This window comes from Thermosulfurimonas dismutans (genome assembly GCF_001652585.1).
GTDB lineage: Bacteria > Desulfobacterota > Thermodesulfobacteria > Thermodesulfobacteriales > Thermodesulfobacteriaceae > Thermosulfurimonas > Thermosulfurimonas dismutans.
On record NZ_LWLG01000017.1, the window covers coordinates 1 to 45,396 of the forward strand.

The 45,396-nt window shown below is 48.0% G+C and carries 46 protein-coding genes and 2 tRNA genes; 20 read left to right on the top strand and 28 right to left on the bottom strand.

Annotated elements, in window-relative coordinates:
• The 3 genes from csm3 to cas10 form a co-directional block, all read right to left on the bottom strand.
• On the bottom strand, window positions 1–664 hold a 664-nt coding region (gene csm3, locus TDIS_RS09155; RefSeq protein ID WP_068671560.1), incomplete at its 3' end, for a type III-A CRISPR-associated RAMP protein Csm3.
• Between the two features lie 17 nt (window positions 665–681).
• On the bottom strand, window positions 682–1,077 hold the full coding sequence (gene csm2, locus TDIS_RS09160) for a type III-A CRISPR-associated protein Csm2 (RefSeq protein WP_068671562.1): 396 nt from the start codon (window positions 1,075–1,077) through the stop codon (window positions 682–684).
• Complete coding sequence (gene cas10, locus TDIS_RS09165; RefSeq protein WP_068671564.1) at window positions 1,070–3,490, bottom strand: type III-A CRISPR-associated protein Cas10/Csm1; 2,421 nt, start codon at window positions 3,488–3,490, stop codon at window positions 1,070–1,072. Before cas10 ends, csm2 begins: the two co-directional genes overlap by 8 nt.
• A 296-nt stretch (window positions 3,491–3,786) precedes the next feature.
• On the opposite strand from cas10, the gene TDIS_RS11320 reads away from it, so the two are divergent.
• From TDIS_RS11320 to cas6, 3 genes are all read left to right on the top strand, one after another.
• Window positions 3,787–7,443 carry a tetratricopeptide repeat protein gene (locus TDIS_RS11320; RefSeq protein WP_068671568.1) on the top strand — a complete coding sequence of 1,219 codons (3,657 nt, stop codon included), beginning with the start codon at window positions 3,787–3,789 and terminating at the stop codon, window positions 7,441–7,443.
• A 120-nt stretch (window positions 7,444–7,563) separates the two neighbouring features.
• Window positions 7,564–7,974 (top strand): CRISPR-associated protein Csx20, encoded by a 411-nt coding sequence (gene csx20, locus TDIS_RS09175; protein ID WP_084271051.1) that lies wholly within the window; start codon window positions 7,564–7,566, stop codon window positions 7,972–7,974.
• Entirely contained in the window at window positions 7,971–8,882 is a 912-nt protein-coding gene (gene cas6, locus TDIS_RS09180; RefSeq protein WP_068671570.1) for a CRISPR system precrRNA processing endoribonuclease RAMP protein Cas6, read from the top strand. The genes csx20 and cas6 overlap by 4 nt, the downstream gene beginning before the upstream one ends.
• A 154-nt stretch (window positions 8,883–9,036) precedes the next feature.
• Here cas6 and TDIS_RS09185 read toward each other — a convergent pair.
• From TDIS_RS09185 to TDIS_RS09245, 13 genes are all read right to left on the bottom strand, one after another.
• Window positions 9,037–9,114 (bottom strand) — tRNA-Glu (locus tag TDIS_RS09185).
• A 146-nt stretch (window positions 9,115–9,260) separates the two neighbouring features.
• Entirely contained in the window at window positions 9,261–9,617 is a 357-nt protein-coding gene (locus TDIS_RS09190) for a hypothetical protein (RefSeq protein WP_068671572.1), read from the bottom strand.
• Window positions 9,618–10,010: 393 nt separating this feature from the next.
• Window positions 10,011–10,223, bottom strand: a complete 213-nt coding sequence (locus tag TDIS_RS09195) for a hypothetical protein (RefSeq protein ID WP_068671630.1) — start codon at window positions 10,221–10,223, stop codon at window positions 10,011–10,013.
• Window positions 10,224–10,359: 136 nt separating this feature from the next.
• On the bottom strand, window positions 10,360–10,572 hold the full coding sequence (locus TDIS_RS09200) for a type II toxin-antitoxin system HicA family toxin (RefSeq protein ID WP_068671574.1): 213 nt from the start codon (window positions 10,570–10,572) through the stop codon (window positions 10,360–10,362).
• Window positions 10,565–10,783: a type II toxin-antitoxin system HicB family antitoxin gene (locus TDIS_RS09205; protein WP_068671576.1), complete on the bottom strand. Its 219-nt coding sequence runs from the start codon at window positions 10,781–10,783 to the stop codon at window positions 10,565–10,567. Before TDIS_RS09205 ends, TDIS_RS09200 begins: the two co-directional genes overlap by 8 nt.
• Before the next feature lie 77 nt (window positions 10,784–10,860).
• Window positions 10,861–11,118, bottom strand: coding sequence for a ParE family toxin-like protein (locus TDIS_RS09210; RefSeq protein ID WP_068671578.1), 258 nt, complete (start codon window positions 11,116–11,118; stop codon window positions 10,861–10,863).
• Complete coding sequence (locus TDIS_RS09215; protein ID WP_068671580.1) at window positions 11,118–11,318, bottom strand: hypothetical protein; 201 nt, start codon at window positions 11,316–11,318, stop codon at window positions 11,118–11,120. Before TDIS_RS09215 ends, TDIS_RS09210 begins: the two co-directional genes overlap by 1 nt.
• Before the next feature lie 160 nt (window positions 11,319–11,478).
• Complete coding sequence (locus TDIS_RS09220) at window positions 11,479–12,972, bottom strand: AAA family ATPase (RefSeq protein ID WP_068671582.1); 1,494 nt, start codon at window positions 12,970–12,972, stop codon at window positions 11,479–11,481.
• A 143-nt stretch (window positions 12,973–13,115) separates the two neighbouring features.
• Window positions 13,116–13,448, bottom strand: a complete 333-nt coding sequence (locus tag TDIS_RS09225) for a hypothetical protein (RefSeq protein WP_068671584.1) — start codon at window positions 13,446–13,448, stop codon at window positions 13,116–13,118.
• A 64-nt stretch (window positions 13,449–13,512) separates the two neighbouring features.
• Complete coding sequence (locus tag TDIS_RS09230; RefSeq protein ID WP_068671586.1) at window positions 13,513–14,388, bottom strand: NYN domain-containing protein; 876 nt, start codon at window positions 14,386–14,388, stop codon at window positions 13,513–13,515.
• Between the two features lie 71 nt (window positions 14,389–14,459).
• On the bottom strand, window positions 14,460–15,197 hold the full coding sequence (locus TDIS_RS09235) for a hypothetical protein (protein ID WP_153303818.1): 738 nt from the start codon (window positions 15,195–15,197) through the stop codon (window positions 14,460–14,462).
• Between the two features lie 258 nt (window positions 15,198–15,455).
• Entirely contained in the window at window positions 15,456–16,103 is a 648-nt protein-coding gene (locus TDIS_RS09240; protein WP_068671590.1) for a hypothetical protein, read from the bottom strand.
• Between the two features lie 64 nt (window positions 16,104–16,167).
• Window positions 16,168–17,010, bottom strand: a complete 843-nt coding sequence (locus tag TDIS_RS09245) for a hypothetical protein (RefSeq protein ID WP_068671592.1) — start codon at window positions 17,008–17,010, stop codon at window positions 16,168–16,170.
• A 280-nt stretch (window positions 17,011–17,290) separates the two neighbouring features.
• Between TDIS_RS09245 and TDIS_RS09250 the strand changes: the two genes are divergently transcribed.
• A complete protein-coding gene (locus tag TDIS_RS09250) occupies window positions 17,291–18,358 on the top strand; it encodes a tyrosine-type recombinase/integrase (RefSeq protein ID WP_244147509.1) in 1,068 nt (355 codons plus the stop codon).
• Window positions 18,359–18,374: 16 nt separating this feature from the next.
• Complete coding sequence (locus TDIS_RS09255; RefSeq protein ID WP_068671594.1) at window positions 18,375–18,701, top strand: hypothetical protein; 327 nt, start codon at window positions 18,375–18,377, stop codon at window positions 18,699–18,701.
• 267 nt (window positions 18,702–18,968) lie between these two features.
• Here TDIS_RS09255 and TDIS_RS11190 read toward each other — a convergent pair whose 3' ends face one another.
• Both TDIS_RS11190 and TDIS_RS09260 read right to left on the bottom strand, forming a co-directional pair.
• Entirely contained in the window at window positions 18,969–19,268 is a 300-nt protein-coding gene (locus TDIS_RS11190) for a hypothetical protein (RefSeq protein ID WP_161939515.1), read from the bottom strand.
• A gap of 219 nt (window positions 19,269–19,487) precedes the next feature.
• Window positions 19,488–19,560, bottom strand: a tRNA-Lys gene (locus TDIS_RS09260).
• Window positions 19,561–19,671: 111 nt separating this feature from the next.
• On the opposite strand from TDIS_RS09260, the gene TDIS_RS09265 reads away from it, so the two are divergent.
• The 5 genes from TDIS_RS09265 (at window position 19,672) to TDIS_RS09285 (ending at window position 24,401) form a co-directional block, all read left to right on the top strand.
• Window positions 19,672–20,592 carry a transposase gene (locus TDIS_RS09265; RefSeq protein ID WP_068671596.1) on the top strand — a complete coding sequence of 307 codons (921 nt, stop codon included), beginning with the start codon at window positions 19,672–19,674 and terminating at the stop codon, window positions 20,590–20,592.
• Between the two features lie 95 nt (window positions 20,593–20,687).
• Entirely contained in the window at window positions 20,688–22,616 is a 1,929-nt protein-coding gene (locus TDIS_RS09270) for a TonB-dependent receptor plug domain-containing protein (protein WP_068671598.1), read from the top strand.
• A gap of 26 nt (window positions 22,617–22,642) precedes the next feature.
• The gene (locus TDIS_RS09275; RefSeq protein WP_068671600.1) at window positions 22,643–23,113 is read left to right on the top strand and encodes a DUF4198 domain-containing protein; all 471 of its coding nucleotides are present in this window, start codon (window positions 22,643–22,645) and stop codon (window positions 23,111–23,113) included.
• The gene (locus TDIS_RS09280) at window positions 23,110–23,910 is read left to right on the top strand and encodes a DUF4198 domain-containing protein (RefSeq protein ID WP_068671602.1); all 801 of its coding nucleotides are present in this window, start codon (window positions 23,110–23,112) and stop codon (window positions 23,908–23,910) included. The genes TDIS_RS09275 and TDIS_RS09280 overlap by 4 nt, the downstream gene beginning before the upstream one ends.
• Window positions 23,886–24,401, top strand: a complete 516-nt coding sequence (locus TDIS_RS09285; protein ID WP_068671604.1) for a carboxypeptidase-like regulatory domain-containing protein — start codon at window positions 23,886–23,888, stop codon at window positions 24,399–24,401. Before TDIS_RS09280 ends, TDIS_RS09285 begins: the two co-directional genes overlap by 25 nt.
• Here the strand turns inward: TDIS_RS09285 and TDIS_RS09290 are convergent.
• The 9 genes from TDIS_RS09290 to TDIS_RS09330 are packed head-to-tail and all read right to left on the bottom strand — an operon-like array spanning window position 24,334 to window position 37,267.
• Window positions 24,334–25,320 (bottom strand): magnesium chelatase ATPase subunit I, encoded by a 987-nt coding sequence (locus TDIS_RS09290; RefSeq protein ID WP_068671606.1) that lies wholly within the window; start codon window positions 25,318–25,320, stop codon window positions 24,334–24,336. The two genes, TDIS_RS09285 and TDIS_RS09290, sit on opposite strands and share 68 nt — an antisense overlap.
• Window positions 25,317–27,176 (bottom strand): VWA domain-containing protein, encoded by a 1,860-nt coding sequence (locus tag TDIS_RS09295; RefSeq protein WP_068671632.1) that lies wholly within the window; start codon window positions 27,174–27,176, stop codon window positions 25,317–25,319. The genes TDIS_RS09290 and TDIS_RS09295 overlap by 4 nt, the downstream gene beginning before the upstream one ends.
• Complete coding sequence (gene cobN / locus TDIS_RS09300) at window positions 27,173–31,030, bottom strand: cobaltochelatase subunit CobN (RefSeq protein WP_068671608.1); 3,858 nt, start codon at window positions 31,028–31,030, stop codon at window positions 27,173–27,175. Before cobN ends, TDIS_RS09295 begins: the two co-directional genes overlap by 4 nt.
• Window positions 31,002–31,817, bottom strand: coding sequence for an ABC transporter ATP-binding protein (locus TDIS_RS09305; protein ID WP_068671610.1), 816 nt, complete (start codon window positions 31,815–31,817; stop codon window positions 31,002–31,004). Before TDIS_RS09305 ends, cobN begins: the two co-directional genes overlap by 29 nt.
• Window positions 31,810–32,844 (bottom strand): FecCD family ABC transporter permease, encoded by a 1,035-nt coding sequence (locus TDIS_RS09310; protein WP_068671612.1) that lies wholly within the window; start codon window positions 32,842–32,844, stop codon window positions 31,810–31,812. The genes TDIS_RS09305 and TDIS_RS09310 overlap by 8 nt, the downstream gene beginning before the upstream one ends.
• Window positions 32,834–33,802 (bottom strand): ABC transporter substrate-binding protein, encoded by a 969-nt coding sequence (locus TDIS_RS09315; protein WP_068671614.1) that lies wholly within the window; start codon window positions 33,800–33,802, stop codon window positions 32,834–32,836. Before TDIS_RS09315 ends, TDIS_RS09310 begins: the two co-directional genes overlap by 11 nt.
• Window positions 33,799–34,605, bottom strand: coding sequence for an ATP-binding protein (locus tag TDIS_RS09320; protein ID WP_084271055.1), 807 nt, complete (start codon window positions 34,603–34,605; stop codon window positions 33,799–33,801). Before TDIS_RS09320 ends, TDIS_RS09315 begins: the two co-directional genes overlap by 4 nt.
• Window positions 34,583–35,056 (bottom strand): FmdE family protein, encoded by a 474-nt coding sequence (locus tag TDIS_RS09325; RefSeq protein WP_068671618.1) that lies wholly within the window; start codon window positions 35,054–35,056, stop codon window positions 34,583–34,585. Before TDIS_RS09325 ends, TDIS_RS09320 begins: the two co-directional genes overlap by 23 nt.
• 18 nt (window positions 35,057–35,074) lie before the next feature.
• A complete protein-coding gene (locus TDIS_RS09330) occupies window positions 35,075–37,267 on the bottom strand; it encodes a TonB-dependent receptor (protein ID WP_068671620.1) in 2,193 nt (730 codons plus the stop codon).
• Window positions 37,268–37,383: 116 nt separating this feature from the next.
• Between TDIS_RS09330 and TDIS_RS09335 the strand changes: the two genes are divergently transcribed.
• Together TDIS_RS09335 and TDIS_RS09340 are read left to right on the top strand one after the other, a co-directional pair.
• The gene (locus tag TDIS_RS09335) at window positions 37,384–38,013 is read left to right on the top strand and encodes a MotA/TolQ/ExbB proton channel family protein (protein WP_068671622.1); all 630 of its coding nucleotides are present in this window, start codon (window positions 37,384–37,386) and stop codon (window positions 38,011–38,013) included.
• Complete coding sequence (locus TDIS_RS09340) at window positions 38,000–38,407, top strand: ExbD/TolR family protein (RefSeq protein WP_068671623.1); 408 nt, start codon at window positions 38,000–38,002, stop codon at window positions 38,405–38,407. The genes TDIS_RS09335 and TDIS_RS09340 overlap by 14 nt, the downstream gene beginning before the upstream one ends.
• Window positions 38,408–38,594: 187 nt before the next feature.
• Here the strand turns inward: TDIS_RS09340 and TDIS_RS11090 are convergent, their stop codons facing one another.
• Window positions 38,595–38,747, bottom strand: coding sequence for a hypothetical protein (locus TDIS_RS11090; protein WP_153303820.1), 153 nt, complete (start codon window positions 38,745–38,747; stop codon window positions 38,595–38,597).
• Window positions 38,748–38,982: 235 nt separating this feature from the next.
• Here TDIS_RS11090 and TDIS_RS11095 point away from each other — a divergent pair, with 235 nt between their 5' ends.
• The 8 genes from TDIS_RS11095 to TDIS_RS09375 form a co-directional block, all read left to right on the top strand.
• Entirely contained in the window at window positions 38,983–39,264 is a 282-nt protein-coding gene (locus tag TDIS_RS11095) for an energy transducer TonB (protein ID WP_153303821.1), read from the top strand.
• Between the two features lie 472 nt (window positions 39,265–39,736).
• On the top strand, window positions 39,737–41,053 hold the full coding sequence (locus TDIS_RS09350) for a tetrathionate reductase family octaheme c-type cytochrome (RefSeq protein ID WP_208595697.1): 1,317 nt from the start codon (window positions 39,737–39,739) through the stop codon (window positions 41,051–41,053).
• Window positions 41,054–41,063: 10 nt separating this feature from the next.
• A complete protein-coding gene (locus TDIS_RS09355) occupies window positions 41,064–41,663 on the top strand; it encodes a cytochrome b/b6 domain-containing protein (protein ID WP_068671625.1) in 600 nt (199 codons plus the stop codon).
• Window positions 41,664–41,894: 231 nt separating this feature from the next.
• Window positions 41,895–42,260: a FeoA family protein gene (locus tag TDIS_RS09360; RefSeq protein ID WP_068671626.1), complete on the top strand. Its 366-nt coding sequence runs from the start codon at window positions 41,895–41,897 to the stop codon at window positions 42,258–42,260.
• Window positions 42,257–42,487 carry a FeoA family protein gene (locus TDIS_RS09365; protein ID WP_068671627.1) on the top strand — a complete coding sequence of 77 codons (231 nt, stop codon included), beginning with the start codon at window positions 42,257–42,259 and terminating at the stop codon, window positions 42,485–42,487. Before TDIS_RS09360 ends, TDIS_RS09365 begins: the two co-directional genes overlap by 4 nt.
• Window positions 42,484–44,634 (top strand): ferrous iron transport protein B, encoded by a 2,151-nt coding sequence (gene feoB, locus TDIS_RS09370; protein WP_068671628.1) that lies wholly within the window; start codon window positions 42,484–42,486, stop codon window positions 44,632–44,634. The genes TDIS_RS09365 and feoB overlap by 4 nt, the downstream gene beginning before the upstream one ends.
• A gap of 3 nt (window positions 44,635–44,637) precedes the next feature.
• Window positions 44,638–44,784 (top strand): hypothetical protein, encoded by a 147-nt coding sequence (locus TDIS_RS11100; protein WP_153303823.1) that lies wholly within the window; start codon window positions 44,638–44,640, stop codon window positions 44,782–44,784.
• Window positions 44,785–44,845: 61 nt separating this feature from the next.
• On the top strand, window positions 44,846–45,396 hold a 551-nt coding region (locus TDIS_RS09375), incomplete at its 3' end, for a hypothetical protein (RefSeq protein WP_153303824.1).

Sequence of the window (45,396 nt, forward strand, 5' to 3'; positions counted from 1 at the left end):
CCCCCAGATAGTCCATTTCTAAAAGTTCCAAGGCCTTTCTCAAATTTTGGAGATCATCCTTCATTTCTTCCTCATTTTCTACCGTATACACTAGTTCCATCTTAAATTCCGTTCCTCTGGGAACCCTTTCTAATTGGCGGGGATTGGCGGAAGCGGTAACCCGATCTAGGCTATTTTCCCATTTCCATTCCGCATAAAGCAGGCCGGTTTCTATGTTTTCAAGCTTTTCCCTTGACTCGTCGGTCATAAAAGCATCCCTTACGATAAGACGCGCCGGCCAGTTTCGGCCTCCTTTCTTATTTTTAGTAGCGCCAAATAAACGACATATAGGACAATATTTACTACCGGGAAAGTTTTTACTATCGTCTGGCTCCCAGTCGTCACATTCATGTCTTTTCGTTCCACTTCCTCCAGAACGATTAGGAAAAATAGAATATGTTTGTCCGTTAACTTCGCAAAATGTGTATATTTTTTCCAACAAACTTCTTAACTTACCCTTAAGCGAACTGCCCGGAATATAAGGTTCTCTAGTCAAAGGATCGCGAACCACCGGAGAATCTATAGCACCTATTTCCAAATGTTCCCTGGAAGCCCCTATATGAAGCCCTGTTTCGCAATGTATTATTCCTTCAATTGTTATTTTTCCGAGAACAGGCCTTTCCATTTTACATCCCCCTCATTTTAATCTTGCCCTCCGTAAAACCGGTGATAAGCTACGATAGACTCTATGAAATAGACTAATCTCTGAAAGCTTTCCTTGCTTTGGGCTCCGGCTCTAATAGCAGGATCAAGAACTTCCATTAATGGTTTTAATTTTTCTTCTCTTCCAGCAAGATAAGCCAACTTAGGCCTTAATAAAATAACCTGATCCTTGTCAAATTTAGTTTGAATTTTTCTTATAGCATCTAAGAACTTCCTAATCTGTGTTGTTTTGATGTTGCAGTCTTTTAAAAACTTACCAATTCCTTCCCCTATTTCTACTATTCTTTCAGCGGATAAAACATTTAAATTTTGAAGTTCTTTTTTATATTCGTTTAAATTATCTAATTTAACCTCTCTTTTTCTAGTTTTATTCATTATCTTCCCTCCTCATGCTCATTATTATCCATTGCATAGCTACATGCATTAGTTTCCAGTTCTTTTCAAAATCTAAAGAAAGCAGCCAGTTCTGAAGGGTTAAGTAATCCTTTTTAAGTTTTTCTCGGTCAAGACGGGATAAGAGATAGGCTATGCGAGGGAGGAAGATGGCTTTGTCTTTCTTATCATCCTCTCGAGTAAGCTCTTGAGCTATATTTAAAATCCGATAAAGAAATGCTTTAGAAAAAGGCTCTTTTAAAATTAAAGAAGCTTTTTGAGTATCAGGCTCCAGATACTTTTGCCAGAAATTAAGCATTTCTTTTAAGTTTATAAGGCTTTCGTTAGGTATAACCTCACCGAGAATGAAAAGAGCGTTTTTTTTGGGGCGCAGATCCTTGGCCTTATCTTCTCCGGCTCCGGCAAGACGGGCAAACTGATAAACAGGCATTTTAATAGGCCCGAGAGCAATACCGCCCGACAAGGTCAATTCAGGATTGCCCGTATAAGAAGAAAAGGCTTTAACAATATCTATTGCAGCTTCACATACATCAAGCCAGGCTCCCATGATAAAAAGATCGTCGCCTCCAGAGTAAATAATGGCTACTTTACGTCCATCTTGGTCTATATCTCTCTTAGCCCAGTTAAACCTTTCCGGTGGTTTATAACCCGGCAGATGATTTCTTCCGCAAAGCAGGGTATTCAAATAATACTTAAAGAATAGATTTAAACTTCTTGAAATAGCCGATATCCGGGAAAAAGTTTGATCTTCGGGTAATAAACCCTCCTTAAAAATTCGTCCCAGGTTATCCACATCCATCCGAAGAGCGGACAGCCTGGGAAGCCCAAAACCCTCTTCTTTTATTTTTTCAAATTCCCAAATTCCCTGATAATATCCGCAGGGTAGGAAAGCCTCCGCTCCGGGGGAAAAGTGGTTTACCGCAAAATAGGTATCATCTTGCGGTTTGCTGTCAAATTCATATCCTTTGTTTTCAATCGTAATAACGCCATGATTGTTTATATTTAGATAACTTGAAAATAAATTCTTGTTCTTTCCTGATTGTTGCTGAATGTTTTTACCTAAACGATATTCATCATAACAAGCATCACACAAAATTAAGTTTACATCATCAGACCGATTAGAAATATTTACTTCATCCCGAAAACACACTTCGCAGGCTCCGGGAGCCCCTTCCGCTTCAAGGCAGGAAGGGTGAATAGAAATAGGCTCAAACATGGAGGACAATTGTTCGGAAAACGGCTTTTTCTTGGATTTTTCGAGTTTTTCTGATACTTTTGCAAAAATATCTCCGGCTCTAATCCCCTTTTTTTGAGAGATAAAAACTTCTTCTCCGAAGGGTTCCCAAACAATATGAAGTTCCAGCAGAGCCTCAAACTTCCGCCAAAGCCAGTCATTAATTTTTCTTTTTGTGGTTTCGAGAATGCCCTCAGCGCTTTTGGTGTTAGGCAGAAGGAGATAAAAATGTCCGCCTCCGGAAAAAATGACATTGCAGCGATAAAGCCCCGCCTCGGAAAGGATCCGATTAATAGTGTGTTCCATAAGAAGTTCCAGGAAAAAGGAACGGCCCTTCAGCGAAAGAAGAGCCCCTTTAGAGGAGATGGTATAGATGAAATTCTGAACCCCGGAGAGATCTCCACCCACAAGAATAAAAGGCTGTTGATTCCGGTTAGAGAGCTCTTCGATTACAAATTGATGTTTAATAAAATCTGGCCCATACTTCTCCTCAAGCCATAGATAATAAACCGAACCGATGGCCGCCGTGAGCTTCAAATGATCGAAAAGGGAAATATCCGGCCAATCTTTATATCCTTCTTTGGGCACACATGTTTCTGAAGGAACAAAAGAAAAATATTTTTCTAGAATTACCAGAAGTTTGTTGGGAGAGAGATCGCCATTTTTCGCTATTTCTAAAAAATTTTTTTCAAAATTTTCCAAAAGTTCAGCGTATTTCTCAGGAGTAGTCCTGCTAGGACATTTGGCAGCCGAAGGTAAATCAGGAGAAACCTCTTCCAAAGGCCAAAAAGCGGGATAGGGATCTTGAGGACGTGGATTTTTAAGAGAAATTCTACTGAAGGGAGTGGCCAGAGGCGCATACCAATCCCATTTATAAGGGCCCGTACATTTTCCTTTAGAGGTTTCTCTTTCTCCCGCGGCCAGGTGATCGGCTTTTTGCAGAAGGGCTAAAAGCGGAATCTCTTCGGCTTCTTTTAAATTATGATGTAGTTCTACTAAATATATTATTTTATTTAATGAGTCTCTACCAATTTCTGAAAGCCTTTTTGAAAGCCATTTAGCCCCTTCTTCCGAATGATTTTTTCCGGAGTGCCCTTCTTTAGAACGTAAAATAATTTTACCTATGTCATGAAGAAAGCAGGCATTAACAAAGCCTTTCATTTTTTCTCTACCTATTTTTCCGGCTTACCAGCGTGAAAGGTTCCGGGCGCAAAGAGGTCCCCTGGCAGGCATCCCCCAGAAACATAGGCGTTACGATGCGGCAGGTGAGAGTAAGGTGAACTTGCTTCCCGAACCTTCGGTGGAGGATCTCGCCCCCCTTCGCCCCCATAATTTTTTTATTACTCGGTATTTCCTTGGAGTCAATAGAACAAGCTTCCAGTTTTTCGCAATTCGAGTTTTTGCGGCCCTATCCGGGGAAAGGTAAAATCCATTTAAAAACTAAAGGAGCTACGGCCATGGAGGATACACTGCTTTTACCCCTGGAGAGACTGGAGAAATGTCTCAGACATCCTAGCCCGGTGGTGAGGATCTGGGCCTGGGAGAGGCTGGAGACCATATATCCTGAACGGCTGTCGGAATTTGTCCCCCTGGCCTTAGAGGAAAAGGACCGGCTGGTGCTGGAGGAGGCCTTGAGGGCCTTCCGGGATAAGGCCTCTTCTATTTCTCCCGAAGATCGGGAAGCCCTGCAGGCAAACCTTCTTGAACGGCTGCAAGAGGAAAAAAGCCCTGATCTCCTTCTTGTGAGCCTTCAGCTCTTCGGAGTCCTTGGGGTCTTGACCACGGTATTATCGGAAAATCCTTGGCTTGTAGAAAGAATATTCGGTGACGAAAAATTCGCTCCTCTTTTCTTCCATAGGGTGCTATTCCAGCTTCCTCTCTCCGAAATAGAGGCCTTTCAGAGCCTTCTGGATCAGCCCATTCCGGAATGGGAGGCCTATCTTGCGGGGAACCGGATATGGAACACCGCGGATCCCTCTCCGGTAAAAGAGGTTTATGCCCATCTCCGGGAGCATCTTCCCTATATCCTTCTGGGACTCCAAACTACCCTCACGAAAGAGGATTATTTTTTGGATATTCTTCCGGAAAAGGAACGCGAGAGCTTCAAAAACCTTGAGAATAAAAGAAATCGCCGTCGGGTGAGGGCCTTCATAGAGGAAGAGTTTGAGAAATTGCGAGAGGAAGTGGTGAAGCGGCGAGGGGAGATCAATCTCCGGCGTCATCTGGAAAGACCCCGCAGCCTGGGAGTGGTCTTCCGCACGCTGGAAACCCTGCTCGCGATCTCGGATGGCGACCTCTCCGAACCGGTGGTAGAAAGCCTGGGACTCCTCTTCCTGACCCTCCTCTGGGGAAAACCTCTCCTCGGCCTTCCGGAAAACCTCTCCCGGGAGGAACTCCTGGATCTCTACTTTGAAGAGACGCACCCCATCTTTCCGGAGGACGAGGATCTGCGGAAGAAGATCCTGGCCCTTCTCGAAACCGATAAAGACCTTAAGGAAGTGCTGAGACAACGCCTTCGGAAGGTCTTTTCTGAAGATTCTTACGGAGCAGAACGGGGAGTGAACCTCGTACGGGAATGCGGAAAGACCTTTCTCCCGGAGCTCCTGGACTTCTTTGAAAAGTCGGTAAAAGAAAATTTCCTGGACAGAGAATACATCGAAGAGGCCCTCGTGCCCTGGATTCGGGAAAAGGAGGTCCGCCGGAGACTCCTGGAGATGGCGGAAAAATACGGCGATCACACCATTTTCTTTATTCTCGAACACTATCCCACCTCCGAGGCGGCTCTTACCCTGGCTAGGGACTTTGAGACCTGGATCAAAAGAGATTTTGAGTCCCTGGGGTGGCTCTCCAGCTTCTTTCCCCATCCGGAGCTCTGGAAGAAGATGAAAGAAGCTCTGCATCCCTGGGTTCGCGATTGGAAAGAGACCTTCGTGATCTTTGCCCATCTATTCGAGCCCGAATTTCCGGGGCTCGAAGAACTGGAAAGAGAAACCTACCACGAAATGAAAGAAGACACGGCCATTCTCCTTGAGGAAAAGATTCCTCCTTCTTCACCAATGGTTCTTACTCTTGCCTGTGAGGTCTGCGGTTATTACTTCCCTTTTAAGCCCCGGGTGGTGCTGGTAGGAGGGGAGGAGCCGGACCTTCCGGAAAAGGTGGTGTGCCCCCGGTGCGGAGCGGAGGAAAGATTTTCTCTTCCGAAGAGGGAAAAGGCCCATCTGACCGCCCAAATGTGGCGTCTTCTTGAGGAGAAGCAGGAATTTGAGGAATGGAGGGACGGGATACTTCCCGTGGAAGGGTTGATAATAAACATAAAAGGGCAAAAACGAACCTTCAGCCGGTATCGTGAGGCCCTGGAGCATTATCGGCACATGGTGGAAACCCATGCCCGGGATCCGGAGGTCCTGAGCGGCTACATTCACCTGCTCCTTAAGGGAAGGCGGCTTGAGGAGGCAAGGGAGGCCCTGGAACGACTCAAGGTCCTGGATCCCGCCTGTGTGGATCATGCCTATCTCTGGGCCATCTATTATCGTCTGCGAAACGAGCCCGAAAGGGCCCTTGAATTTTACCGAAAAGCCCTGGAGGCCCTGGCCCGAAGGGCTCCCTTCTATCGGTTCCATCCTCAAGATCCCGCCGAGACCTTAAGGGCCATCTTCTTCGAGGCCCGGGACTATGCCAGGACCACAGGCAAGCCTTTCTCCATAGATGAAGATCTTCTTCGCGAAAGGAAAAAGGTGGGCCGCAACGATCCCTGCCCCTGTGGGAGCGGGAAAAAGTACAAAAAGTGCTGTATGAAAAAGCAAGAAGTCGCCCGCGAGAAACAGAGTGCCCAGAGTCCGGAGGAGAAGAGGGCCTTCCGGCTATACGAAGGTTTTGTAATCCGCAAATACAAGCAGGAGCTTCTGGCTTTTCTTGAGGAATGGATTCCGCGTCTTGAAGAAATAAGCCGGGAGCAGGATCCAGACCGGGACTGGATTCCGTTTATAAGTGAAATGTTCCTTTTTCTGGGACGGGGTAGATCCGGAAAGCCTGTAGTGGAGGAATTTCTGGAGAGCAAGGGACGCAACCTTTCAGAGGCCGAAAAGGCCATCCTGGCCTCGCTTCGCAAGGCCTATCCCGGGCTCTATGAAGTCCTGGATGTGGACGAGGACAAGGGGTACCTCCTTCTCAGGGACCGAATCACGGAGACGAGTTTCCCGGTGCGGGACTATTCTTTGGCCAAACAACTTGCTCCGGGAGAAAAGATCTGGACCATGCTCTTTCGAGCCGGAGACCACTGGCGCCCCTCACGGGTTGCCCTCCCCGTTCCCGTTTTAAGTGAACCGCAGGTCTATCAGAAGGTGCGTGAGATGTTTGAAGCCTCCGGGGAGAAGGACTATCCCTCCTTCGCCAGAAAAAAGGCCCCGGAGATCTTCCTTGAGGTGGTGAAAATCCTCTTTGCTCCGCTGGAAATCCGTTTTATCACCCCCGAGGGCGACGAGGTGGTGCTGGTGCGGGCCCATTATGAGCTCCTGTCCCCCGAAGTGGAAGACCTTTTCCCCACCGGTGATTTCATTCGGGGAGAGGAACACGAGTACATCCTGGTGGAGCCGGCGGAGGGAAGCGTATGGAGTGCCGGGAAGCTTTCATCCCGCAAGGAGGAGTTCCGGCCCGGCACCCTTGTGCTCCAGAGCCGTTATCTGGGGAAGTATCTGGAGATCGGGCGGGTGGAGTTTTTGCCGGAAAAGGGCCGGGTAAGGCTTGAGGCCCTCTCCCGTCCCCGAATGGAGCGTCTGCGGAAGGCCTTTGAGAAGGTGGCCGGAGAGGGGGTGCGTTTCCTCTTGGAAGAAATCTCCGATTTCGAGAAGTTCATGAAAGGTGTTCCCAGGGAAGGAAAAGAGATCCCCGACGAGGAGGCCGCGGAGCTTCGCTGGCTGGAGTATCTGGCCTGGCTGGACACCCCGGAGCCGGAGCTTGAAGGACGCACCCCACGCGAAGCCTGGCAGGACCCGGATCTCAGACCCCGCGTAGAAGAAATGCTCCGGCGATTTGAGGCCCTGGAAAAACACCAGAAACGGGAAGGGCGCAAACATCTCAATATCCGGAAACTTCGTCCGCTTCTGGAAAACGCGTAATACAGTATCCCATAGCCTGTGCAGATTGCTTTGCTCTGAGACCGGCCAGGCTCAAGAAGGCCAAAATCTTTACCGGGGGGCCGAAATTTGAAAAAGTCGGAAAAGAAAGAGTAAAAATAGATGGTTGCAGGTAAAAGCGGCTTGAGGAAGGTCCTCCTCATTTTCTCCCATCACCTCACTCCGGATCAGGAGCGGGAACTGAGGGAGGAATGGAAGGTAGGGGAATTCGTGGAACTTCCCCCGGAACTCCAAAAGCTCTGGGCCGGGGTGCCTCCGGAGGCCGAAACTCTTGAGCCATATCTTGAGCCCCTTTTTTGCTGGATGGCCGGGGTTGCTCGCCCCGGAGACCTCGCCTTCATCCAGGGAGAGTTCGGGGCGGTCTATCTCACGGTGAGGCGGGCGCTTAAGCTAGGCCTTACGCCCATATACGCCACCTCGCGCCGGGAGGTCCGGGAAAAGTACCTTCTTGACGGCTCGGTGATCCAGGAGAGGGTTTTCAAACACGTGCGCTTCAGGATCTACGGGAGATGATCTGGCTTCCTTTGAATACTTTTTATATCTATTTCGAGGCTGAAGAACCGGAAGCCTTACCGGCAAGACTATTTTCTACCTTTCGGGGGGCCTTCGGCCGGGCCCTGAAGAGGCTCTCCTGCGTGGCGAGGAAGTACAAGACCTGTCTCGAATGTCCTCTATGTCTGGATTGCGCCTACGGGTACCTCTTTGAGACCCCGAGACCTCCCGAGGCCGAGCGCCTGCGGAAATATCCCTATATAGGGCATCCCTTCGCTTTTGCTCCGCCCTTTCCCTATGAAAAGAAAAATCCCTTACAGGTAAGGACGACTCTGGTGGGGCGTGCCCTGCGGTTCTTTCCGCATGTAGTTTTGGCGTTTGAGGCCCTTGCCAAAACCGGACTCGGGAGAAGAAGGGTGCGCCTTCGGTTAATTTCCGTAAAAGAAAAGGACACAGGGCGGATGCTTTATGGTGAGGGAAAAATCTGGAATCCAGAGCCGTTTCCGCCACCGAGAGAAAATCCCTCTGTTGAAAACCTTGCTATAAAGTTCCTTACCCCTACCTCCCTTCGATTTTCTCGAAGAATCGTAAGGCCGGAAGACCTTGAGTTTCACATCCTCATCCGCAACCTCCTGCGTCGGGTCTCCATGCTCTCGTATTTTCACGCCGGGACCCCGCTTGAGGTGGACTTCAGGGGGCTCATCGCCCGGGCAGAAAGAATAAAGACCGTAAGCCGAAAGCTTTCCTGGGTGCGATTCAAAAGGCGTTCGGCCCGCACCGGAGAGACTCATCCCCTGGAGGGATTCGTGGGCGAGGTGGAGTTTACGGGAGATTTTGGCCCTTTTGCTGAACTACTTCACCTGGGAACCTACGTGCAGGTGGGCCGCCACACCAGTTTCGGATTTGGATGCTATGGAATTAGACAATAGATAATTACGTCTGAAGCTTTCCGGGAAGTTTAAGGGCTTTTCTTACGAAGGAGCCCTCAGGCTTACTATTGGTGAATCCATCAGGCTACCAGGTCAAAAATCGCCTCTAACCGGGAATAAGTAGTTTCTAGGTCCGCAAGAAATCAATAAAAAATGGCGTCCCCGGCGGGATTTGAACCCACGTTGCCGGCGTGAAAGGCCGGTGTCCTGGACCTGGCTAGACGACGGGGACGCCGCCTTTTCCTTAAAAGCTTTTATGTCTCCTTTCTCAAGTGGGCCGAGCAGGATTCGAACCTACGCTTCTTAGCTTAAAGCCCTGCCCGACACGTCCGAATCTTAATCAATCTTAGTATTTCTGTCAATATCTGAGGGAGGAAGTTAGGCCGCGGCCGGAACCTCGGAGGAAGAATTCGCGCGGGAGGCCAGCTTGCGGGCGTAGTAGTCCCTCACGGCGCGAAGCACCTCCACGAATGTGGCATCCTTCAGGCCCAGCTCCGGCACCTCGTAGCGCCCGGGAATGTTGAGCCGACGGGCCTCGGAAAGACAAATATTGAGGTCATAAACCGGATCTTTAATGAAAGCTAAACTGTAACCCACAATACGCCCCTCAGCATCCTCGCTAATTTGATGCCCAATCTCTCCGGTAAGGGGGCTGTCTTCCCCTTCCTCGTCAGGGGAAAGGAGATGGAACCCTACAAAATCTTCTTTGAAATGGAGCCTGACGCGGTTTTTCATTTACGATAAAGCTCCTTGTTTTGAAAGATAATTCCTTTCCGCAAGACGGTAAAGATACGCCGATCCTTACGCCCCGCCACTACACATGAAGTGCCCCCCATTTTTGACACAACCTTTGTGTTAGGCGAAAATACTAGGAAAGGAGGGGGTCACTACACGTCCGCTGAAGCGAATTGTTAGGACTTTATAATCTTTTCATATTCCGAATGTTTACCAATCCAAAACCAAACAATTCCTTCTTCTATTTCTATCCCTATGGCTCTATATTTTCTACCAATCCGCACCGACTAGTAATTAGCAACTTTCTTCAAATGCAATGATGGATGGTACGGATCTTTCTTAAGGAGTTCAAAATTCTTATCGGCCAATCTTTTGACTTCTTCGGGTAACCTCTCATATTCTTTCCAAAAAGAGGGGCTGGCATATGCCGGCCCGGAAATCTTTAATGGCTTGTTCTGCTAATTTTTCTAGTTTTCCTAGTTTTACATCTCTTTCGAATTCTTTATCCCAAAGTTCCTGTTCAAAATCTTCTATCCACTCTAAGAGGATTTTTAGATCATTTTCTGGCAATTTTTTAATGTTTTCGATAATTTCGTGGACTTGCATGAAATCGGCCCCCCAGAAAGATTCGATTCTATTTAAAATTTTAACCAATCAAGATAAAATAACCAAATATTTTAATTTCTCCTAACGCCCAAACTCAGCGGCGGCGCCAGTCGGCGCCGTCCGCTGAAACGAGTTGTTAGATTAAATTTTCTTTTTCTTCACCAATAATTTCAAATAATTGCTTTACAATCTTAGGATGTAATATCTTTCCGCTATGGAAGGGTAAAACAAAACGTTTGTTTTCTTTCATGTAAATCCTATGACTTCCTTTACTCCTAATCAATTTAAAACCTGCTTGTAATAATAACTTTTCGGCTTCAACAGCAGTTAATCTTGGTAGTTTAGGCAACCCTTACCTCTAAAGAAGTAGTCAAAATCTCCTTGTTTAATAAAATTCTTTTTTCTTCTTCATCCAAAGTTTCTAAATATAATTCTACAGCTTCTTTAATATTTTCTAGAACTTCATCTAAAGTATCCCCCTGTGTATGACAACCTTTTAATTCAGGACAATAAGCATAGTATCCAAATTCATCTTTTTCTATTATTACTGTAACTTTCATATTCTACCTCGAATTTATTTTTTTCTAACGCCTCAACTCAGCGGCTCGCTGTTAAGCGGGTCCGCTGAAGCGGGTTGTTAGGTTCTTCTTATCATTTTCTCATAATCATCGTGTGTTCCGATCCAAACCCAAATGTAATCATTTCCGTCTTGGATTGCTAAGGCTCTGTAATAATCAGTTATTCTTACAGACCAAAATTTTCCAACCTTTTTAAAGTGCAGAGATGGATGATGTGGATTCTTTTTAAGTAATTCGAATTGTTCCTTTGCTCTCTGTTTAACTTTTTCAGGCAAGGCTTCAAAATATTTCCAAAATCTAGAAGTTGCTTTATGCACTAGATATCTTTTAACTTCCCTTCTCGCTTTTCCTCAAGGGCTTCTTCAATTAGAAAATCCAAGAGACCTTTTCGAGAGTCTTCTTCAATTTTTTTATCCCAGTTTTCCCAATCTTTTTCTAGAATCCATTTTCGGAGCTCGATAAATTCCCGTTCCGGCAACTTTTCAATTATGGATTTGATTTCTTCTACCGAGATCATTTAACTTCTCTCCAAACTAGATTTATTTAAATTTTTAAGCTATTTTCAGAAATATTTCAACTTAACGCTAATTTCAGCGGCGGCTATAGCCGTCCGCTGGAGAGGCTTGTTAGAAGTTTTTATTCTTAAATCTCATGTTTAAGTCCTTTTATATTTTTACTTAATTATATTTTACCTTGGATTCTACATAAATTATTGCATTTTCTAATGATTTATTAAAATCATCCACCAACTGTTTATTTTCCTCTTTCCATCTTTTAAAAACTTTTGCACATCCTTTCCCCCAATATTTCTTTTGTTCACTAAACCACTTTTTCATTTTTTCACGATTATCAGTATTAGGTTTATTTGCAAGAAAAATTTCTTTTGTATATTGACCAATTGTTCCCCAAAATTTATCTTCTGGAGATAATGATTTTAAAAAATCATAAATAACATTTTCCGGTCTTTTTTCACCAGGCAAATATACAACATTTTTATATCTGCTTTTTTTCTTATCCCCATCTAAAACAATTATACTATAAGGAAATGTTGGAGCTTTATGTTTAAGAAGATTTAAATAATTTTCAGCACCTAAATTAAGATTAGAAATTTTAACTCGTTTTCTTAGCTTTGGATCTATTATATTTCGCAGAAATATTCTAGCTTCTTCGTCCTCTGTATATAAATTTATTTTAGGATTTTCATGTGTTGGACATATTTCATAGCGTAAAGCAGATATAATTTGTTTTAACTTATTTAAATTTTGATATGGAATTACTTTTTCACCTCGTTTTTCAAGGAAAAGAAAACTTATATCGCTTGAATTTGAAAACATTTTATCCTCTAACATTGTCAAAATATCAGTTGAGTGGGTTGTAAAAATAATTTGAATTTTAAATTCTTTCGAAAATTTTAAAAACACCTCTAATAATTTTCTTTGTGCTCCTGGAAATAAAGTAGCATCAACTTCATCTATTAATAATATTCCCCCTTTATATTTATCTTTTAATCTATCCTTAAGTTTTTTAAAAGACAAAATAGCTGTAAGTATTTGACCTAAATTATCTTCTCCAGCAGAATTGCTGAAAGCATCATGTGTTTTATGAGAGGGCGAATAAAATCTTTTGTGCTGTGTCTTAAAATCTTCAATATTGATTAATTCTTCTGATGCAAAGATTAAGTTGTAATAATGCTCATACCACTCTTTATCAGAATTCTCTATTTTTAATGGTTTAAGATTTATATCTTTATCTTTTTCACGAGCAATAGGAAACAACCTTTCTAATCCTAAATATATTACAGGCAAATTGATTTTACCTTCACCAGCTGCTTTTTTACCAACATGAATTCTAAATCTTTTTTCTGTCTCATTGTATCCTCTAAAATATGCTTTACGAACTGTATTATCATCGAAAATCACTTCATAGTCATATTTACTGTTTTTCTCATGCTTGAGAGAGAAACGGAATATTTCGCTAAATTCTGTAGCAAATCTTCGACCTAACAGAGTTCGTTGAGTACCTTTAAAATCGAAAATGTGACCTATTAATCCTAAAAGTGCTGATTTCCCCGTACCATTTCTTCCAGCAATAACTGTGATTTTTTTACCCACTTCAAATTCAATATTTTTAAGATTTCTAAAGTGATGGATTTTTACACGTTTAATTCTCATCAAATCCCCCCTTCTAATTATATTTCTTTTAAAGTTTCCTTGATTTTCTAAACAATTTTTTCAATTTCTGTTTTTTCTTCTAACGCCCAAACTCAGCGGCCGGCAGTCTCGCCGGTCCGCTGAAGCGGGTTGTTAGGAATATTTTATTTAAAATCTTTATTTTCTACTAACCAACTATCGTCTGGTTTATAACCATTTTTTATTGCAGCATTATAAAACTGAGTAAATCCAGATATGGCTTGGTTTAATGCTAAATCTTCAGTATCGTTCCATGGTCGGCTAGTAATATATGGTCCCGCTTGCAAAGGAGTATGAATAAAATGACTTTGATAGAATTCATAATATCCAGTTCTGATATTTTTGTATATTTTTATGGTAATAGTTTTCGAAATACCATCTAAAGAAAATTTATACTCTGATACTAATACTTTAGCTTCATTAATTATTTCATCTTTAAAAATTTCTTCAATTTCCATAAAAAACCTCCTAACGCCTAAACTCAGCGGCCGGCGATTATCGCCGGTCCGCTGAAGAGGTTTGTTATGATTGCCTTTGTGATTTTTTCATTTCATCTGGAAACAAAATCTCAACTGGCATATCAATATATCCCGAAGCATTCCTTTCCCAACAAAGTTTTATCTGTTTAAATTGATATTCAATATATTTATCATCACTTGCAGCTTTAGGTCCAACATATTCATTATACCTGCCAAACGTTTCCCATCTAACTTTAATATTTTCTAATTCCATTGCTCCAACTTTTTTAGAAATAAACACAAATCCATCCCAATCAATTCTTAATTGATTTAAAATTCTATCATCTGCTTCAGAAAAAAGTTCTGCACATTTTTCTTTAGTAAAATCATTGATATGAAATTCTGGATAATGATATTTAAATAAATCTCTATAATCTAAAAATATAGTAGCATAAGCTTCATTTCTTAGCTCTATAGGATAATCATTTTTAAGAGATACTAAAAATACTTTCACTTTTCCTCTCAATTTTTTTAAAATAGGAACAAAATCTCGATCACTAGATAATAAAATTAAAATTTCTACTTCCTTTGCGTAATCCTCTATTTTACTAGAGATAGTTGTATCAACTCCTTTTTCTGAAGAACCAGGAAGATCCACTATATCAACATACACTCCTATTTCAGCTTTAAGTCTTTTTAACAATAATTCTTGCTCTTTTTCAGAAAATCTTTGACTCCTAGGACCGAATTTTTTTTTAGAACACACAAATTCAACAATTTCTGCCTTTTCCTTTACATCAAAATCAGCAAGTTTTTTATTAATGATTTCTCTTAAACTTTCTAAACTTAATTGTCTAGCAATATGATTTGGTTTAATTCCTAATTCAATAACACGATTAATATAATTAGGTCCATCAACAATAATCGGTATGCCTTGCATATTTTTTACCTTTACCTCCTAACGGCCAAATTCACTCGCCCGCCGTATGGCGGGTCGGGTGAAAAGGTTTGTTAGATATTTTTTCTAATATAAAGTATCTCACTATCACTAATTCTAGTTTTTATGTCCTCTTCTGAATAATCCAAAAGTTCTACGCATCTGTTGTAATATATTTCATACCATTCACCAAAATATTTATGAAAATCTGTTACCATTTTATCAAAGGTCAGCTGTTCAAAATTCGGGCAGTCTTCATTACCTATAACTACTTTTGCTCCACCCAACATAATTCCTTGTTGAGTAAAACCGATAAGGTGCCCACAAAAATATTTAAGGGATGTAACCTGCATTGAACAGTTATCTTCTTTTTTCTTCGGAGAAGCAAAAGCCGTATGAGCGAAAATTTTATGTCTATATCTTCTATATTTTTTTATCGCATCTTCTCTCTGTTTTAAGATCTTTTTGTTTACTTCATCGCCAATCTTGTCATGCATATTCTTATATTCTTTTTTTAAAATATCTGTTAAATTTAAAGCAAAAACAATAAAGGAACCGATACGCCATATTTCTCTTGCTATGAAGGACTCTAATTTAGATTCTTTGACCCCAATAGCAGGAAATTTTTCTATTAATTTTTTGTTCATCTTAATATCACTTTTATAAGAATTATAAATTTCCAATAATATTCTTAAAATACTATCAATTGAAGAAAGTATATCTATTGAGGGAATAGTCATTATATAATTTTGAGAATTTCTTCTTAAAGATAGTACTAAATATGGCAAAGAACGAAATGAGTATTCTAACATTATCCCTTCCTTTTTAGATTTATCATCTAACGCCTAAACTCAGCAGCCGGCGTATACGCCGGTCCGCTGGAGCGAATTGTTAGATTATTTTCATTTTCCTGTTCTTTTTCAGAAAAAACGTCCATTATCTTCTTGTTCTCTTCCTTTTAAACCTAAAATCCTGCGAAGCAGTATTCAATTTCTTTTTTATCCTGATTCGCCCGACTCTTGAAGTGTATTTCTTACCGATTTATGCAATCAATTCTACGGACCGATCTCTCAATTTCTCCTTTTTGCAGAGCTGATTATTGAATTAATATAATCGTTGATCTCTTTAATTCTTGACCCAAGTATAATATTATAGCCCTTTAGTCTTTTATCCCATACTCTTTTTGCTAAGCGAACAAAATGTAAAAAATCATTTTTCATATCTTCTTGAAACTCTTCATCAATTATGACTCCAGAAACAGGACCAGTACCTGTGATCCGTTCTGTAAATGATTCTTTTTTATATGCAGTTTTCATATCTAAATCGTATCTTACTCCTATACCCAGCTTATCTATCTTCTGGATCCTTTCAAAAGTTTGTTTGGTACATATTCTATATTTGCCATTCGCTCTTTCTTTGCATTCTGCAATAATTTTACTTAAATTGTGACTGCATTTTCTTGCTACTATATATGCCTCTTTAGCGGTTTCGTCTTTTTTAGATAATCCTATCAGTATTGCTTTTAATATGCACTCGAGTGCCATTCTGAGCATAATGAACTGTTTAGTCATAATAGACATGTTGTGAACAGGGAAACTTTGACTGTGATGATATAGAGCAATCCAATCAGCTGCATCTCTGAAGAAATGGCCAAATAAAACAGCTTTTACATGTGACTCTAAGGAAAACCGTTTGCCAATCTTTTTTAATGTAGTCATTTATTTATCGTGTCTAACGCCAAACTCAGCGGCGCCATGTAATGGCGTCCGCTGAAGAGATTTGTTAGGTCTTTTCATTAATAATCCTATTTGCAAAATAATTATCAAAAAAGTTTAAAAAGTCTCGAAGTCCCAAAATAATAGAATTAAGTAGTTTCTCTACCTCAAATCTGTCTTGAATTATTGTAACTAAGTAATGGTCTCCTCGTTCATAAAAAGAAATATCAATAGAACCAACATGAGTAACATAATCTCTTATATCGCGAACAATAAAAAACCATTCCATGTGATTTTTTATGTATTGTTTCATAGTATCATCTGAAATTTCTCCCGATCTATGTTTATCTTTGCAAATATATTTTATATAATCAGAAAAACTACAGAATTGACGAGAACTAGGACCATACAAGAAATGGAGCATAGTAGCAATTGAATCCATAATACTTCTTACATTAAATAAAAGACCAGCGATCTCTGATTTTAATGCATAAACTTGGTCACCTATATTAAATGAAGGCTGTCCTGTTCTTGGAAGTATTTTCCGAGTTTTTTGGTAATAAACTTGGATGTCTTTAATTATTTTTTGTATCCTTTCAATATTCAAAGTTAAAGAATAAAGCTTATCAGCTATGTATTTAAAGTTAAATACATAATATTGTCCTGCTAAAAAATATTGTCGAATATATCCATTTTTAGTTTCTATATAATATCCTATATGATGAAATCTTTCCCAATATCTAGTCTTTAAAATAGCTTTTCTAAGTTGTGGAAAAGGATCTTTTAAAGCAGGTATTGTATAACTAACTAGTTTACCCCGGGAGGGAGATAAGCTTACTCTGTAAGTATTCCTTAATCTTTCTTGTATTTTCTCTTGCGCTTGTTTAGTTTTTATAATTTCAAAACGCATTTTTATTTATCTAACATTACTTTTATACTTTCTTAGATTTAAAGCCTATTGCCAATATTTTTGGAATGATAGCTTTTTACAATAAAAAATGTCAAACATTAAGATTAAATCTTATTACGAATCTCTTGAGATAATAGAGGATAAAAATGTTTATTTTTATTTTTATGTCTTAAAATTTCTTAAAATCTAACTTTCTGGATAATACACAAAATTTGCCTAATTTTGCAAAGTAAAATAAGATGGCTTGCAGATAATATCTTTGCTGGCAAAAAGGATCAAAATGGAATCGCAAGAAAAGTTGATGGAAAAATTTGGGGCCTTTCTCAAGAAGGTGGAAAAGCGAGAAAGGGTGGTCCCCTTCATGGTGCGGTGGGTGGTGCAGGCCCTGCAGGAATATGAACTGCCCCCCGGACAAAAGTTAGCCCCCGCTCAGAAAAAACAATTTCTCTTTAAATTATCCCAAAAATACGAGCCTTGGCAAGTAGAACAGGCTGATCGGGCCTTAAAGCTATATGAGTATTTCCTGAACACCTTATCCCAAAAATCTCCGACAGAGAGGACAGAGGCCGAATGGGCGGAGGCCTTGGAGAAGGCCAGAGAGGTCCTCAGGCGCAAACGGTACTCCTACCGCACCGAAAAATCTTACCTTGACTGGATAAGATGCCTGGCCGAATATCTGGACTACAAATCACCGGAAGAAGTTTCCGGCGAGGATTTTCAGGATTTTCTCACCCATCTTGCCGTGGAAAGAAACGTAGCCCCTTCCACCCAGAATCAGGCTTTAAATGCCCTGGTGTTCTTTTATCGCCATGTGCTCGAAAAAGAAATTGATCCCTATATTGAGGCCGTAAAGGCCCGGGAGAGAAGAAGGCTTCCGGTGGTGCTAAGCCGGGAAGAGGTGGAGGCCGTGCTCTCGGTCTCGGAACTTGAGGAAACCTATTATCTAATCTGTGCCCTCATGTATGGAGGGGGCTTGAGAGTAAGTGAGACGGTAAGACTCCGGGTAAAAGATCTGGATTTTGAACGAGGCTTGATCACGGTATTTTCCGGCAAGGGAGACAAAGACCGGGTAACCGTAGATCCGCGGACTGAGACCGTGCGTCGGCATCACATCCATCCCAGTGCGGTGCAACGGGCCTTCAAGAAGGCGCTACGGAAGGCCAGAGTGGAAAAACCCGCTACGGTGCATTCCCTGCGGCACAGCTTCGCTACCCACCTCCTTGAGGACGGCTACGATATTCGTACCATTCAGGAACTTCTGGGGCACAAGAGTCTGAGCACCACTATGATTTACACTCATATCGTGGGACGGCGGGTCACCGGGGTGGTGAGTCCGCTTGACCGCTAATTTAAAGGAGAAAAGTATGCGTATACTAGCCACGATTCTGATGGTGATCGGGTATCTTTTAATAGGGGCCCATTTTCTGCGGGCTGGGCATTCGTTGGTGGCCCTGGGGCTTGCCTTTGCGCCGGCTCTTCTCTTTCTCAAACACCGGATGGTGCGCCTGATCCTTTCCGCAGGCCTGGGGCTGGCCCTTATTGAATGGGGCCGGACTTTCGTTTTCCTGAAACGGATCTATGAGGCTCACGGCCTTCCTTTCAGCAAGTCTGGTTTCATCCTGGGAGGAGTAATGGCCGTTACCTTTCTGGCCGTAGCCCTCAACCTGCGGGAGGATCTGCGGAACAAATGATCCGGGTCCGCCATCTGCACTATCGTTACCCGGAAGGAACTCGGGAGGCCCTTTCCGGGATCTCGCTTACGGTAAATCCGGGAGAGGTGCTGCTTCTTTCCGTCCTCTGCTGACTTATTCCTTCACAGGCCGGAGGTGAGTTTTCCGGAGAGGTGAAGGTTCTGGGGCGAAAGGCTCCCTTTTCTCCCGCGGAGGTCTTTCCCGAGGTGGCCTTCGGGCTTGAAAACCTGGGGTATCCGGAAAGGGAACTCGAAAATAAACTAAGCATCAACCCAAGCTATCGCCAACAAAAGTGGCGGATAGTCGTCTACTCCCAACTTTAAGCTCAAATGCAAACGCAGGGACATGAACTATAAGGGAGTAAAGAGCATCCTTTAGTAAACGCGAATCGGCCTCTACAGAAAGAAAAACGCCTAGAGGTAAGGAAAGAGACGAATTGGCAGCAGAAGAAACAAAACCTGTAAGACGGGTCTTGAAACCATCTGCTATTTCCACTAATTCAAACTCGGGCATACGAACCTTTCCTACTACCTGCTTAGTATCCTTGTCTATTATATCAATAACCATATAAAAGGCCTCAAAGGATTCAAGCACTGGCTCTACCGAAGGCTTCCTTTTTTCCAGGTGGTTTATCCAGAAAGCTTGGCAAAGGAAATAGAAGAGGATCTTTCTTTTTTCCTAAGTAAGCTAAAGAAAGATGATCTCCAATGATTTAATTGCCTATATCAAACAAATCCTTTCGGACACCTAAATTAAGGCGGAGGACTGAAACCCTTGATCCTCAAGTGGGCCGGGCAGGATTCGAACCTGCGACTCCTGGCTTAAAAGGCCAGTACTCTGCCAGCTGAGTTACCGGCCCGGTTATGGGCTTAAATTACCCTTGAACTCCAGGGCTGTCAAGAATTATTAAGAGGGTGTTCGAAAAAACTAGATATTGACGTTGGGGGAGCCTAGAATTAACTCCCCCAACATGAGAAGAAGCAAACTGCGTCTCAAGACCATCTTCAAAATAACCCGAGCCATAATAAATGAAAAGCCCCTGGCCTTTCGAGGTCGCCCAAAAACTTATTCCGATGCCTTCATTATCTCTATCTTCCTCTACCAAACCCTAAAAAATCTATCCTACCGAGAAGCACTAGAAGAGGCCTTCGATATATTGGGACGAAGACCCGCCCTTTCTACCTACCACTACCGAGTCTCAAAATTCCCTAAACAATCCCTGAAAATCCTTCTCCAAGAATTGGCCCGAAAACTTCTAGCAAAAGAACATCACCTCTTTTCCTTTATCTCTGATGGCACCGGCTTTAGTTATCATGACCTCTACCCTTTAAAATTCTTAAGAGGCTCAGAAATCAGAAAAGTAAAAGCCCATATAAGAGTGGTCCCCATAATCGGAGTAACTTCATCCGGAAAAAGAATCGTCATTACCGCTGAAACCGGAGGTCCCTATGCCAGCGAGGTAAAACTTCTCCTGGAAGCTCTGGCAGAAATTGATCCAGTCACTTTTAAAGCCGAATGTTTTATAGCAGATAAATGCTATGACAGTCTCAAGGTCATGGAAAAACTTGTAGAGCTTGGATTAAAACCGGCCATAAAAGTAAAAGAAACCTTCAGGCAGAAGGTAAAACATCCTCTGCGGAAAGATTCCAGAATTTTCTGGGAGAAATGGGGCCGAAATAGATATCTGATTGAAAGTTTGTTTGGTACGGTAAAACTGAAAATAGGCTCGCATTTTAGGGTAAGAAAGGAAGAAATAGCCCAGAAGAGAGGACTGGCCGCTTTTGTGCTCTATAATATGTACCTCCTGGCTACCCTCCTCTATATCTCGTTGCTCCTTAAAAACTATTTTCGAACACTCTCAGAATTATTAAAAGCCTTTTCATCCCAATAATAACCAAGGCAATTTAGTTTCCTTGACAAGCAACTCCAGCAATGTTAATAATTCGTGCTACGAATATAAAATTCGTAATACTAAGGAGGTCGGAGATGCCGAAAAGTTTTTCATGGTTTCTTCTGGTAGTCAGTATCTGGCTAGCTATGTCCTCCGGAGCCTTGGCCGGTGAAAAGTCCACGGAGGAGAGCACCTGGGGTCTCGGGGAGGTAGTAATAACAGCCACCAAAACCCCGCACCCCCTGAAAGATGTCCCAGTAGAGACGGTGGTAATAACCAAGGAGGAAATTGAACGTTCCAGCGCTCAGACCGTAAGTGACCTCTTGCGTTACGTTCCCGGGATATTTGTCAGGGACGAAGATGCCCCCGGCATTTCGAGTTGGCGGGCAACTATAAGGGGCCTGAGCTTCAACGATGGCTACGGACTCATCCTGATTGATGGAGAACGGGTAAGAGGCGAGGGCATGGGGGATTCCGGGATAGGACTTAACCAGATACCGCCTCAGATGATCGAAAAGATAGAGGTGGTCAAGGGCCCAAGTTCGGTCCTCTACGGAAGCGACGCCCTTGCGGGTGTAGTAAACATCATCACCAAACCTACTCCCGACAGAACCATCTATGGTTTCGAGGGAGGTTACGGGAGTTACTGGACGAACATGGAGTATCTCTACTGGGGAACGAAGGCCGCCCCTTGGGGCGTGCTCTTTCAGGCCTCCCGTGAGGAATCAGAGATGGGACAGTACGGTGTAAGGACCTATCGAGACGAAACTTATAAAAGAGAAAGTTTCTTATCTAACTTCTCTTATGAGGTAAATCCAAATCTCGTCCTAGGACTCAAGTTTACGGCCCAGGAAGAGGAACGGAAGATCGAATACCTGACCCAGGACACCGTAGTAAACAGAAAGGGCTACAAATATCGCATCGCCCCTCACCTCAAAATGATCTTCGATGACGATTCGGAATTGATTGTGAAGGGATATTACTATGACTGGAAATTCGATGCAGACTCCTACGGCACGGATCCGTATCCCTACGCCCTCTATAAAGGAGATATGTACTATCGAGACCTTGAGGTCCGCTATACCAAACCCGTAAAAACGAGTCATCTGGTTACCCTGGGTGCCGAGTATCGGCAAGAGGAATTGGATTACACCTTCTCACAAAGAAAACTTGATATCACTAGTGCCTACTTCCAGGATGAAATCGAATTCCATATGGGGTTTCCCATGGAGGTGGTGGCAGGTGCCCGTCTGGATCATCATTCCCGGTATGGCACGGAGTTTTGTCCCAAAGTAAGTCTCCTGGTGAAACTGGATGAGGCTACCAGAGTAAGGGCTTCCGTAGGAAGAGGCTTCAAATCTCCCACCATCAGACAGGCCTTCTATACCGAACCCTATCCCCACGGAGATTATTTCTATGTTTCAAACCCGGACCTTGAGGCCGAAACCTCTTGGGGTTATTCCGTGGGAATTGAACGAAATATCGGCGATATCTTCTGGGGGAATATCACTTTTTTCAGGAACGACATCGAAGATATGATTATAAGATATTACGACTATAAAGACATCAATAACGACGGCGTTGTCGAAAAAATAAGAACTTTTAGGAATGCTAAGGAAGCCTACACGCAGGGTATAGAAGTAGCCCTGAAGTTAGCCTTAATTAAAGATGTCTTATGGTTTAATATAGCTTATACCTATTTAGATACGGAAGACGAAGATACCGGTAAAGAACTCACCTTTATCCCTGACCATAATCTGGCAGGCCATATAGTTTTCAAGCATAAACCTCTGGGAATATCCTTTGATATCGGTATCCAATATGTCAGTGAAATGTATACCAATCCTACTAATACTGAGCAAACCAGCAGTTATTCCGTTGTGGATGTGAAACTCGTCAAGACAATCGGCAAGCACGCCTCCTTGTCCGTGGAAGGCAATAACATTTTTGACTCTGATTATGGTGAACCAGATCGTGAATGGTGGGGAGCCACTTGGCTGGCCCGCTTTAAGATGGATTTCTAAATCCTAATCGGTAAAGGAGGAAAAACATGAAAAAATTATTAATAGTACCCTTTAGTTTTATGTGTCTTTTAGTTTTCAGTAGTTTAGTCAAAGCTCACGATCTTTGGCTCCAAGCCCAAAATTATTATCTCGATTCTATGGAAAACATTGAAATAAAAGTTGTGTTTGGTCATAACTTTCCTTATGAAGATATTTTAATACCAAAAAAAGATATAAGTGAATTTTCATATGTAACTCCTGAAGGAGTTAAAAAATCGGTTACAAATATTTGGGAAAGCATAAAGGGTAACAGGAAAAGAGAATACAAAAAAGGAAGTTTGATAGGAGAGATTGATTTATCTAAATGCACAAAATGCAAAGAGGGGACTTATATTATTGCTGCTTCTAGAGTTAGAAAAGGAGACAAGTTTCATGTACCTTCAGGAAAATATGGTAAAGCTATAATTATAGTAGGCCAAAAAGGTACGCAAAAAATAACTAAAGGGGGTGTCTTATGAAGATAAAGAAAAAATTTGTGATTGGTATTTTGACAAGTCTTTTTCTTCTGCTGGCCTTTATTCCTAAAACCTATGCTCACTTTCTGTGGTTAAACGTTGATGATTATACCCCTAAAAAAGGACAAGAGGTCCGCATCACCCTCGGTTGGGGACACAAGTTCCCCGAAACACCAACCCCTCCTAGAGAGGAGATGGTAAAGAAACTCTCCCTCTTTTTGATAGATCCTGATGGTCAAAAAATTCCTCTTAATATTCCCGTAAAAGACGGAAAACCACAGCCCGTTAGAGTAAAGGTAACCAAAAACGGCATTTATTTAGCCGTAGCTATCGCCAAACACTTTGTTTCCAAAACCACGGAAGGTTATTTCTATAAATCCAGAGACGAGTTAAAAGACAAAGAAATTATTTATTCCAAGTGGTCTGAAACTACTGCGATCGCTATTATAAGTGTGGGTAAATCTAAAAAATTTGATACTCCTAACAATCTAGACTCTAGCTTTTACATCCTTCCTCTGGTTAATCCCTCGGTTTTAAAAGAGGGAGAAACCTTTCAGGTAAAGGCAATATTTTACGGTAAACCCTATCGCACCTGGGTGTATGCTACTTATGCGGGATTCAGTAAATTTAAAGATACCTATGCTTGGGCAACCAAAACAGACAAGAGGGGCATAGCTAATATTAAAATTTTGAAGAGTGGGGTAAACTGGTTGCTTAAAAGCGAGGTTGAGAAACACTATCCAGATCCAAAGAAAGCCGATATAGCAAGTTACAAATGTTCCGTAACATTTGGATTCTAGTTTTGATTTTATTTTTATTTCTAGCTTCGCGAGAAGTCCTTGCTCACGGAGTTGAAGGAGAAATTGAATATCTCCGTGGGGCGGTTGTTGTTACCGCCTGGTATGACACCGGAGAACCGATGAGTTATGCAAAAGTAGAGGTTTATGCCCCTGATAGTAATATCAAATTTCAATCTGGAAGAACAGACCGGAATGGTCGTATCGCTTTCGTACCCGATGTACCCGGAAAGTGGCGAGTAGTGATCTCGGATGAACTCGGACACAAGCTCGATCTTTCCGCAAATATAACAAGTATTTCTCCGGAGAAACCGGTAGAAAATACTCAAATCACCGAAGCTAGAAAAAGCACATTATTATCGCGCAAAATAAGTATTATTATAGGACTTTTGTTAATATTCGGCCTCTTCGGCTGGATAAAGGAAATTAAGCAATTTCGTCAAAAGGTTTACGGCGGAGACGATGAGGTAGGGCCAGGCGTTCGGCCACCCTGAGATCCTCCTCGGTGACCTCGGTCCTCCCGGAAAAGGCCGCGTGAGCCCTAGCCGCACGGGCCATGGTAAGATCGGCTCGGTGCCCGTCAACCCCCAGCGTTATGGTCTTTTTGGCGATGGCATAAAGCATCTCCTCTGGAAGCCTTACCTCCGGAAGCCTCTCCTTGGCTTCCACGATACGGGCGACCAAGGCTTCGGTTTCACTCTGAAATTTTTCTTTGAACCCTTCAGGATCCCGCGCAAATTCCTCCCAGCGCTCCATGATGAGCACCCTGGCCTTTGGGTCTTTTAAGCCCTCGACCGTCACGCAGAGACCGAAACGATCAAGGAGTTGGGGACGAAGTTCTCCCTCTTCTGGATTCATGGTACCCACCAGGACGAAACGGGCGGCGTGAGAGAAACTTACCCCTTCCCTTTCCACGTAATTCATCCCCATAGCCGCCACATCGAGGAGGGTATCCACCAAGTGATCCGGTAAAAGATTTACCTCGTCCACATAGAGAAAACCCCGGTGGGCGGCGGCCAGAAGGCCGGGCTCAAAGCGTCTCTCTCCCCGGGTTAGGGCCGCTTCGAGGTCAATGCTTCCCACCAGGCGATCCTCGGTGGCTGAGAGCGGAAGCTCCACCACCCGCACCTTTCGCCTCGTGCGGGGAAGCCGGCCTTCCTTCTCAAGGCGCTCTTTACAGAAAGGACAGAGGCTTTCGGGTGAGTCCGGATCGCAGGAAAAAGGACAACCCTCCACTACCTCTATCTCCGGAAGGATGTCCGCTAGGGCCCGTACCACCGTAGATTTACCGGTGCCCTTTTCACCCCGAATGAGGACTCCCCCGATTCCGGGGTCAATCACGTTAAGAAGCAGAGCTAACTTCATGTCCTCCTGACCTACGATGGCGGTAAAAGGAAAAAGGTATCTCTTCATGGTTCACCTCTCGCAATTTCGTAAAGTCTATCAGCCCGGAGGGCTTCAGGGGTAAAGTAACGGGCAGAAAGGAGTTCGGCGAGCCTCCGGGCCATTTCAAGTCTTAAGCCCCCTGTTTCGGTATCTACCACCACGAATTCGGTCTGCGGAAAGTTCGCCGAAAGTCTTCCGGCCAAGACCTCGATTTCCTCCCGCGGTGGTTTCCCGGTAAGGCTAACATTACCTCGGCCGTCAGTGATTAGAATGACGGTAGTGAGGAGCCGAGAATCTTTTCGACGTATCTCTTCAAGCAATCGGTAAAGTTCGCTAAGGGCGGCGGGAAGCGGGGTTGAGCCTCCTACCGCAAGCTCCGAAAGGACCCTTGCGGCCCGATCCACAGAATTGGTAGGCGGGAGAACAATCCGGGCCTTATCCCCGCGGAACACCATAAGGGCCACTCGGTCCCGCCTCTGATAGGCCGAAAGGAGGAGACTCATAATAGCACCCTTGGTTTCCCTCATGCGGGCCTCGGCGGCCATGGAACCCGAGCCGTCCACACAGAAGACCACGAGGCGAGAGCTTCTCACCAGCTTGAGCTTGGCCCGCAGATCCTCCTTACGGATTACAAACCTTCCGGGACCACCACCGCGGATCTTCTGTTTTAAGGCCGCCGAAAGAAAGGTGGGGATAAGGGCTATCTCCCCCTCCCCCTTATAGGGAACAGCCCTTACGAAATATCCCCTTCCGGTAAGAGAAAATCCCTTAGATCTCTTACCGAAAATCTTGACCTGCTGTGGCCGTTCGCGATGACCGCTAAACTCCCTCACCCGGAAGATCTCTCCCACGGAAAAGACTTTGTCCTCGCCCTCTTCGGGCCTTACCTCCTCGGGTTCGGCAAATTTTGTATCGGTACGACTGTTCTCTCCTCTATCTTGCCCCTCCGTCGGCGTTTCGTGAGAACGACCTCTAGGGGCCTCTTTTTCCCTCGGGGAGGAATTCTCTTCAGGAGGCTTGCGGTCTTCTTTGTTTTCTTCCCCGGGCTTACTTTCGGGCTGAGGTTTAGGTCTGCCCCGTGATCTCTCCCGTCTCCGGTGGGCGAGAACCAGTTCGGCCACGGACTCCACATCCTCGGGGGTGGCCTCGGAGCGGCCCTTTAGGGCCGCGTGGGCCCGAACGGCCTCTAAAAGAAAAATTTCCGCCCGGTGACCAGCCGCGGCGGCCTCAAGCGCAAGCCGTGCTATGAGGGCACGAAGGTAGCCAGAAATCCTGACCCCGGGAAGCAAGCTTCTGGCCTTTAAGATTTCCTCACGGAGCCCCCTTTCCTCCTCCGCAAAGGTCTCCTCAAAACCCTCGGGATCCATCTCCCAGAAGAGGCGTCGTCTCAGGATCTCAACCCGCAGGCTCGGGTCCCTTTCGGCAGAGACCTCCACATAGAGACCGAAACGGTCAAGGAGTTGCGGTGAAAGGGGACCCTCCTCGGGATTCATGGAACCGATCAAGAGGAATCGCCCGGACTCCGAGGCGGAAAGCAAGAGGGAAACGATGGATGGAGGCAAAAGATTTATCTCGTCCACATAAAGCACTCCGCCCTCGGCCTGAGCGAAAAGGCCAGGGACAAAGACCCTTCGACCGTGCTTTAAGGCCTCCTCCAGGCAAAGATGACCGGTCAATCGTTCCTCCGTTACTGAAAGGGGAAGATTCACAAAAGGGCCTTCGATGAGGCGAGCTAAGGCCCGGCCTGCGGTGGACTTGCCCGTGCCCTTTTCTCCGGAAAGGAGCACCCCCGAAAGCCGCGGGTTTATCGCGCAGAGCATAAGGGCAAGCTTCATTTCTTCCTGCCCTACAATGGCCGAAAGGGGATAGAGCCTCTTGGTCATTTCCATATCTCTCCGATTTCCTTGCGGAGATCCTTCATTCTCGCCTGCCATTCAGCTACCTCATCTACGGAATACATATCCACGGCCCCGCCCTGAAAACCGCCTTCGGTCTCTCCTATCGCATCCTCGAGTCGTCCTTCGAGCTCAAGGTAAGCGTCTCTCAATTTTTCAAGTAAACCAGCCTCCGGCCTCCAGAGACCTCTCTTCTCGGCCTCAAGTAGCCTTCGGGCGATTTCTTCCAGGGCGTAAGGGTTGTGTTTCATAAAGAAATCCCGATTTTCTTTGTCTACGACAAATTTACGGGTAATTTCGTCGAAGATCCAGTCGTCAACCTCGCCGGTGGTGGCCTGCCAGCCGAATAGGCGTCCGATGCGTTTGGAGATCTCCGCCGCTCCCTTGTAGCCGTGTTGCTTCATGCCTTCTATCCAGCGCGGATTCAAGAGTTTAGCCCTTGCCACCCGCCGGATTTCATCGGCAAGGTCACGAACCGCAACCGCCGCCCTCTCCCTGGTATCACCGTAGTAGGCCTTTACCTTTTTCCCGGAGAGTTCCCTTGCGGCCACCGTAAGTCCGCCGTGGGTACCGAAGTAGCAGCAGCAACCGAAAAGATCGTATTCATCGGTGAAGGAATTGTTGAAGGTCGCCTCTACCGTGCGCAGGCCTTCGGCAAATTCCCGGTGGGCCTTCTCTCCGAAGACGCCTTTTCCGTAGGCGTAGCCGTTCCAGTATAGGAAGACCTCGGCGAGATCCTTCTCAGTCTTCCAGGCCGAGGCGTAAACCGCAAGGTTCACCCCGGACTGGTAGGTACCCGGAGGAGAGGCGAAGATCCGAAAGGTGGCCCTGCGGAAGGCGTCCTTTTTGCCTCCCAACTTTTCAAGCCGTTCCAGGGTGTGCTTGCGCACAAAGTTCATCTCCAGGGGTTCCTCAAGCTCCGCCACCAGGCACACAGCCTCGTCCACCAGCTCCAGACATCGAGAAAAATTGTCCCGGGTGATTCCGGAAACCCTTACCGTGACATCTATGCGGGGGCGACCGAGTTCGTGAAGCGGGATGACCTCAAGCCCTTTTACCCGGCCGTTGGGGAGCCATACCGGTCTTACCCCCAGTAAGTAAAGTATCTGGCTCATGACCTCCCCTTCGCTCCACATGATGTCCGTGCACATCCAGTAAAAAGCTACGTTTTCGGGGAGCCGCCCCTCGTCTTTCCGGAATTTCTCAAGGAGGGCCTCGGCCAGCTTGACGCCCACGGCGTAGGCCGCTTTCGTGGGAACCCTTTCAGGATCAAGGGAGTAAAAATTTCTTCCGGTAGGAAGAATGTCATCCCGGCCGCGGGTTATGAGCCCGGAGGGCCCGGGAGGGATGTAGCCTCCGGAAATCCCGTAAAGTAAAGCCCCCATCTCGTCCGAGGCCTCTATGCGGCTTCTAAGATCCTTTATCCGGGAGGCCAGCTTTTCCAGGTGTTCCATAGGAACCCTCTCTACAGCCTCCTTTCCGCAGAGACGGACGAGAACTTCTCTGGCCTTTTCCCCCTCAAGGACGCCGCGGACGAATTTTCCGGATAGTTTCTCCACCCGCTCAAGGAGCCGACCTTTGGTGGGATCATTCAGGAGATCCTCCAGCCGAAAACCCAGAGCCCGGGCCATTACCCGCCGAAGATCCGAAGGCTCCCCAGAATCGTAGCGCAGAACGGCTCGTATAAATTCGGCCAGTTTTTCGCCTCGGGGAATCTCTCCAAAGATGTGCATACCTTTGGGCACCTGGGTACTTCGCAGGCGGGTTAGGGCCTCGTGAATGCGGCGGATAAACTCCTCCGGCTCAGTCTCCTTCGAGGGTTTCACCTCTCGGTCAAGACCGGTTTTCCGAACAAGGTCAACCAGACGGTGAAGTATCTCGTGGGCCCGTGCTGGACTTCCGGCAGCCGCCTTTTCGTATTCCTCAAGGAGTCGATCCAGCTCAAGATAACCCTCATAAAGCTCTCCGGCCTCAAGTACCGTCTGCAGGTGATCTACCAGAACGGCATAACTTCGCCGTTTGGCGATAGTGCCCTCCGGGGGGTTATCAGAATTATAAATGTAAAGATGGGGCCGTTCGTGAATGGAGAGATCCGGAAAACAGGCCGCAGAGAGCCCTACCCCCTTTCCCGGAAGAAATTCCAGATTGCCGTGGGTGCCCACATGGATGATCACATCCGCCCCGAAGACCCTCTCGAGCCAGCGGTAGGTGGCCACATACTGGTGGGGAGGGGGAACCTCGGGGTCGTGGAGGATCTTGCATACCTTCCCATCACAACGCGGCCCGGCACAGCCCCGCTTGGGTTGAACGCAGACCACCGCGTTTCCGAAACGAAGCCCGGTAACCACGATCTTTCCATCATGGACCATGGCCGCGGGTACACCGTTCTTCTCCTCCCCCGGAGGGTCTCCCCAAGCCTCTCTCATCCGCAGGCGAACTCCTTCCGGGAATTCCTCCCACCAGGGGAGGTATTCCTCAAGCGGGACCATAGCCAGGGCGCCTCCCTTTTTCACAATTTCCTCCACCGTGGTCCACCGGAACTCCGAAATAGCCTTCCTTTTGAGGATCAGATCAATCAATTCCTTTCCGTTTTCGGGCTCTCCCTCAACACGATAGCCCTCCAGTTTGAGACGTTTCAGGATCCGGGCCACACTCTCAAGGGTATCCAAATGGGCCCCGGACCCCACCGTGGCCTCCACCGAGGCACAGGGGTTATTGTGCAACACGAAGACCACCCGGCGTTCCGCAGGAGGTTTGCGACGAAGTTCAATCCAGGCCTTGACCCTCTTTACCAGCCTCTGAACCCTCTCCCTCACCGGGACTCGACGTTCCAAAACGGCCCCGGTCAAGGGATCCTCTTCCCTTTTCATAGCACCAATGAAAAGGGGCTCTATGACTCCCTCAAATTCCGGAAGGGCTACCGACCAGGCGACCTCTGCTGAAAGTCCCTGGGGATCCTCTTCCCACTCGCTCACCGTGCGATAGTAAGCCACTACCGGCTGAAATACCGGAACTCCAAGCCGGCGAAGGACCTCCACCCCGGAGGTAGAAACCGAAGGATCCGAAAGGTCCTTCTCCCGGGTACTTCCCAGGAAGAAAAGGATAAGTTTGATCAGGGCCTCTATTCGGGGAAGCCCATCGGCCAGCAGAAATTTTCTTATCGCCTCCCCCGGACCCTCGCTTCCGAGACTCTCGTCCTTTACGCTATAGCTGAACACCGGTACAACCCCAAGCCCCTGAGCCTCAAATTCCTCTATCAAAGCCCTCTCCACCTCCATTTCCCCGTTTACCCAGTTGTGACGAGAGTAAAGGATCCCTACAAGGGGAGTTTTCGGGGAGGGCCGGTACCACGCGAGGTATTCCCCGGTGTCGGTAAAGACTTTAGGGGCCCGAGGGTGATATATACCGGCCATAGGAAGGGGCTCGGGGTCCCGATGGGAAACATCGAGGCCCCCGAGCCCGGAGGCTAGATATAGGAGGAGGTTGGCAAAGTTTTCTTCCCCTCCATAGATAACATAGCGCAGGGCCTTCTGGACCACCTCCGGAGAGACATTAGAAAGTGTTAAATAAGTGGGATCGTATCCCAGGGATACCAGGGGACGGGTTTTCCCCAGCTCGGCAAGGCGAGGAAGCATCTCCTCCCAGAAAGAATCCCCGGAGCGGTAAAGGAGGATAATATCCGCCTGGGCAAGCTCGAGAAGGGCCTCCTCCCTCTTTTCGGGATGGGTCTCGAGGGTGCGGGAAGAGAAAATCCTGACCTCAAGGCCCAGATCCCTGAGTCTTGCAGCGGCTCTTACAAGGACGGGAACATAACTAGCCCATAAAATGGCCCCGATTTTCATGGTTTTCACCTCCGAGAGGATTTCCCGGGAAGGCTCCAGTGAGGGATACCAAGGGATAGCCACGAAAATAGAGGATCTCAAGGGGAATCTCATAGAGTTCTTCTAAAAGTTCCTGAGCCCTAGGATGTTTCCGGGGGTTCATCTCCGCAAGTATCCGTCCCTTTTTGATAAGGACTACCCGATCGGCAAAACCGAAGGCCAGATTTGGGTCGTGAAGGGTGGCTACCACTGTAAGCCCCCTTTCTCCGGCGAGTCTGTGGACGGTGGTGAGGACTTCGATCTGGTGTTTCAGGTCCAGATTGGCGGTAGGTTCGTCAAGAAGAAAGATCGGAGCCTCCTGAAGTAGGGCCCTCGCGAAAAGCACCAGCTGGCGCTCACCGCCGGAAAGATCCGTAAGGCGACGGCGGACAAGGGCCTCAAGTCCTAGACTTCGGAGCACTTCCCGGGCCTTGATCTCATCCCTTTTTCCAGGACGAGAGAGAAATCCGAGATGAGGAGTGCGTCCCAGCAGGACAAATTCTAGCACGGTATAGGGAAAGACCGGATGATAGGACTGGGGAACATAGGCCAGGAGACGGGCCCTCTCTTTGTAGGTAAGGTGTTTCAGGGGCCGCCCGCAAACGAGAACCTCGCCCCTCGTCGGGGTATAGAGCCCCAGAAGGCATTTCAACAAAGTAGTTTTCCCGGCTCCATTAGGTCCGAGAAGGACCACAAATTCCCCCTTGTGCAGGGTCAAATTCACTTCCTGAAGAATCTGGGCGAAGGAGAGGTCACGGACCTCAAGCATACTCCCAGCCCCCGGTCCGTTGTTGTTTGAGGAGATAGATAAAAAAAGGAATACCGGTGAGAGAGGTAATGATGCCTACCGGGAGATCAAAGGCGGTAAGCGTACGGGCCAGAGTGTCAGAAACCACCAAGAGGCCTGCTCCGGTACACATGGAAAGGGGAATCAGCCGTCGATGGTCCGGTCCTACCGAGAGCCGAACCAGGTGGGGCACCATCAATCCCACCCAGCCCACAATACCGGCTGCGGCCACACCGGCCCCCACCACTAGGGCCGCAAGGCCCATAACGGCAGCCCTTTCCTTCTCCACCGAGACTCCCAGGCTTCTGGCCTCGTCCTCCGGAAGGGAAAGGAGATTTAGCCGGAATCTCAGCAGATATAGCCCTGCAAGGCCTAGGGCCACGGGTGGAAAGGTTTGCTTGACGACCTCCCAGGTGCTCAAAGCGAAGCTTCCCATCATCCAGGTCACGATTTCGGCCATGCGGTGCGGATCCACCATGAATTTTATGAGGGAGACCAGGGCCATGAGCCCGGCGGAGACGATAATCCCGGAGAGAATTAGACTTATACGGGAGACCTCTCCAGATAGCCGGGCTACCCCATAGGTCAGAAAAGCGGCCAGATAAGCGAAAAGAAAGGCCGCCAGCGATACCGGTACCCGCGGCAACCAAGCCACGGCCACCGCACACCCCAGCGCTCCCCCGGCGGAAAGACCTAAGAGATAAGGATCTACCAACGGATTACGAAAGACGGCTTGAAGGGCCGCCCCGGAGGAGGCCAGAGCCGCCCCTACCAGGGCCGCGAGCAGGACCCTAGGGGTTCGGATCTCCCAAAAAATATTTAAAATTCCGGGACTTATTCCGGAATCTCCCTCCCAGAGTTTTACCCAGAGGACCTTGAGAGCCAAACCGGGTTTAAAACCCGCCGGTCCCAGGGAAAGAGAGAGATAAATCGCCAGGATACTTGCCGTTACAATGAAGGCCTCCTTCCGCCAAAGGCCTTTTGGGGAAGGGAGGATTTTAGATGGCATTCCTGTTGAACCTCTCTACTAGGGTCTTGAAAGAAATCCCGCGAAACCTTTCGGGATAGATCTTCATGGCCACCCACAGGGTTATCAGAGCCACCCTAGGCGACCAGGTGGACCAGGCAGGGGCCTTGTAGACGGCTCCGTGTTTTACGGCCGCAACCGCGGCCAGCCTCCGGTCCTGGAGGATGTCCTCCGCTCCGTAGGAGGCGTTTCCCCAAATGAAAATGACCTCCGGGTCCCAAAGGACAATCCTTTCGGGAGAGACCCTGGGATAGGGATGATCTAGGGCCTCGGCACAATTTTTCCCGCCGGCAAGGCGCAAAATGTCCGCCACCACCCCTCTTCCGCCGGCCACCTGGCAGTGACAATGGTCCCCCCAGAGCCAGAGGACCCGTTTCTTTTCGTTTTCCCTGAGGTCCGAAAGACGTTTATCGATAAGTGAGAAGACCTCCTCCATGGCCCGGTTCACTCGTAGGAGACGTTCCTCTTTGCCAAAGAGTTCGGCCAGAAGCCTCATGGTAGAGCGCAGATCCTTCAGGCTCTCCGGAGAGATGGCGATAATCGCCGTTTGATTTCTCTGACCGAACTCCTCAAGGACCTTAAGGGTTTCCGGGCGATAGGTCCAGGTAACGATGAGATCCGGGGAAAAGAGGGCCAGGGCCTCCAGATTCGCCTGGGTAGCCGTTCCCACCGAAGGAATCTCCTTTAGCCTTTCTGCGCCGACTTCTTTAAGGAGATCACTATATCGTTTGGCCCAGAGGCTAATCCCTACCGTCTGGTCCCAGAGATCGAGATAGGGAATGAGCTCGTAGCCAATGAGGAAAACCGCCCTCCTTACCGGAACCCGCACCTCAACCTTGCGACCGGAAGCATCTCTGACCACTAGGGTGCGCGGGGCAGCCAGAGCAACCTCAAGGCCCAACAAAATAATTATGAAAAGAAGCGCGAGCCTCACCTTCATGACAGCATGTCCTTCTCAAGGATACGGCTCTGAATACCTTGGAGGATGTGGACCAACTCCTCCCGGATTTCTCCGGACAGAGGAAGCCTCTCGCCCCTAAGAGAGGCTGCGGTGAACTCCGGTCTCACCCAGAACCTTCCTAAAACCGGAAGATGCCTCTTCCCGATCTCCTCTTCCACAATGGCCTCGGCCTCGGGGGTAAGCCGGTTCAAAACCACTCCCATAAAACGAGCTCCGGAGCCGGTCGCAAGGTCCCTGATCCTTTCGGCGAGCATCACCGACTCTAAGGAGGGTTCAACTACTGCAAGCACCCCATCTACCGCGGTCTCAAGCCCCCTTCCGAAGTGTTCCACCCCGGCCTCGGTATCCACCAGCACGATCTCTCCGGAAGGAGTTTCAAGCCGCTTCATGAACTCCCTGGCCACTACTCCCATCGGGCAAGCGCAACCCTCTCGGGCCTCAACGACTTTCCCTACCACTACCAGCAGGCAGTTACCCCTCTGCCGCCGAAAGTCCTTCGGGATATCCTCAGGAAAGATCCTCTCCTTTTCAAAAAGACTCACCTCCTCTTTTCCTTCCCGGATTTTCCGCCTCAGCTTTTCTCGGACGGAATCCTTGCCTCCCAGAAGATCCATTAGGGTGCGGGGAGGACTCTCAAAACCGAGCAGCCGGTGAAGCCCGGGATTGGATTCATCCGCATCCACTACCAGCACCCCCCGGTTTTGTTCTGCTAAAAACTCGGCCAATAAGGCGGTAAGAGTGCTCTTACCGCTTCCTCCCTTACCACAAATTACAATCTTCATAATTACCCCCCTCCTTCCCCGAAATTCGGAAAAGTCTATAGGTTGGAGCCGAAAGTATTTCTTCTATCCAATTTTTAAAAAGAAGAAGGTACTCCTCCTTTTCCTGAAGAGTTATGATCTGGCGCAAGATCTTACTCTCAAGGTCCCGTAATTTTTCGGGCGCTCGGACAAAGGCCCTTCTTGTCCGGAGGAAAAGAAGATTTTCCCCGCGAGCGTTGAGGAGACTGTAAACCTCTTCATCCATATCCTCGGAAAAGGCAGGAAATCCCATCAATTCCAGAGCCCTTGCGGCACAGCCCCGGTTATAGGCACACACGGAAAAATCCTCTAAGGACCTTTCCAGGATATAGGTCCTGAATACGAGACCCACCCTCCAGCCTATGGCCAGGTAAGGGCAGAGATGACCGTGTCTATGGACAATGGTTTTGAGTTCAAGATCTAAGAAAAGCATCCTTTTTTAATCCCTACCTCAGTATTCAAACTTCAACTCCGCAAACCAGGTCCTTCCCGGGGCCTGGTAGTAGTCGTAGTAATCCTCGTCAAAAACATTGTTGACAGAAAAAGAGAGGGTTGCTTTGTGCCAGGTAAGACTCACCTTGACATCGGCCACGAAGTATTCCTCCGAAGTCCCGTAAACGCCTTCAGCCTTGTCGGAGTTGTCGTCGTAACGGAAGACCTTACCTACATAATGGCCAAAGATGGAGAACTTGAGCCCAGGTAGATTTCCGGGGAGGGGGGGGTTAGCCGAGAGCTCGAAATTCCAGATCCAGGGCGGAACGCCAACGAAACGTTTACCCTCGGATTCGGGTTTGGCCGGATTGTCCGTGATCTTGGTGTCGTTGCGGGTGTAGTTAACCTTAGCGGAAAGCCAGGAAAAGGGTTTGAGTTCAAGCTCGCCCTCAAATCCCAGGATCTCTCCTTCCCCGGAGTTGGTCCAGATGTATTCCTTGGTATCGGAATAATAGGCCCGGTAGATGAAGTCCTCCATCCAGGTACGGAAGAGAGAGGCGCTAAGACGCAGGCGCTTTCCGAACCACCACCTCTCTCCCCCTACCTCCACGGTCCAGGAGGTCTCGGGATCAAGATCGGGATTTGAGCGGTAGGTGCGCCCGTACCAGCTCCAGGTGCGGTAGAGCTCATAAAGGTTGGGGGGACGGAAGGCCTTGCCGACCGAAAGTCTCAGGTTAGTGGAACCGTCTGGACGCCAGACCAGGGCCGCCTTCGGGGAGAAGGCCCCGTCGTCCCGATCGTCGTATCCTTCAACGGCCCCAACGTCACCGGCCTTACCGTCATAGGTCCACCAGTGGTCATAGCGCAGCCCCAGGTAAAGGGAGAGATCCTCTCTTACGGTCCAGATGTCCTGCACGAAGAGCCCGAGCGCGCGGCTCTTTCCCCGAGAAAGATAAAGCTTTTCCTCCTCGGAGTCCTCATCCCGATAGAAAACCAGTTTATGACTCTCTACATTCGACCAATCCCTCCGCAGGGTAAGACCGGCGGTAAGGAGGTGGCTTTCTCCTAAGGGAAGATTGCCCTTCACATCTAGATAATAGGTTTCACTATCGCTCTCGTTCTTTTCTCCGGAAGCGGTGTAGTAGTCCCCGCCTCGGTAGGGTTTTGTATAGTATCCGTCCCTCCTCAGAAAGCCAAAGTTGAATTCGGTTTCGAGTTTTCCGAAGACATCCCGATAGTTGAGGGAGACGATGCTCGTCTGATAGTCCCCGAGACCGGCATAGGAGATGAAGTCATAAGGAGAAACCGAGGCCGCAAGTCCTCCTGGAATACTCACCGTTCCGGAGAAGGCCGGCTTTCCGGCAGGATCGGTCAGATAGGTGTGAGGATGGCCGTAATCGTAGCGCTGCACCCCGTGCTGGAACCCGAGCCTTACTTCGCCCTCATCCCTTACATCAATCCCGATCTTCAGGTGATAGTTCCAGCGTTCACCCCGTTGATCTCCCTTGTCTCCCACCACCCAGCGCAATTTTTCTCCGGTGGGATCGGTGGTGGGGTAGCCCCCAATCAGGGTTCCGGTTCCGGTTTTAGGCGATTTCAATACCGGGACCGTGGGATACCCCTCCGTGCGGTCCTCTTCGTAGCCGGCGAGAAAGGCCAGACGCCCCACCCGGTCTCCCATGCTTATGCGCCAGCGGCGGGTTACATCCTCCCCCAGTCCGCCCGTGGCCGAAAAGGTAAACTTTTCCGGAAGACGGGTAAGGATATTGATGACCCCTCCCATGGCGTTTCCGCCCCAGAGGGAGGAAAAGGGCCCCCGTACCACCTCCACCCTTTCCACTTCGTCCAGCGAAAGGGTAGCCCAACGGACGCTATTTGAATAGCCGTCGTTTACCGGAATACCGTCAAGCAGAACCAGAGTCCGCCCCTGGCGGGGCAGTCCCCGGAGCTCCACCGAGGCTATGGTATCCATGAGCCCTTTCCTGCGGTGCACGAAGACCCCGGCCTCGTGTTTGAGGGCCTCGTCCAGGGTCTGAAGATTCTTTTTTTCCATGTCCTTACGGGTGATCACGCTCACTGCAGCCGGGGCCTCGGAGACTGCCTGCGGCACCCTAGTGGCCGTGACCACCACTTCCGGGACTTCTTCCTCCTCGGCCCATGCCGAGCCCATGGCAACGAGAATCAAGATCAACAGTCCCAGTCTGGTTAGCATCTCCCCCTCCTTGATTTTTTGTATCACTTTTTTAAAATTTGTAACACAAAGAGTAACGAGACCAAAAATGGATGTCAAGGGTAAGATAAGTAAACGTAAAGACTTGGAGAGGTCCTATGAGTCTATGGTGGTTGATAGAGAAAGGCGGGGTTCTGATATGGCCCCTTTTGGGGTGTTCAGTACTCGGGCTTGCGGTCTTTTTTGAAAGACTCGTCCGGCTTTTCCGGGCGGCCTCGAGGGATCCAGGACTTGTAGAAAGAGTAGCTGAGAAAGTACTTACCGGGGATCTTGAAGGGGCCAGACGGGAGTCCGCCCGAGAAGGAGGAGCCGTGGGCCGTATGCTCTATGAGGGACTCTCCATGGGGCTTACAGATGTGGAGACCGTGGAAAGGCTTCTTGCCTCGGCGGTGGAAAGAGAACTCGCTGGCCTTTCCCGGTATTTCGGACTCTTGGCCCTTATAGGAAACCTGGCCCCGCTTCTGGGGCTCCTCGGTACCGTAATCGGCATGATCAAGGCCTTTCAAACCGTAGAGGCCTTGGGGGAACGGGTCACGCCCTCACACCTTGCCGGAGGTATTTGGGAGGCCATGCTTACTACGGCAGCGGGCCTCACGGTGGCTATCCCGGTAATGATAGGACTCTCTTACCTTGAAGGCCGGCTCTCCCGCATAGAAAACGAGATGGAGGAGGCCGCCACCCTTCTATTAAAAGCCCTTAAAGAGAGGAGCCGTCATGCTTCGCATTAAAACTCGCCGAAGACCCACGGTTACCCTTCCACTTACGGCCTTGATTGACATCGTGTTCCTCCTGTTGATTTATTTCCTCCTGACCTCAAGCTTTATCAACCGGGAGGGCCTTAAACTGGATCTTCCGAAGGCGGTCTCCGGCAGGGCCATTAAAGCTCCCCTTACCGTTTACGTGGATCAGAAGGGCGAGATACACTTTCAGGGCCGAAAAATGAACGGGGCAGAGCTGCTGGAAGCCCTTGCCGAGGAACTTTCAAAAACTCCGGAAAAAAAGGTTGAGATTGAGGCCGATCGGAGGGCCCCGCTTGAGGCTGTGGTTTCCGCCATGGATGCCGCTCGGCTTGCCGGGGCCAAAACTCTCAGCCTGGCTACGGAGAAACCCGCAGAACCGTGAAACTAAACCGCCTCTTAATCCTGACTCTGGCGATCTCTCTGGTCCTTCATCTCTCGTTATTCCTCTGGGTAAACATTCCCCGAATCGGAAGGGCCGAAAAGGCCTCCCCGGATGGGAAGAAGATCCTCCTCTCCTTCCATTTACCATCCACACCTTCATCCCCCTCACTGGCAACCCAAAACCCCTCTCAGACCAAAAAACCGAACCCCTCGAAAAAGAGACCACATCCCCCCAGAAAGGCTTCCGAAAAACCTATTCCAAAAAAGACTTCCGCAAGACCTATCCCGAAAAAAATTGTCAGAAGCCCCACCCCCAAAAAGACCAAAAGGCCACAGTCCAAAACTCGAGACCCCCAAAAATCTTCCAAGAGCCCCCAAGAAGTTCATCAGGAGAAAGCTCCACCAGGACCTCCGGAGCCCGAGGAGGCCGAAACAAAAACTGAGGCCCAAAGGCTTTCGGGAACTTCCTCTAAGGAGAAAACCCACCTTACGAATGACCATCCCGCGCAAGTTCGCGGGGCTCCCTCCCCTTCAACCGGGCCTTCAAGGGCAGAGATAAAGACATCTTATCTTGCCATGATCCTTGCCCGTATCGAAAAAAAACGGTACTACCCTCGACTAGCCCGGATGCGGAACTACGAGGGCCGGGTGGGACTTCTCCTCGAAATCTCGGCCGAAGGAAAACTCCTTTCCGTAAAAATAGTAAAGGGCTCCGGGCATCGTATACTCGACCGGGCTGCCCTGAAGATAACCCGCATGGCCGCTCCCTTTCCACCCCCTCCACCAGAACTCGGTCCCCCTCCCCTAAAATTAAAGATTTTTTTGAGATTCCATCTCAAAAATGGAACTGTTCCTTAAAACGTCCTCAAACAATCCTTAAGAGATCTCAAATTAATGAGATTTAACCCTCACACTTTAGTATTCCAAACTCAAGCGCCCATCTTTAAAAAGGAACCTCTTCTGGTGGCTGCGTGCTTGACATTCATCACTCCATTTCTATTATTTTTTTGGAGACTAAATTTCAACAAGGAGAGAGAAAATGGGGGGGTGGATTCTTTTGGCTTTATTGCTTATGGTTTCCTCTGTTTGGAGCGGCCAGATTTCTTCCGGGGAGCGCAGTTATTTCAAACCACCGGCTTCAACCGCTGATCACTCGAAATTCGAAAGCCTAAAAAAGGATTTTAAGACCCCGGAGGAGGTAACCAAGGCCTGTCTTTCCTGCCACAATAAAGCCGGAGAACAGTTTGGCGGGACTTTGCATTATACCTGGACCTGGAAGGGGAAGGATGGGCGCCTCCTAGGGAAGTCTTGGGTAATAAATAATTTCTGAGTGGCGGTTACATCCAACTGGTGCAGGTGCACCAGCTGTCACGCAGGTTACGGTTGGAAAGACAGACATTTCGATTTCGCTCCAGAAAAAATCGATTGTCTGGTTTGTCACGACACCACCGGGACTTACAAAAAGTTCCCCACGGATTGTGGTTATCCTCCCCTGAAGGATAAGCTCTTTGCAGGCAAGAAACTCTTTAAGGCGGTGAATCTCTCTTATGTAGCCCAGCACGTGGGTCGTACCTCTCGGGAGTCCTGTGGAAAGTGCCATTTTTATTCCGGCGGTGGCGATGGTGTGAAGCGAGGCGATCTCGACTCCACCCTCAGGGCTCCGAGCCGAGAGCTTGACGTCCACATGGATGCCGAAGGGTTAAATTTCACCTGTGCCACCTGTCATACTACTGTGGCCCACGAAATCGATGGTCGGCATTACGATACCCCGGCTCCTGGGGCCCGAAGGTTCGCCCTCCCAAAGGATGACGGACATCGGGTGCGCTGTGAGTCCTGTCATGGCCGCCGTCCACACAGGGCCGAAAAGAAACTTATCAGTCTGAAACATCTTAAATTAAACGACCATACGGATCGATTGGCTTGTCAGACTTGCCATATTCCCTTCTATGGCCGCGGCCTTCCTACCAATATCTACTGGGACTGGTCAACCGCCGGAAGGTTTAAAAATGGAAAACCCATCGTGGAAAAGGGGCCTCTGGGAAGACCTATTTACCACACGAAGAAGGGAACCCTCAAATGGGGCAAAAATCTAGTGCCAGAATATCATTGGTATAACGGCACCATGCGATATCTCCTGGCTGGAGAGCCTCTGAGACTTAACGCCAAAGGCCAGGTGCTGCTCATCGCCCCGGCAGGGGAACCAGACGATCCGCAATCCCGCATCTTTCCCTTTAAACCCCATTACGGACGGCAACCCTTTGATCCCGTAAAGAGAACCATGGTTATCCCCAAACTCTTTGGAAACAAGGGAAGTGGGGCCTTCTGGACGGAATACGATTGGCAGAAAGCCGTAACCGCAGGTATGACCGAAGCCGGACTTCCCTTCAGCGGAAAAGTGGCTTTTATCGAAACGGTTCACTATATCCCCCTTTCTCACATGATTCCGCCCAAGGAAAAGGCCCTCAAATGTGCGGAATGTCACGTGAGGCAAGGGGGACGTATGGAAAAGATCACCGGTATCTATATCCCCGGACGGGACAGCTTCCTGTGGGTGGACCGGATTGGGATCTTTATTTGTGTTCTAACTCTGTTCCTAGTCACGGTTCATGGTCTGTTCCGTATGGTTATGTCCTTAAAAAGAAGATAGGGGGGAAGCCATGAAGGAAAAGATTTTCCTCTACCCCAGATTTGAACGCTTCTGGCATTGGACTCAGGCCTTTCTTATCGTTCTTCTACTCCTTTCGGGCTTTGAAATTCATGGAAGCTTGAGGATATGGGGCTTCGAGAAAGCCTATTACCTACACGTGTATTGCGCCGCCGGACTACTGATACTCACAGCCTTTTCCATTTTTTGGCATCTTACCACTGGAAGTTGGCGGCATTACTGGCCGGTAAAGGAAAAAATCCCACAAATTTGCTACTATTATGCCGTGGGAATATTCCGAAGAGAGGCCCACCCCTTTGAAAAGCGGCCAGACCAAAAACTCAACCCTCTTCAGCGTATAGTTTATCTTTTTTTAAAAATATTTCTCTATCCTCTTCAGTTTGTCACCGGTGGGATGCTTTTCCTCTATAAATGGTGGCCGAAACTCGGAATCAAGGCCACTTTTTCTGGAACGGTATATTGGCATCTTCTAGGAGCCTACGCCTTTCTCCTCTTTTTCATTCTCCACATCTACCTGACCACTACTACTCGGCCTTGGTACAATCACATCCGGGCAATGGTCTTGGGTTGGGAAGAAGTCGAAGTCCGGTAGATGGTCGTGTCACGGAGGACGTTCCTGATCCAGCCCTAGCCCTCAGCGGTGGCTAGGCATAAGAAAAAGACCCTCCCAAAACAGGATATACCTCTACCTTCTCCACACACTAATCATTATTAGAAATTAGTTTCAGTATCGATTTCGACTTTCAACATCTATTGACATACTTGGAATTTTTGCTATTAGTTATTGCAAATAAAAATCAATAATATTAAAGGAGGTGGGGACATGAAAGGCGGAGCCGTTACTGTTTTAGAACTGAAGCCAGGAGAAAGGGGGGAGGTGTGCGAGATCCTTCCCGGGGGAGGAGAAAAAAGGGGAGGTGGAAAAGGGCTCGCATATGGACACCGGCACTGTCACAGGCATCGGCATTGTCAGGGCAGAGGGCGCTCTCGCAGAGGTGGCGAAGGCAAGGGATGCGGAGAGAGATTGCTTGAGGTCCTTGGGGTTTACCGGGGACAGGTGCTGGAGGTCATGGAAAATCGGGGCTGCGGTCCCGTGGTCTTGAAGGTGGGAGATAGCCGGTTCGTTCTAGGGCGCGGCCAGGCCGCCCGTATCCTGGTCAACCGAATCGGGGAGGAGGTGAAATCATGAAACTTTCAGAAGTTAGTCCCGGCATGAAAGTAAAGATCATTAGGCTCGGCCAGGGCTTCCCAGCCCTTAGAAAGCGATTGCTCGATATGGGAGTCCTTTCCGGAGAGCCTATTACGGTGGAACGGGTAGCCCCGTTGGGTGATCCTCTGGAAGTAAAAATTAAGGGCTACCGGCTCTCCCTCCGTAAGGAGGAAGCCGATGAAATCTTGGTGGAGGTGGTCTCATGAGCAAAGAAATAGTAGTAGCGGTGGCCGGCAATCCCAATACCGGAAAGACCACCTTCGTGAATGCCATCGCAGGCACAAGGCTCAAAGTCGGAAATTGGCCCGGGGTCACGGTAGAGAAGAAGGAGGCCCGGCTCGAAGTAGGCGATGTAAAGGTTCGCCTGGTGGACCTCCCCGGCACCTACAGCCTAAGTCCCTTCAGTACTGAAGAGATTATAGCCCGTGATTTTCTAGTAAAGGAAAGGCCTGATGTAGTGCTGAATGTGGTAGACGCCACCAATCTGGAAAGGAACCTCTATCTTACCCTCCAGCTCATCGAAACCGGAAGACCCGTAGTATTAGTACTAAACATGTATGACGAGGCCCTAAAAAGAGGGTTGCGAATAGAGGTCGAAAAACTGGAAAAGCTCCTCGGAATCCCGGTGGTGCCCACAGTGGCGGTAAAGGGCGAAGGGGTGAGAGAGGCCCTTGAGACCGCGGTGAGGATCGCCGGAAGCGTTGCGAAATTGGACGGGCACGTAAGCTACGGGGAGGAGGTAGAAAAAGCGATCTCGGAAGTGGAAGACTGGTTGCTTAAAAAAGGATCGGCTGTTCTCGGCAAATATCCGACCCGATGGCTGGCTATCAAGCTCCTTGAAGGAGACCAGAAGGTCAGCGAGGAGACGGGTATACGAGAGCTTCCCGATCTTCCGATGGTCAAACATCTCCTCTCGGCCCACGGAGAACTGGGGGAGGTCTTGGCCGAAGTTCGTTACGGTATAGCCTCTGGCATAGTGAGGGAAAGTGTCCATAAAGAGGATGCACGTCCAGACCTTTCGGAGAAACTGGATCGCCTTTTTCTTAACCGCTACCTCGGGCTTCCCGTATTTATGGCTATGATGTGGCTACTCTTCAAACTAGCTTTTGATTTGTCTTCTCCCTTCGTGGACTGGCTCGATGGCCTCGTTGCCGGGGCTTTTACCGAAACCCTGGCCTGGGGCCTTTATAAACTTTCAGCACCCGAATGGTTCCAATCACTGGTGCTGGATGGAATAGTCGCGGGAGTAGGCACAGTAGCGGTTTTTCTACCGGTAATCTTTGCCATGATGTTTCTCATCACCTTTCTTGAGGGAAGTGGATATCTCGCGCGGGCGGCCTTTGTAATGGATCGAGCCATGCATACCGTGGGGCTTCACGGGAAGAGCTTCATCCCGCTCCTTCTCGGCTTTGGTTGTAATGTACCCGCGGTTTATGCCACCCGAGTGCTCGAATCTCGGAGAGATCGCGTCCTTACGGCCTTCCTCGCTCCGCTCATGTCCTGTGGAGCAAGGCTTCCCGTATATGTCCTTTTTGCAGGAGCCTTTTTCGGCTCGCGAGCCGGAACGGTAATCTGGTCCCTTTACATGGTTGGGATAGGCGCGGCCCTCCTGCTGGGGGCCATCCTGCAAAGGCTTCTCTTCCGGGGAGAGGCCACCTTTTTTGTAATGGAACTGCCTCCCTACCGTCTCCCTAGGGCGAAGTATCTCCTGGTTCATACTTGGGAGAAGACCCGTCACTTCGTTGTTAAGGCTGGAACTTACATTCTTGCGATGTCTATAGCGGTCTGGTTCCTATTTCATCTCCCACCAGGAGCGAAAGGGTTAGAGGAATCCTATTTGGGGCGCCTAAGCAAGGCGGTAGCCCCGGTGTTCAGCCCTCTGGGATTCGGTAACTGGGAAGCAGCTGCTTCTCTGGTTACGGGTTTTCTAGCTAAAGAAGTGGTGGTGAGCACTATGGGTGAAATATACGGCTTGAGCTCAGCGGAAGAAGACGAAATCCCTCAGGAATTCCCAAGCCATAGTTGGGGCGAGGTCTTCAAGGGATTGCCACTGGCCTTCGTAGAGGCCGGCCGTAATCTTTTGGCCGGGCTTTATCCGGTAAGCCTTGAACCGGACGAAGCTGAGGCTTCGCTGCTTTCAAGAATACGAGAAGTCTTCACCCCCCTTTCGGCTTACGCTTTCATGGTTTTTGTCCTGTTATATGTGCCGTGCATGGTAGTTTTGGCGGCCTTTTATATGGAATTTCGTAGTCTCCGCCTGACAGGGCTTATGTTGATCTCACATTTTGCCCTGGCCTATGGTCTTACTTATTTCCTCTACCAGGCCGGGAAACTTCTCGGATATGGGGGTTAAGGCATGGGGACTATGGACGCTGTTTTCGGGGTTATCGTAGCAACTGGTTTGTGGCTTTTGGGACGAAAGATCCGGCGGTTTTTACGCGAGGGTGGTCCGTGTTGCGGTTGCTCCGCCAAAAATTGTCCGGCTAAAACCCAAAAACCTTAAATTTTTTTGTCTATTTAATGAGAAAGAAAATCAATAAAAATAAAAAAGGAGGAGGTATAAGATGAACCAGAGGAAAAGTAATATCTTGGCAATGGTTATAGGGTTGACGGTGATTTTTTGGCTGGGTTTTACGGGGAAGGTTTTAGCCATCTCCCCGGAGGTGGAGGAGTTGAAACAGATGTTGCGGCAGGTGATAGAGGAGAACCGGAGGCTTTCGCAGAGGGTATCCGAGCTTGAAAGACGTCTTGCGGAATACGAAAGGGTGGAGCGGCCGGCCGTAGAAGTGGAAACCTCCGAAACCGGAGATAAGTGGTACGACCGGATTGAGGTTGGTCTTACGGCTGCGGGTCTGGTGCAGGGCCTCGTGGGGGTGGACAAGCACCTGGCCAACATCCATGCGCATGCCGGAAGAGAGCCTCAAGGGCAGTCGGACATAGTCATGCGAGATGAAGACAAGACCTATGCGGCCGCGGCGGTGGATCTTGAGCTTTCTACGGAGTTTTCGGAGAGGGATCGGGCCTACGTGCTTCTGGAGATGGGTTCGGGCAAGAATCCGGACTCCGAGGTGCCATCGTTTTCCGGGATAGTGGACGAGGCCTTGTCCATGGTCCC

Excerpts from the sequence above, each read along its gene's own strand:
- TDIS_RS09355 (WP_068671625.1), top strand. The coding sequence starts at position 41,064 with ATGAAGGAAAAGATTTTCCTCTACCCCAGATTTGAACGCTTCTGGCAT.
- TDIS_RS09335 (WP_068671622.1), top strand. The coding sequence starts at position 37,384 with ATGAGTCTATGGTGGTTGATAGAGAAAGGCGGGGTTCTGATATGGCCC.
- TDIS_RS09225 (WP_068671584.1), bottom strand. The coding sequence starts at position 13,448 with ATGGAAATTGAAGAAATTTTTAAAGATGAAATAATTAATGAAGCTAAA.
- TDIS_RS11095 (WP_153303821.1), top strand. The coding sequence starts at position 38,983 with ATGATCCTTGCCCGTATCGAAAAAAAACGGTACTACCCTCGACTAGCC.
- cas10 (WP_068671564.1), bottom strand. The coding sequence starts at position 3,490 with ATGAAAGGCTTTGTTAATGCCTGCTTTCTTCATGACATAGGTAAAATT.
- cobN (WP_068671608.1), bottom strand. The coding sequence starts at position 31,030 with ATGAAAATCGGGGCCATTTTATGGGCTAGTTATGTTCCCGTCCTTGTA.
- TDIS_RS09230 (WP_068671586.1), bottom strand. The coding sequence starts at position 14,388 with ATGCAAGGCATACCGATTATTGTTGATGGACCTAATTATATTAATCGT.
- TDIS_RS09275 (WP_068671600.1), top strand. The coding sequence starts at position 22,643 with ATGAAAAAATTATTAATAGTACCCTTTAGTTTTATGTGTCTTTTAGTT.
- TDIS_RS09330 (WP_068671620.1), bottom strand. The coding sequence starts at position 37,267 with ATGCTAACCAGACTGGGACTGTTGATCTTGATTCTCGTTGCCATGGGC.
- csm2 (WP_068671562.1), bottom strand. The coding sequence starts at position 1,077 with ATGAATAAAACTAGAAAAAGAGAGGTTAAATTAGATAATTTAAACGAA.
- TDIS_RS09220 (WP_068671582.1), bottom strand. The coding sequence starts at position 12,972 with ATGAGAATTAAACGTGTAAAAATCCATCACTTTAGAAATCTTAAAAAT.
- TDIS_RS09295 (WP_068671632.1), bottom strand. The coding sequence starts at position 27,176 with ATGACCAAGAGGCTCTATCCCCTTTCGGCCATTGTAGGGCAGGAAGAA.
- TDIS_RS09250 (WP_244147509.1), top strand. The coding sequence starts at position 17,291 with ATGGAATCGCAAGAAAAGTTGATGGAAAAATTTGGGGCCTTTCTCAAG.
- TDIS_RS09265 (WP_068671596.1), top strand. The coding sequence starts at position 19,672 with ATGAGAAGAAGCAAACTGCGTCTCAAGACCATCTTCAAAATAACCCGA.
- TDIS_RS09325 (WP_068671618.1), bottom strand. The coding sequence starts at position 35,056 with ATGCTTTTCTTAGATCTTGAACTCAAAACCATTGTCCATAGACACGGT.
- TDIS_RS09360 (WP_068671626.1), top strand. The coding sequence starts at position 41,895 with ATGAAAGGCGGAGCCGTTACTGTTTTAGAACTGAAGCCAGGAGAAAGG.
- TDIS_RS09285 (WP_068671604.1), top strand. The coding sequence starts at position 23,886 with ATGTTCCGTAACATTTGGATTCTAGTTTTGATTTTATTTTTATTTCTA.
- TDIS_RS09215 (WP_068671580.1), bottom strand. The coding sequence starts at position 11,318 with ATGATCTCGGTAGAAGAAATCAAATCCATAATTGAAAAGTTGCCGGAA.
- TDIS_RS09240 (WP_068671590.1), bottom strand. The coding sequence starts at position 16,103 with ATGACTACATTAAAAAAGATTGGCAAACGGTTTTCCTTAGAGTCACAT.
- TDIS_RS09280 (WP_068671602.1), top strand. The coding sequence starts at position 23,110 with ATGAAGATAAAGAAAAAATTTGTGATTGGTATTTTGACAAGTCTTTTT.
- TDIS_RS11100 (WP_153303823.1), top strand. The coding sequence starts at position 44,638 with ATGGGGACTATGGACGCTGTTTTCGGGGTTATCGTAGCAACTGGTTTG.
- TDIS_RS09205 (WP_068671576.1), bottom strand. The coding sequence starts at position 10,783 with ATGAAAGTTACAGTAATAATAGAAAAAGATGAATTTGGATACTATGCT.
- TDIS_RS09255 (WP_068671594.1), top strand. The coding sequence starts at position 18,375 with ATGCGTATACTAGCCACGATTCTGATGGTGATCGGGTATCTTTTAATA.
- feoB (WP_068671628.1), top strand. The coding sequence starts at position 42,484 with ATGAGCAAAGAAATAGTAGTAGCGGTGGCCGGCAATCCCAATACCGGA.
- TDIS_RS11190 (WP_161939515.1), bottom strand. The coding sequence starts at position 19,268 with ATGGTTATTGATATAATAGACAAGGATACTAAGCAGGTAGTAGGAAAG.
- TDIS_RS11320 (WP_068671568.1), top strand. The coding sequence starts at position 3,787 with ATGGAGGATACACTGCTTTTACCCCTGGAGAGACTGGAGAAATGTCTC.
- cas6 (WP_068671570.1), top strand. The coding sequence starts at position 7,971 with ATGATCTGGCTTCCTTTGAATACTTTTTATATCTATTTCGAGGCTGAA.
- TDIS_RS09315 (WP_068671614.1), bottom strand. The coding sequence starts at position 33,802 with ATGAAGGTGAGGCTCGCGCTTCTTTTCATAATTATTTTGTTGGGCCTT.
- csx20 (WP_084271051.1), top strand. The coding sequence starts at position 7,564 with ATGGTTGCAGGTAAAAGCGGCTTGAGGAAGGTCCTCCTCATTTTCTCC.
- TDIS_RS09305 (WP_068671610.1), bottom strand. The coding sequence starts at position 31,817 with ATGCTTGAGGTCCGTGACCTCTCCTTCGCCCAGATTCTTCAGGAAGTG.
- TDIS_RS09310 (WP_068671612.1), bottom strand. The coding sequence starts at position 32,844 with ATGCCATCTAAAATCCTCCCTTCCCCAAAAGGCCTTTGGCGGAAGGAG.
- TDIS_RS09290 (WP_068671606.1), bottom strand. The coding sequence starts at position 25,320 with ATGAAGAGATACCTTTTTCCTTTTACCGCCATCGTAGGTCAGGAGGAC.
- TDIS_RS09365 (WP_068671627.1), top strand. The coding sequence starts at position 42,257 with ATGAAACTTTCAGAAGTTAGTCCCGGCATGAAAGTAAAGATCATTAGG.
- TDIS_RS09340 (WP_068671623.1), top strand. The coding sequence starts at position 38,000 with ATGCTTCGCATTAAAACTCGCCGAAGACCCACGGTTACCCTTCCACTT.
- TDIS_RS09190 (WP_068671572.1), bottom strand. The coding sequence starts at position 9,617 with ATGAAAAACCGCGTCAGGCTCCATTTCAAAGAAGATTTTGTAGGGTTC.
- TDIS_RS09245 (WP_068671592.1), bottom strand. The coding sequence starts at position 17,010 with ATGCGTTTTGAAATTATAAAAACTAAACAAGCGCAAGAGAAAATACAA.
- TDIS_RS09270 (WP_068671598.1), top strand. The coding sequence starts at position 20,688 with ATGCCGAAAAGTTTTTCATGGTTTCTTCTGGTAGTCAGTATCTGGCTA.
- TDIS_RS09195 (WP_068671630.1), bottom strand. The coding sequence starts at position 10,223 with ATGCAAGTCCACGAAATTATCGAAAACATTAAAAAATTGCCAGAAAAT.
- TDIS_RS09320 (WP_084271055.1), bottom strand. The coding sequence starts at position 34,605 with ATGAAGATTGTAATTTGTGGTAAGGGAGGAAGCGGTAAGAGCACTCTT.
- TDIS_RS09235 (WP_153303818.1), bottom strand. The coding sequence starts at position 15,197 with ATGTTAGAATACTCATTTCGTTCTTTGCCATATTTAGTACTATCTTTA.